The organism is Pseudomonas sp. LBUM1643 (genome assembly GCF_059716215.1).
The window spans coordinates 2,348,296-2,405,966 of the sequence record NZ_CP166813.1; the positions used below are offsets into that span (position 1 = coordinate 2,348,296).

General features: G+C 59.5%; 48 protein-coding genes and 3 pseudogenes (2 of these 51 only partly in view). 30 read left to right on the forward strand and 21 right to left on the reverse strand.

Annotated features, from left to right (window positions below):
* Positions 1-606 carry the 5' portion of a formylglycine-generating enzyme family protein gene (locus tag ACA063_RS10605; RefSeq protein WP_497665800.1) on the reverse strand. The gene continues 489 nt to the left of window position 1, outside the view, so only the first 606 of its 1,095 coding nucleotides appear in the window; it begins with the start codon at positions 604-606; its stop codon lies off the left edge, out of view.
* 207 nt (positions 607-813) lie between these two features.
* Between ACA063_RS10605 and ACA063_RS10610 the strand changes: the two genes are divergently transcribed.
* The 7 genes and pseudogenes from ACA063_RS10610 to ACA063_RS10640 all read left to right on the forward strand — a co-directional run bounded on the left by ACA063_RS10610 (position 814) and on the right by ACA063_RS10640 (position 8,488).
* Complete coding sequence (locus ACA063_RS10610; protein WP_497665801.1) at positions 814-3,300, forward strand: arylsulfatase; 2,487 nt, start codon at positions 814-816, stop codon at positions 3,298-3,300.
* A 110-nt stretch (positions 3,301-3,410) separates the two neighbouring features.
* The gene (locus tag ACA063_RS10615; RefSeq protein ID WP_497665802.1) at positions 3,411-4,649 is read left to right on the forward strand and encodes a DUF1254 domain-containing protein; all 1,239 of its coding nucleotides are present in this window, start codon (positions 3,411-3,413) and stop codon (positions 4,647-4,649) included.
* A 9-nt stretch (positions 4,650-4,658) separates the two neighbouring features.
* Positions 4,659-5,033, forward strand: coding sequence for a DUF1214 domain-containing protein (locus ACA063_RS10620; protein WP_497665803.1), 375 nt, complete (start codon positions 4,659-4,661; stop codon positions 5,031-5,033).
* A gap of 343 nt (positions 5,034-5,376) precedes the next feature.
* Positions 5,377-5,893: pseudogene (locus tag ACA063_RS10625) on the forward strand (OmpP1/FadL family transporter); the annotation flags it as partial.
* 354 nt (positions 5,894-6,247) lie between these two features.
* On the forward strand, positions 6,248-6,631 hold the full coding sequence (locus ACA063_RS10630; protein ID WP_497665804.1) for a c-type cytochrome: 384 nt from the start codon (positions 6,248-6,250) through the stop codon (positions 6,629-6,631).
* 81 nt (positions 6,632-6,712) lie between these two features.
* A pseudogene (locus ACA063_RS10635) lies at positions 6,713-6,934 on the forward strand (hypothetical protein); the annotation flags it as partial.
* Positions 6,935-7,057: 123 nt separating this feature from the next.
* The gene (locus ACA063_RS10640; protein ID WP_497665805.1) at positions 7,058-8,488 is read left to right on the forward strand and encodes an amino acid permease; all 1,431 of its coding nucleotides are present in this window, start codon (positions 7,058-7,060) and stop codon (positions 8,486-8,488) included.
* Between the two features lie 250 nt (positions 8,489-8,738).
* On the opposite strand, the gene ACA063_RS10645 is transcribed toward ACA063_RS10640, so the two are convergent.
* Together ACA063_RS10645 and ACA063_RS10650 are read right to left on the reverse strand one after the other, a co-directional pair.
* Positions 8,739-10,466, reverse strand: coding sequence for a cobaltochelatase CobT-related protein (locus ACA063_RS10645; RefSeq protein WP_497665806.1), 1,728 nt, complete (start codon positions 10,464-10,466; stop codon positions 8,739-8,741).
* A 20-nt stretch (positions 10,467-10,486) separates the two neighbouring features.
* Complete coding sequence (locus ACA063_RS10650; protein WP_497665807.1) at positions 10,487-11,467, reverse strand: AAA family ATPase; 981 nt, start codon at positions 11,465-11,467, stop codon at positions 10,487-10,489.
* Positions 11,468-11,626: 159 nt separating this feature from the next.
* Between ACA063_RS10650 and ACA063_RS10655 the strand changes: the two genes are divergently transcribed.
* Positions 11,627-11,935, forward strand: a complete 309-nt coding sequence (locus ACA063_RS10655; protein WP_497665808.1) for a hypothetical protein — start codon at positions 11,627-11,629, stop codon at positions 11,933-11,935.
* A 215-nt stretch (positions 11,936-12,150) separates the two neighbouring features.
* Here ACA063_RS10655 and ACA063_RS10660 read toward each other — a convergent pair whose 3' ends face one another.
* From ACA063_RS10660 to ACA063_RS10670, 3 genes are all read right to left on the reverse strand, one after another.
* Complete coding sequence (locus tag ACA063_RS10660; RefSeq protein ID WP_497665809.1) at positions 12,151-13,284, reverse strand: aminotransferase class V-fold PLP-dependent enzyme; 1,134 nt, start codon at positions 13,282-13,284, stop codon at positions 12,151-12,153.
* 286 nt (positions 13,285-13,570) lie between these two features.
* A complete protein-coding gene (locus ACA063_RS10665; protein WP_162440494.1) occupies positions 13,571-14,893 on the reverse strand; it encodes an MFS transporter in 1,323 nt (440 codons plus the stop codon).
* A gap of 68 nt (positions 14,894-14,961) precedes the next feature.
* Entirely contained in the window at positions 14,962-16,626 is a 1,665-nt protein-coding gene (locus ACA063_RS10670; RefSeq protein ID WP_497665810.1) for a GMC family oxidoreductase, read from the reverse strand.
* Positions 16,627-16,813: 187 nt separating this feature from the next.
* Here ACA063_RS10670 and ACA063_RS10675 point away from each other — a divergent pair, with 187 nt between their 5' ends.
* From ACA063_RS10675 to ACA063_RS10710, 8 genes are all read left to right on the forward strand, one after another.
* Positions 16,814-17,632 carry an IclR family transcriptional regulator gene (locus ACA063_RS10675; RefSeq protein WP_497665811.1) on the forward strand — a complete coding sequence of 273 codons (819 nt, stop codon included), beginning with the start codon at positions 16,814-16,816 and terminating at the stop codon, positions 17,630-17,632.
* Between the two features lie 202 nt (positions 17,633-17,834).
* On the forward strand, positions 17,835-19,223 hold the full coding sequence (locus tag ACA063_RS10680; RefSeq protein ID WP_497665812.1) for an aminotransferase family protein: 1,389 nt from the start codon (positions 17,835-17,837) through the stop codon (positions 19,221-19,223).
* 285 nt (positions 19,224-19,508) lie between these two features.
* Positions 19,509-20,975 (forward strand): MocR-like pyridoxine biosynthesis transcription factor PdxR, encoded by a 1,467-nt coding sequence (gene pdxR, locus ACA063_RS10685; RefSeq protein ID WP_497665813.1) that lies wholly within the window; start codon positions 19,509-19,511, stop codon positions 20,973-20,975.
* A 532-nt stretch (positions 20,976-21,507) separates the two neighbouring features.
* On the forward strand, positions 21,508-23,268 hold the full coding sequence (xsc, locus tag ACA063_RS10690; protein ID WP_162440489.1) for a sulfoacetaldehyde acetyltransferase: 1,761 nt from the start codon (positions 21,508-21,510) through the stop codon (positions 23,266-23,268).
* A gap of 117 nt (positions 23,269-23,385) precedes the next feature.
* On the forward strand, positions 23,386-24,339 hold the full coding sequence (locus ACA063_RS10695) for a bifunctional enoyl-CoA hydratase/phosphate acetyltransferase (protein ID WP_497665814.1): 954 nt from the start codon (positions 23,386-23,388) through the stop codon (positions 24,337-24,339).
* A gap of 23 nt (positions 24,340-24,362) precedes the next feature.
* Entirely contained in the window at positions 24,363-24,662 is a 300-nt protein-coding gene (locus tag ACA063_RS10700) for a DUF6506 family protein (protein WP_497665815.1), read from the forward strand.
* 392 nt (positions 24,663-25,054) lie between these two features.
* On the forward strand, positions 25,055-26,125 hold the full coding sequence (locus tag ACA063_RS10705; RefSeq protein ID WP_497665816.1) for a YeiH family protein: 1,071 nt from the start codon (positions 25,055-25,057) through the stop codon (positions 26,123-26,125).
* Positions 26,126-26,228: 103 nt separating this feature from the next.
* Positions 26,229-27,002, forward strand: coding sequence for a TSUP family transporter (locus ACA063_RS10710; protein ID WP_162440485.1), 774 nt, complete (start codon positions 26,229-26,231; stop codon positions 27,000-27,002).
* 13 nt (positions 27,003-27,015) lie between these two features.
* Here ACA063_RS10710 and sorB read toward each other — a convergent pair whose 3' ends face one another.
* Positions 27,016-27,654 (reverse strand): SorB family sulfite dehydrogenase c-type cytochrome subunit, encoded by a 639-nt coding sequence (sorB, locus tag ACA063_RS10715; protein WP_497665817.1) that lies wholly within the window; start codon positions 27,652-27,654, stop codon positions 27,016-27,018.
* 10 nt (positions 27,655-27,664) lie between these two features.
* Positions 27,665-28,918 (reverse strand): SorA family sulfite dehydrogenase catalytic subunit, encoded by a 1,254-nt coding sequence (gene sorA, locus ACA063_RS10720; RefSeq protein ID WP_497665818.1) that lies wholly within the window; start codon positions 28,916-28,918, stop codon positions 27,665-27,667.
* A gap of 517 nt (positions 28,919-29,435) precedes the next feature.
* On the opposite strand from sorA, the gene ACA063_RS10725 reads away from it, so the two are divergent.
* A complete protein-coding gene (locus tag ACA063_RS10725; protein WP_497665819.1) occupies positions 29,436-30,764 on the forward strand; it encodes a TrkH family potassium uptake protein in 1,329 nt (442 codons plus the stop codon).
* Complete coding sequence (locus tag ACA063_RS10730; RefSeq protein WP_497665820.1) at positions 30,754-31,449, forward strand: potassium channel family protein; 696 nt, start codon at positions 30,754-30,756, stop codon at positions 31,447-31,449. Before ACA063_RS10725 ends, ACA063_RS10730 begins: the two co-directional genes overlap by 11 nt.
* Positions 31,450-31,563: 114 nt before the next feature.
* On the opposite strand, the gene ACA063_RS10735 is transcribed toward ACA063_RS10730, so the two are convergent.
* From ACA063_RS10735 to ACA063_RS10745, 3 genes are read right to left on the reverse strand one after another with little or no spacing between them, the layout of a single operon-like run.
* Positions 31,564-33,000, reverse strand: a complete 1,437-nt coding sequence (locus tag ACA063_RS10735) for an MFS transporter (protein WP_497665821.1) — start codon at positions 32,998-33,000, stop codon at positions 31,564-31,566.
* A gap of 54 nt (positions 33,001-33,054) precedes the next feature.
* Entirely contained in the window at positions 33,055-33,870 is an 816-nt protein-coding gene (gene aroE / locus ACA063_RS10740; protein WP_497665822.1) for a shikimate dehydrogenase, read from the reverse strand.
* 22 nt (positions 33,871-33,892) lie between these two features.
* Positions 33,893-34,657 carry an SDR family oxidoreductase gene (locus ACA063_RS10745; RefSeq protein ID WP_497665823.1) on the reverse strand — a complete coding sequence of 255 codons (765 nt, stop codon included), beginning with the start codon at positions 34,655-34,657 and terminating at the stop codon, positions 33,893-33,895.
* Between the two features lie 139 nt (positions 34,658-34,796).
* On the opposite strand from ACA063_RS10745, the gene ACA063_RS10750 reads away from it, so the two are divergent.
* From ACA063_RS10750 to ACA063_RS10770, 5 genes are all read left to right on the forward strand, one after another.
* Complete coding sequence (locus ACA063_RS10750; RefSeq protein ID WP_497665824.1) at positions 34,797-35,696, forward strand: LysR family transcriptional regulator; 900 nt, start codon at positions 34,797-34,799, stop codon at positions 35,694-35,696.
* Between the two features lie 442 nt (positions 35,697-36,138).
* A complete protein-coding gene (locus ACA063_RS10755) occupies positions 36,139-37,479 on the forward strand; it encodes an MFS transporter (protein ID WP_497665825.1) in 1,341 nt (446 codons plus the stop codon).
* Complete coding sequence (locus tag ACA063_RS10760) at positions 37,460-38,392, forward strand: 2-hydroxyacid dehydrogenase (RefSeq protein ID WP_497665826.1); 933 nt, start codon at positions 37,460-37,462, stop codon at positions 38,390-38,392. Before ACA063_RS10755 ends, ACA063_RS10760 begins: the two co-directional genes overlap by 20 nt.
* 170 nt (positions 38,393-38,562) lie before the next feature.
* On the forward strand, positions 38,563-39,660 hold the full coding sequence (locus tag ACA063_RS10765; RefSeq protein ID WP_162441094.1) for a carboxynorspermidine decarboxylase: 1,098 nt from the start codon (positions 38,563-38,565) through the stop codon (positions 39,658-39,660).
* Between the two features lie 28 nt (positions 39,661-39,688).
* Positions 39,689-40,924, forward strand: a complete 1,236-nt coding sequence (locus ACA063_RS10770) for a saccharopine dehydrogenase family protein (protein ID WP_497665827.1) — start codon at positions 39,689-39,691, stop codon at positions 40,922-40,924.
* Between the two features lie 254 nt (positions 40,925-41,178).
* Here ACA063_RS10770 and ACA063_RS10775 read toward each other — a convergent pair whose 3' ends face one another.
* Entirely contained in the window at positions 41,179-41,382 is a 204-nt protein-coding gene (locus ACA063_RS10775) for a hypothetical protein (RefSeq protein ID WP_162441096.1), read from the reverse strand.
* A 538-nt stretch (positions 41,383-41,920) separates the two neighbouring features.
* Here ACA063_RS10775 and ACA063_RS10780 point away from each other — a divergent pair.
* A complete protein-coding gene (locus tag ACA063_RS10780) occupies positions 41,921-42,520 on the forward strand; it encodes a trypsin-like peptidase domain-containing protein (RefSeq protein ID WP_497666505.1) in 600 nt (199 codons plus the stop codon).
* A gap of 65 nt (positions 42,521-42,585) precedes the next feature.
* On the opposite strand, the gene ACA063_RS10785 is transcribed toward ACA063_RS10780, so the two are convergent.
* Positions 42,586-42,855: a hypothetical protein gene (locus tag ACA063_RS10785; RefSeq protein WP_497665828.1), complete on the reverse strand. Its 270-nt coding sequence runs from the start codon at positions 42,853-42,855 to the stop codon at positions 42,586-42,588.
* A 168-nt stretch (positions 42,856-43,023) separates the two neighbouring features.
* Between ACA063_RS10785 and ACA063_RS10790 the strand changes: the two genes are divergently transcribed.
* On the forward strand, positions 43,024-43,239 hold the full coding sequence (locus ACA063_RS10790) for a TOBE domain-containing protein (protein ID WP_038983759.1): 216 nt from the start codon (positions 43,024-43,026) through the stop codon (positions 43,237-43,239).
* An 11-nt stretch (positions 43,240-43,250) separates the two neighbouring features.
* Here ACA063_RS10790 and ACA063_RS10795 read toward each other — a convergent pair.
* The 4 genes and pseudogenes from ACA063_RS10795 to ACA063_RS10810 form a co-directional block, all read right to left on the reverse strand.
* A pseudogene (locus ACA063_RS10795) lies at positions 43,251-43,496 on the reverse strand (hypothetical protein); the annotation flags it as partial.
* Positions 43,497-45,163: 1,667 nt separating this feature from the next.
* Positions 45,164-45,577 (reverse strand): VOC family protein, encoded by a 414-nt coding sequence (locus ACA063_RS10800; RefSeq protein ID WP_162441104.1) that lies wholly within the window; start codon positions 45,575-45,577, stop codon positions 45,164-45,166.
* 92 nt (positions 45,578-45,669) lie between these two features.
* Positions 45,670-46,329 carry a TetR/AcrR family transcriptional regulator gene (locus ACA063_RS10805; RefSeq protein ID WP_497665829.1) on the reverse strand — a complete coding sequence of 220 codons (660 nt, stop codon included), beginning with the start codon at positions 46,327-46,329 and terminating at the stop codon, positions 45,670-45,672.
* Positions 46,316-47,167, reverse strand: a complete 852-nt coding sequence (locus ACA063_RS10810; protein WP_497665830.1) for a 3-hydroxybutyryl-CoA dehydrogenase — start codon at positions 47,165-47,167, stop codon at positions 46,316-46,318. The genes ACA063_RS10805 and ACA063_RS10810 overlap by 14 nt, the downstream gene beginning before the upstream one ends.
* 166 nt (positions 47,168-47,333) lie before the next feature.
* Here ACA063_RS10810 and ACA063_RS10815 point away from each other — a divergent pair, with 166 nt between their 5' ends.
* The 3 genes from ACA063_RS10815 (at position 47,334) to ACA063_RS10825 (ending at position 51,574) form a co-directional block, all read left to right on the forward strand.
* Positions 47,334-48,371 carry an AraC family transcriptional regulator gene (locus tag ACA063_RS10815; RefSeq protein ID WP_497665831.1) on the forward strand — a complete coding sequence of 346 codons (1,038 nt, stop codon included), beginning with the start codon at positions 47,334-47,336 and terminating at the stop codon, positions 48,369-48,371.
* A gap of 114 nt (positions 48,372-48,485) precedes the next feature.
* The gene (locus ACA063_RS10820; protein ID WP_497665832.1) at positions 48,486-49,601 is read left to right on the forward strand and encodes a hypothetical protein; all 1,116 of its coding nucleotides are present in this window, start codon (positions 48,486-48,488) and stop codon (positions 49,599-49,601) included.
* Between the two features lie 158 nt (positions 49,602-49,759).
* Positions 49,760-51,574 (forward strand): ABC transporter ATP-binding protein, encoded by a 1,815-nt coding sequence (locus ACA063_RS10825; RefSeq protein ID WP_497665833.1) that lies wholly within the window; start codon positions 49,760-49,762, stop codon positions 51,572-51,574.
* A 3-nt stretch (positions 51,575-51,577) separates the two neighbouring features.
* Here the strand turns inward: ACA063_RS10825 and ACA063_RS10830 are convergent, their stop codons facing one another.
* The 3 genes from ACA063_RS10830 to ACA063_RS10840 form a co-directional block, all read right to left on the reverse strand.
* A complete protein-coding gene (locus ACA063_RS10830; RefSeq protein WP_497665834.1) occupies positions 51,578-52,534 on the reverse strand; it encodes an alpha/beta hydrolase in 957 nt (318 codons plus the stop codon).
* 206 nt (positions 52,535-52,740) lie between these two features.
* Complete coding sequence (locus tag ACA063_RS10835; RefSeq protein ID WP_497665835.1) at positions 52,741-53,739, reverse strand: NAD(P)H-quinone oxidoreductase; 999 nt, start codon at positions 53,737-53,739, stop codon at positions 52,741-52,743.
* Between the two features lie 78 nt (positions 53,740-53,817).
* Positions 53,818-55,080 carry a YbfB/YjiJ family MFS transporter gene (locus ACA063_RS10840; protein WP_497665836.1) on the reverse strand — a complete coding sequence of 421 codons (1,263 nt, stop codon included), beginning with the start codon at positions 55,078-55,080 and terminating at the stop codon, positions 53,818-53,820.
* 111 nt (positions 55,081-55,191) lie between these two features.
* Here ACA063_RS10840 and ACA063_RS10845 point away from each other — a divergent pair, with 111 nt between their 5' ends.
* Positions 55,192-56,067, forward strand: coding sequence for a LysR family transcriptional regulator (locus ACA063_RS10845; RefSeq protein ID WP_497665837.1), 876 nt, complete (start codon positions 55,192-55,194; stop codon positions 56,065-56,067).
* Positions 56,068-56,199: 132 nt separating this feature from the next.
* Here ACA063_RS10845 and ACA063_RS10850 read toward each other — a convergent pair whose 3' ends face one another.
* Positions 56,200-56,922 (reverse strand): pirin family protein, encoded by a 723-nt coding sequence (locus ACA063_RS10850; protein WP_497665838.1) that lies wholly within the window; start codon positions 56,920-56,922, stop codon positions 56,200-56,202.
* A gap of 233 nt (positions 56,923-57,155) precedes the next feature.
* Here ACA063_RS10850 and ACA063_RS10855 point away from each other — a divergent pair, with 233 nt between their 5' ends.
* Positions 57,156-57,671, forward strand: partial view of a GlxA family transcriptional regulator gene (locus ACA063_RS10855; protein ID WP_497665839.1) — the 5' portion only. The gene runs 435 nt beyond the window's last position; the window shows 516 of its 951 coding nt (coding positions 1-516); the start codon lies at positions 57,156-57,158; its stop codon lies beyond the right edge, outside the window.

Here is a 57,671-nt window from a genome sequence, read left to right on the forward strand (position 1 = left end):
TCTCGCGGCGTATTCCCATTCGGCCTCGGTCAGCAGGCGCTTATGAGCCCACGCTGCATACGCTTGTGCATCTTCGCGCGAAACCTGAACAACCGGATGGGTGTCCTTGCCCTCGATTGTACTGTCAGGGCCCAACGGGTGACGCCAGTCAGCGCCCGGGACAAATGCCCACCACTGACTGAAATCATTCAATGGGATGGGTCTGTCTGTGCCCACGAAAACCAATGCCCCAGGCACCATGACACTGTCATCCGGCTCAGGAGTACCCGGAGGTAACTGCACTTTCAGATCGTCCCATTCAGGTTTGCGTTCGGCGGTGGTGACGTAATGCGTTTCAGAAATGAAACGGGCGAAATCGGCATTGGTGACGTCGTAGCGGTCGATCCAATAGCCATCGAGTCGAACCTTGTGGGCCGGCCCCTCGTTGGGCCGCGCCTGCTTATGATCGCTACCCATCAAAAATTCGCCAGCAGGAAGCCAGACCATCTCCAGGGGGCCATTTTTTCCATCACCCAGTGTCAACGGTTCTGGACCGCGAAGGTGCTGATACACAGCAAAAGTCAGGCAGGCAGACACTATCCCGACTGCGACTAACGCGATGCCCAAGTGCTGTTTCCTGATAAGCATTTGCGCTCCCCTTATTTCAGGCTGCGACCATTGCTGAGCCTTCCTGGCATCAGGATCAGTTATAGGCGCCACGACTCTATTGTCAATGACCACTCAGGTTACGATCCGGGCGTTGAATTGACTGGCGAGAAAGAAAAATGGTTCTACACTCCAGAGCCTGGGGTGTGGGGGTTACAGGAGCTGGCCATGGCCAATGCAAGCTGGAATCGACCTTCATGGCTGCACACGCGAATCGGTGCAGGGCTGGCATTTGCCATGCTTGTGCTCTCGCCCGCCGACGCAGCGACTCCGCAAGTCAACGGTACGCCCGGTTCACCGAGCGCGACCACGACCATCGACGGCAGATATCTCCCGAACCCGCCCGCGGCATTCGGCGGCGTTATCAACCTCGATGCCACGACCTCGACGCCCTATTGGTCCCCGACCGTCGTACCGCCCAAAGACGCGCCGAATATCGTGTTGATCATCACCGACGACGTCGGCTTTGGTGCGCCCAGTACGTTCGGCGGCCTCATTCCGACGCCCACCATGGACCGCGTCGCGGCAGCGGGATTGCGCTTCACGCAATTCAATTCGACGGCACTGTGCTCGCCCACACGTGCAGCCTTGATCACCGGACGCAATCACCATTCAGTCGGCTTCGGCGTCATCACGGAAATTTCAACGGGATATCCCGGCTATAACAGCGTCATCACCAAGGACAAGGTGACCATTGGCAAAATCCTCAAGGACAACGGTTACGCAACTTCGTGGTTTGGCAAAAACCACAACACCCCGTCGTTCCAGATCAGCCAGGCCGGCCCGTTCGACCAATGGCCCATCGGCATGGGCTTTGATTACTTCTTCGGGTTCATGGGTGGCGAAACCAACCAGTGGCAACCGGGCAATCTGATGCGCAATACCACGCCGATCCATCCTTACGTCGGCAAACCGGGTTGGAACCTGATCACCGCGATGGCAGATGATGCCGTCAGCTACGTCAATGAATTGAACGCGCTCGATCCGAAGAAGCCGTTCTTTCTTTATTACGCGCCTGGCGGCACCCACGCGCCGCATCACCCGACGCCCGAATGGATCGCCAAGTTCAAGGGCAAATTCGACATGGGGTGGAACGCCGCACGCGACCAGATCTTCGCCAATCAGAAGCGCCTCGGCGTCATCCCGCAGGAAGCCAAGCTCACGCCTTGGCCGGACTCTCTGAAGAATTGGGACGAACTGCCGGCGGATGAGAAGAAACTGTATGCCCACCAGATGGAGGTCTATGCGGCCTACCTCGCGTACACCGACCATGAAATCGGCCGGGTGATCCAGGCGGTGGAGGACATCGGCAAGCTCGATAACACGCTGGTTATCTACATCAGCGGCGACAACGGCGGTAGCGCAGAAGGCACACCCAATGGCACACCGAACGAGATGACCACCTTCAACGGCATCAACGTACCGGTGGCCGACCAGATGAAATATCTCGACGTCTGGGGTTCGGACCAGACCTATCCGCATATGGCGGTAGGCTGGACCTGGACCATGGACACACCCTTCAAGTGGACCAAGCAAGTGGCGTCACATTTTGGCGGCACGCGCCAGGGCATGGCCATTTCCTGGCCGGATCGGATCAAGGATGCCGGCGGCATCCGAAACCAGTTTCACCACGTCATTGACATCGAGCCGACGATCCTCGAAGCCACCGGCATTGACGCGCCGCTCCAGGTAGACGGCATTGCACAAAAGCCCATCGAAGGCACGAGCATGGCTTACCTCTTCGACAAGCCGAATGCCGACAAGCCGACCACGCGCACCACGCAGTATTTCGAAATGCTCGGCCTGCGCGCGCTCTACCACGAGGGCTGGATGGCATCGACGACGCCCTACCGTGCACCTTGGGACATCACCGCGCAGCCGCCCAAGGACATCGTCAATGGCGTCAAATGGGAGCTGTACGACATCACCAAAGACTGGACGCAGAACGACGATGTCGCAGCAGCCAACCCTGCCAAACTCAAGGAACTCCAGGATTTGTTCTGGGTGGAAGCGAACAAGTATCAGGTGTTACCGCTCGACGCCTCCGGTTTCACCCGCGTCGTTGCGCAGCGCCCGAGCATCGTGGCCGGACGCACCGAGTTCAATTACCTGTCGCCAGTGACCGGCATTCTTCCAGGCAACGAGCCCAACATATTGAATAAGTCCTACGTCATTTCGGCTGACGTCATCGTTCCGCAAAGCGGCGGCGAAGGCGTGCTGGTGACGGACGGCGGCCGCTTCGGTGGTTATGCCCTCTACCTCCTGAAAGGCAAGCCGGTTTTCAGCTACAACCTTGAGGGCGTGGCGCAATTCCGTTGGGAAGGGACCGAGGCGCTTACTCCCGGAAAGCACGGCATCAGCTTCGACTTTAAATACGCTGGGCCGGGGTTCGGAAAAGGCGGCACCGGCGTGCTCTCGGTGGATGGCAAGCAAGTGGCGAGCCGTACGATCCCCAACAGTGTCCCGTTCGTCTTCGGCGTGGATGAAAGTTTCGACGTCGGCTCCGACACCGGTACCCCCGTCGATGACAAGGATTACCAGGTGCCGTTCGCGTTCACCGGCTCGCTGCACAAACTCTCCGTCAAGCTCGAACCGCCGCAGTTGAATGCTGCGGGCAAGGAGACAGCCCAGAACAAGGTCGGCAACAAAGACTAGGAACGCACGTGGGCCAACTCGCACGAGATAACCCGCGTCGTGAAAGCACACTTCCACCACCAAGTTCATTTGGGTAGTCAATGCAATAGACGTCTCTCGAGGAGAGCACTATGACGCACACGCTCAGACCACTGGCCGTACTGGCGACTTTGGTCGCGCTGGCCATTCCTGTAATGGCCGAGACGCAGGCCACCACCGAAATCCCCCCCGCGATCACCACGCCCGATCGCCTCGAGACTCGTATCGGCACGCTGGAATTCAAGGACGGCGCGCCGAGCGCAAAAACCGCTCAGGACGTCTATGACACCCTGGCCTTCACCCGTGGTATAGACGCGTTCATGAACAGTTTTTCGGGCGCCTCGGCCTATGCGGTTCGCGAGGGCTTCCACAGCATCGGGGCTGAGGACAACTCGGTGGTTATTTTCTCTGAGTTGATGGACTCCAAATCGCTCTTTCTTACCGCCAACGTCGATACGATCTATACGCTCGCGGTCCTCGACTTGACGAAGGGGCCGTTGGTGGTTGAGGTGCCACCGAAGGCGCTCGGCACGCTCAATGACATGTGGTTCGGCTGGATCATCGATATCGGCGCGCCCGGCCCTGATCGGGGCGAAGGAGGCAAATACCTGATCGTGCCGCCGGACTACGACGGTCCTCTTCCAGACAGCGGCTTCTTCGTGGGTCGATCGAAAACAAATCATGCTCTCTACGCCGTTCGCGCCTTCATGGAGAACAACGATCCTAAACCTGCTGTGGCCGAGATCAAAAAGTCGCTGAAGATCTACCCCTACACGCCGGGCGGATTTGGCACCAGCATTGCCACGGCACTCGAAGGCAACGTCAGGCTTGCGCCCAATCCACCGATACCGCCGACGAAGTTCGTTGAGGGGAGCGGCAAGTCATTCAATACAATCGCGCCTAACGACTTCACCTATTTCGAGATGATCGACAAACTCGTACAGCTGGAACCGGCCACCTCTTTCAACCCGGAACTCACTGGTCAGTTGGCCGCCATAGGTATCGTGAAGGGCAAACCCTTCAGTCCCGACGCCCGGATGAAGAAAATTCTCACCGACGCTGCGGCGGTGGGTAACGCGGCTGGCCGAGCGCTGAATTGGCGTGCCGCCGACTACCCTGGCTGGTCCCTTTATCCGAACTCGATGTGGGCCAACATGCTATGGCAAGGTGGCTTCGACTTCGAGACGCCGCCGCCGACGATCACCAAGGAAGGCTTGTTCAAAGCGCTGCCACCGACTGGCGCGCGGACCCTCGACTCACGCGCAGCCTTTTACTACGGCTACACCATGGATTCGCCGGGCATGATCATGCGACTGCCTAACGTTGGCTAGCAGTACCTCATGGGCTTCACTGATGCTGAAAAGAATCCCTTCGATGGCGGCAAGACCTACAAGGTGACCCTGCCGCCGAAGATCCCCGCAGCCAAATTCTGGTCGTTCACCGTCTACGACAACCAGACGCGGTCAATGCTTCAGACGCCGCAGCGCTACCCGCGCGCAGGCAGCCAGACTTACCCTACACCGACCGCCACTGAGAACGCGGATGGGTCCACGACAATCTTCTTCGGTCCTTCCAAGCCAACTGATGCAAAGCCAGGCAACTGGATTCAAACCATGCCCGACAAAGGATGGTTTACGCTCCTGCGCCTCTACAGCCCGCTTGAATCGTTCTTTACGAAAGAGTGGCGGCCGAGCGAGGTCGAACTGGTTAAGTGAGACTGACAATCTGTTTCAGCGGACGGCGCGAAGCGCCGCCGCTGCCAGTGTCTGCTATAGGTCCAAGTTGTGTAAAAACGGCATGGGCAACGTGGGCTATGTAGGCGCTGCCAATTTGCGATGCGTAGGTTTTTAGTTGCAGTTCTGACGGTGGCCGTATGGACAATGCCGAATCCTGAGCAATACTTCAGCTCACCATAATAAACGGTCGCGCAGTTACTTGATCGATAGCGATGAATCACGTAAGTGAGGGCATCATGCAGTCGAAAAAAACTCGCTGTCGATTACCGCCCTTGCACTGTTAACTCTCTTCTCCAGTGGGGGAGGTTTTGCAGGCGGACTCATGTTGTACGAGATCGCCACGGACAACACCGGGCTGGCCAATGCCGGCGCGGCAGCCAGGGCACAGGGCCCTTCGACCATCGCCAGTAACCCCGCAGGCTTGAGCTATCTGGCCGGCACCCAACTCAACGCAGGTGCTCAGATTCTCTTCGGCGACCTGGTGTTCGACCGAGACGGTGCAACCAATACTTCGGGTACCGGCAGCGGCAATGTGCTCGAGCCAATACCTGGCGGCAGTTTCTTCATCAGCCATCAGTTGGATGATCAATGGTCCGTGGGTTTCGGGTCCTATGGGGATTTCGGTCTCGCGGAAAATTACGACAACGACTGGTCTGGGCGTTATTTCGTGCAGAACGCCAGCATTGCGGGTTTGTCATTGGTACCCAGTGTCGCTTACCGCTTCAACGAGGAGTGGTCAGTGGGTATCGGCGTGAAAGCCATGTACGGCATGCTGAAATCCGAGGCCGCGATCGATCAGACGCCCCTTGGCCTGACGGATCGTGCTGACGGGCAATACGCACTGGGCGGTGGCTGGCAGATCTGCGAGCAGGCGGGGCAGGTGTGCAGCGGGGATTCTGGCGTACCCGTAGGCAGATACGCAAAGTCTTGCAGCTTTCAGGAAGTATTCTGTAAGGCACTTAAACACGGGCTGTGCTCCGTTATTTAACTACCAAAACGACGGGGCTGACATAGGCCAGAAATCAAACTCCCACGGCTGGACTCTTTTCCGCGGGACAGACTTGGAAAAGTCTAAATGCCAGTTTGGATCCAATCTGCTAGGATCTCTTCACCCGCCTGACTCTGGCTCTTTACCAGGCACGGATTGCCAGGCCAGAGTCGGGCGGGTTCTTGGCTACTCAGGCACATGGACAATGAGAAAAAAAACCGTATTCATCGCTTCGCTGGCTGTTTTATCGCTCATCCAGACATCACTGTCTTTCGCGGATAACGTCAACGGAAAAAACCTCTATTTACAGCGATGTGCCATGTGCCATGGAGCAGATATCAAGGGAACAGGCCCCTTGGCCAACAAGAGCAATCCTCCAACGCCTGACCTGACAACAACCGCTTTCAAAAAACGACTGAGTGATTACCCAGGCGTTATCGTGTCATCGATAATTCTTCGCCCAAACGGAGACTTGATTCTAAAAACCTTGCGCGAGAATGGCGTAAAGCTGTCGCCGCACGCATGGAGAGTTGAAGATTTCCGCGATTTGAATCAATACATGAGCACCGTGATTTCCAGAAATCGATGATGTCCAGAGGTGAGCTGGCTGAGGTTTTCATTGGCAGTCATCATCACCCGTCCCGTCGCCTGATCAGGCGAGCCCGGAAATGAAGACGCGCGCGGCACTGCCTTCGGTCGTTTCAATCGGATCAGTGGTGTCTGCACGCTGATCGCCAGCGTCCTCGCGGGTTGGCTATGGCAAACTACCGGATCAAACAGCACGTTCCTCATGGACGCATGGCTCGCCGCAGCCGCGCTGCTCCTGATGCTGTTCAAGAAAAATAATACGCTAGCAAACGTGGCTCCAGCAGCGTGCCGCAATTGGCCCTAAAAAGTTCTGCCCTCCCGGAAGACACTGCGTAGGCAGCCTGTTTCGCCCCCTACCATAACGGCGATGACCGGCTGCTTCTGTACTGACTTTCAACCTAAAATAAAAACGAATGGGGTGAGCAGCATGTCCGTACCTCAACAAACCCGATCGGAGAGCGCCAACGGCGGCCTGCAATCGGGACTCAAGCAACGTCACATGGCCATGATCGCCCTGGGTGGTGTCATCGGTGCCGGCCTGTTCGTCGGCAGCGGTGTGGTCATCCAGTCTGCGGGGCCCGCAGCCCTGGTGTCCTTTCTGGTCACCGGCGTACTGGTCATCCTGATCATGCGCATGCTCGGCGAGATGGCCTGTGCCCTGCCGACCGTCGGTTCCTTCTACGAATATGCACGTATGGCGTGGGCGGATCACAAGCAGACGAGCCAACTGGCCGGCTTCCTCACCGGCTGGATGTACTGGTATTTCTGGGTGATCGTCGTCGCCGTGGAAGCAGTGGCTGGCGCTTCGCTCATTCAGTTCTGGTTACCGGACGTACCGGCTTGGGGCATCAGCCTCACGTTGATGATCATTCTGACCCTCACCAACCTGTGCTCGGTCGCCTCGTTCGGCGAGTTCGAGTTCTGGTTTTCCTCGATCAAGGTGGCGGCCATCATGGTGTTCCTGCTGCTGGGCGGGTTGTACCTGTTAGGCATGTGGCCGACTGAAACCCATCACGGGTTGAGTTCGATGCTCAGTCACGGCGGCTTCATGCCCAACGGCATCGGCCCGGTGCTGACTGGCGCAGTGGCCGCGACCGGGTTCTATTTCGGCGCGGAGATCGTCACCGTGGCGGCCGCCGAATCGTCCGATCCGGTCCGCTCGGTGGCGCGGGCCACCAACTCGGTGATCACTCGCGTTCTGTTCTTTTACGTCGGCTCGATCCTGCTGGTGGTCACCCTGGTCCCTTGGGATTCGCCCGCCATGCTCACGCCGTATTCCAGCGCGCTGGCAGCCATGGGCTTCGACTGGGCTGCGCACGTGATGAACGCCATCGTGCTAACGGCCGTGTTGTCCTGTCTCAATTCGGGCATCTATGCGTCTTCGCGCATGCTGTTCGCACTGACCAAACGCGGCGACGCACCGCGCAGCCTGGCCAAGCTGTCCAAGAGCGGCGTACCGCGCCGGGCGATCTTCTTCGGCACGCTGTTCGGCTATCTGTCGGTGGTCATGTCGTACATATCGCCGGACACCATCTTCGCCTTCCTGGTCAACTCCTATGGCACCGTGGCGATCTTCGTCTATGTGCTGATCGCCCTGTCTCAGCTGCGCTTGCGAGCGAAGCTGGAACGCGAGGCGCCGGAGAAACTCAAGGTGCGGATGTGGTGCTATCCCTACCTGACCTACGTCGCCATCTTCGGCATGCTCGGTATCGTGACCGGCATGGCCTTCATACCCGATCAACGCATGCCGCTGGCATTGGGCGTCGTCAGCCTGGCGATTCTGATTCTGGCGTTCATCAGTCGCACCCTCTGGCGGCGGATCAAGGGCCTGCCGGAAATCGTACCGGTTAGCAGCTAGTCGTCAGGACTGAAAGGGATCTCAATAAAAGTCGCCGATTGGCGACTTTTTTTGTTTTCGGCGAATGGCATGTGTTCAGTGTGTTTTGATGCGGGGTAGGGGATGTCGCCTACCTTGTGGCGAGGGAGCTTGCTCCCGCTGGAGTGCGTAGCAGTCCTATTTTTTTTTGGGGCTGCTTCGCAACCCAGCGGGAGCAAGCTCCCTCGCCACAAGGTATTGTGATCACACTTGATTGATCGGTATTTCAGGCTCAGCAACGGCCCTTAAGCAGGCGCAGGATTTCGTCGAACACGGCATTGTCCAGGCTGCGCGACAGATCAAGCTCCAGGCTATTGCGATAGTAGGGGCTCAGATCCAGACCGACGCCGAGGGCATACAGCTCGATGCTGTGCTCCTGTTCGATCTGTCGTGCCACGTGCTTGAGGTGCAGGTCGAGGATGTCCTGCTGGTTGGTCTGGTGGGTCGCGCTGTCCATCGGGCAGCCGTCGGAGATGACGATCAGGATGCGTCGTCGTGCGTCGCGCTGCAGCAGCCGGTGACGCGCCCAGAGGAGCGCCTCGCCGTCGATGCCTTCGCGAAACAGATCCGACTTGAGCAGCGCGGCGATGGTTGGCCGGGCGCGGCGCCAGGACGTTTCGGCATCCTTGTAGACCACATGGCTCAGTTCGTTGAGCCGTCCCGGATTGGCGGGCTGGCCCATCGCGCGCCAGCGCTTCAAAGGGCGCCCGCCGTTCCATTGGCCGGTCGTGAATCCGAGGATTTCACTGCGTGCACCAGCCAGTTCCAGGGCACGACTGAAGGCGTCAGCCAGCAGGGCGACGTTGTCGATGTGGTTGCGCATGGAGCCGGAGTTGTCGATCAGCAGACTGACCAGGCAATCACTGTGCGGACGCTCCTGTTCGTGGCGAAAAATCTCCCGTTGCTCGGGGCTGATGATCAGGCGACTGAGGCGCCCGGCATCGATCTGTCCGTCGGTTTGGGCGAAGGCCCAGCCATCTCGACGAGGCGCCGACAACAGGGCGCCCAGGCGCTTGGCCAGGCGCGGCAGATTAAGGCCCTGACCCGCCAAACGGCGGTCGAGACGCTGGCGCAGTTCGCGCAACAATTCGGGCCGTACCAGGCTTGCTGCGTTGCGCTCGCAATCGTAGTCGCGGCTGAACACCTGATAGGTAAAGGCGTTGTTGCTGCCCCGTGGATTACCTTCGGCAGTGCCGCTGCTGTTGGCCTCACCCTCGCCATCCTGATCCACGTCGAGTAACAGGGCAAAGGCCAGGTGAGCCTTCTCGGTGATTTCCGAGACCTTGCGTTCGTCGTTCCCGAGCAATTCGGCATCCAGGTTCTCGATCAATTCCTGTGCCTTGGCGGCGATCACCAGGGCATGCCCGGAAAATTCCACCTGGTGATGGCGACAGCGACGCATCAGCCCGAAGGCCGCCCCGAAATGCCCCAGCAGGCTCAAGCGGGGTGCCTCAATCAGCATCTCCGTCTGTTCCCCGGCGCGGCCGCCACACAGCAGAATCCAGCTCATCTGCGCCAGGGTGAAGAGCAGCAGGCCGACGTGTCCCTCGGCCTGTCCAGCGTCAAGAAACTGCTGGCTCCACTGCTCGAAGCGCTGCAACAGATTGCGCCGCACACCGGGATGACAGTCGGCCACCAACGACTCGACGCGCAGTTGCTCAAGCAGTTCGAACACCAGCCGCGCGATGGGCTGCGCCGGAAGCACCTGGCGGACCAGGGCCGGATCGCTGTGTTTCAAACGCAGCGCCAGGCTGTCAGACACCCCGCGCCAGGCTCGACTCTCATCACGTTCCGGGTCTGGATGAAGGTGTGGCGCGCGCACCGGGAAGTGCCGTTCCTGCACTTCCAGACGGCCGCCGCGGTAACGAACGCGTGGCTCACCGGACAGTGCCCGCAGCGTCGCCGCACAGAGTTCCTCGAGTTGTTGCTGGCGTTTCTCGCGACGTGGAGGCGGGTTCATCGTGGTCTTCCTGTGCGGGTTCAGGCCAGTGCCAGCAGGGGGAACGCCGACTCGGTCAGCTCTTGGTCGAAACAGCGTTGGTAGTACTCGGCGACGACGGGCCGTTCCGCTTCGTCGCATTTGTTGAGGAATGACAGGCGGAACGCCAACGCCGGGTCGCTGAAAATCTCCATGTTCTCCGCCCAGGAAATCACGCAGCGTGGCGACATCAGGGTCGACAGGTCGCCGCTGGCGAAGCCTTGGCGCGTCAGGTCGGCCACCGCCACCATCTGCGTCAGCAATGGTTCGCCGTGTCGTGCTAGCAGGTGCGGCACCCGCGAGGCGACGATCGCGACTTCTTCAGCCTGGGGCAGGTAATTCAGGGTGGCGACGATGTTCCAGCGGTCCAGCTGCGCCTGATTGAGCACCTGGGTGCCGTTGTAAAGTCCGTTCAGGTTGCCCAGGCCAACGGTGTTGGCGGTCGCGAACAGGCGGAACGAAGGGTGCGGCAGGATCACCTGATTCTGGTCGAGCAGATTGAGCTTGCCGTCGCGTTCGAGGATGCGCTGAATCACGAACATCACATCCGGACGACCCGCGTCGTATTCATCGAAAATCAGCGCCATGGGCCGACGCAGGGCCCAGGGCAAAATACCTTCCTGGAACTCGGTGACCTGCTTGCCTTCACGCAGCACGATGCCGTCCTTGCCGATCAGGTCCAGACGGCTGATATGGCCGTCCAGGTTGACCCGGGTGCAAGGCCAGTTGAGCCGCGCCGCGACCTGTTCGATATGGGTCGACTTGCCGCTGCCATGCAAGCCTTGCAGCATCACCCGGCGATTGCGCGTGAAACCCGCGAGAATCGCCAGGGTGACTTCTGGATTGAAGCGATAGGCCGCGTCGATCTGCGGCACATGTTCGTCTGGCGTGAAAAACACAGGAACGCGCAGGCTGGAGTCGATACCGAACAACTCCCGTACAGGGACCAGGCGGCTGGCGGGTTCGAAGTTCAGGTCGGTCATGAATATCGCCTCGGGGGCCGGAAAGGAAGTCTTGATTCTAGGGAGGTGACCCGCGTTGGGGAGGGACCAGTTCCCGGCACCCGATGTGGCCAGTTGCAGTGACTGGCGCCACGGGTGGGCAGCGACTGGCCCTATGGTCCAGGGCGTTGGCGGCTAAGGATGGTCGCGCTAGTAAAACCCGTGGCGGTTGCCGCCGAACAACCTGGAGAGGTCAATCAGATGTCCGCCGATACCCTGACAATCAAGCTGGACCCGGAGCTCCTCGCACTCTTTCGCCGCTACGAGGCGCATATGCACATCACTCCGGAGTACTACATCGACGAACTGCTGGCCAAGACCCGGCCGACCCTGCAAGCAGTGGTGGAAGCGCTGGACGAAGCCGCTGGCGACCCCGAGGTACTGGCCAAGCTGTTTGGCCGCAGGATGGCCAGCCTGATGCAGCAGCAGGGCGAAAAGGTCAGTGCCTGAGACCGACTCAGCCGGGCTCTTTTTAGGCGCTGCCAAATACCTTTCAGGTGCTCCCTAATACTGTGGCGAGGGAGCTTGCTCCCGCTGGGCTGCGCAGCAGCCCCAATCAGGCGACTGCGGTCTTTCAGAAAAAACTCAGCGACCTTTTTGGGGCAGCTGCGCAGCCCAGCGGGAGCAAGCTCCCTCGCCACAGGTTCGGTGTGTGCTGCATAGGTTTAGTGTTCCAGAACCTCGTCCAGCGCCTGTTCGAAGGTGCTGACGGTGCGCTCGATATTGTGCAACTTGTCGAGCCCGAACAGACCGATGCGGAAGGTCTGGAAGTCGGCCGGTTCGTCGCATTGCAACGGCACGCCGGCCGCGATCTGCAGACCATGGGCGGCAAATTTCTTGCCGCTCTTGATCTCCGGATCATCGGTGTAGCTCACCACGACGCCCGGGGCCTCAAAGCCGGTTGCAGCCACGCTTTTGATGCCTTTGCCGGCCAACAGCGCGCGTACCCGGTCGCCCAGTGTCTGCTGTTCGGCGCGGACCTTTTCGAAGCCGTAGGCTTCGGTCTCTTTCATCACATCGTTAAAGCGTGCGAGGGCATCGCTGGGCATGGTTGCGTGGTAGGCGTGCCCGCCCTGTTCGTAGGCCTGCATGATCTGCAGCCATTTTTTCAGGTCACAGGCGAAGCTGCTGCTCTGCGTCTGCTCGATGCGCTCGAGGGCCAACGGACTGAACATCACCAAGGCGCAGCAGGGCGATGCGCTCCAGCCTTTTTGTGGTGCACTGATCAGCAGGTCGACCGCGCACTTCTGCATGTCGACCCACAGCGCGCCCGAGGCGATGCAGTCGAGCACGAACAGGCCACCCACCGCATGCACGGCGTCACCGACGGCGCGCAGGTAATCATCGGGAAGAATGATTCCCGAAGAAGTTTCAACGTGGGGAGCGAAGACAACGTGCGGCTTCTGCGCCTGAATGGCGGCCAGCACTTCGTCGAGGGGCGGCGGGGCGTAGGCGGCCTGGCGACCGGACTCGACCGGGCGGGCTTTGAGTACCGTGGTGGCAGCCGGGATGTTGCCCATCTCAAGGATCTGGCTCCAGCGATAGCTGAACCAGCCGTTGCGTATCACCAGGCATTGCCGGTCGCCGGCAAACTGCCGTGCCACCGCTTCCATGCCGAAGGTGCCGCTGCCGGGAACCACCGCAACGGCCTGGGCGTTGTAGACCTTTTTCAGGGTGCTGGAGATGTTGTTCATCACCCCTTGGAACGTCTGCGACATGTGGTTGAGCGAGCGGTCGGTGTAGACCACCGAGTACTCGACCAGTCCCTCGGGATCGACACTGGGATATAGCTTTGACATGGGTGACTCCTGTGGCAGAAATCTCATTGGTATCGACCCTGCCTCAAGCCTCGGCAAATGACAAGGTGGCCCGGGATCAAATTGCAGGACCTGCATACCAGGTCAGATCAGCGCTGGCAGCGCCTACTGGTGTACACCGACCCAATGTAGGAGCTGCCGAAGGCTGCGATCTTTTGATCTTGATTCACCGCTTGTTCAATCCCCGAGCAAGCGATCGGGGACGAACGCGCGAAGCTCAGTGCCCGTCATGAATCGGGCGATGCGCAGAGCTTAGCGGATCAGGCCGTCATGAGGAGGAGGTGCGCGGGGCAGCGCTTAATTCGGGCGTCATCTGCTCGCCTTTGCGCTGGCCGATCCACCGGGCGCAATAAGCACTGACGGCGCCCGCGAACAGTACGTAGAGACAGGTCGTCCAGGGTTGCCCGCCGCTGCTGCGCATCAACGCGGTGGCGATCATCGGCGTCAGGCCGCTGGCGAAAATGCCGGAGAATTGATAGACGAACGAGATGCCGGTGTAGCGCACTTTCGCGTCGAACAACTCACAGAACATGGCCGCCTCAGGTCCGTAGACTGCCGCATAAAAAATCCCGAAGGGCACCACAATGGCCATCCAGATCACAAACATGTCGCCCTGGCTGGTCATCATCAACCAGAACGCTGGAAACGCCGAGAGGGCGGTGATCAGCGATCCCCAGAAGTAAACGCGGGTGCGGCCAATACGATCGGACAAGGCGCCGAACATCGGGATGGTGAAGCACATCACCACCGCCGCGATCATCACCCCGATCAAGGCCTGGGAGCGCGGCAGGTTGAGGGTCTGGGTCAGGTAGCTGAGCGAGAATACGCCGAACACATTGAAGAACACGCCGTCGATGTAACGTGCGCCCATACCGGCCAATACGTTTTTCGGGTAGCGCTTCATCATGTCAACGAACGGAATGGCTGCTTCGGCGTTGGCCGCTTTGACCTTGGCGAACTCAGGGCTTTCCATCACATTCAGACGAATCCAGGTGCCAACGAACACCAGGCCTGCGCTGAGCAGAAAAGCGATGCGCCAGCCCCATTCGAGAAACTGCGTGTCCGTCAGGATGTAAGACAGCAACCCGACCACACCCGAGGCCAGGCACAAGCCGATGGCCAGGCCGATCTGCGGCAGGCTGGCGTAGAACCCGCGCTTGTGTTTCGGCGCGTACTCGAACGCCATCAGCACTGCGCCACCCCATTCGCCACCGAGGCCGATACCCTGGACGACGCGCAGCAGCAGTAGCAGGATCGGGGCCCAGATACCGATGCTGTCGTAACTGGGTACCAGACCAATCAGAAAGGTGGCCACGCCCATGATCATCATCGTCATGATCAGCATGCTTTTTCGACCAATCTTGTCGCCGAAGTGGCCGAAGATCACACCGCCGATAGGTCGGCTGAGAAAACCGACGGCGAACGTGCCGTAGGCCAGCATGGTGGAGACCAGGGGATCGTCGCTCGGGAAGTACAGATGGTTGAAGACGATGCCGGCGACGACACCGTAGAGGAAGAAGTCATACCACTCGATGGTGGCGCCAATGACACTTGCTATCACCACCTTGCGCACGGGATTTGGCGTGGACATCTCAGTATTCCTATTCTTGTATTTATAGGGAGGGTGAGCGCGAACGGCACGCGACTTTCACTGTTCCATCAGGACGCGACGGTGCTCAGTACCGGCGTCGGTGCCTCCGTGGCGTGAGGTGTGCGGGCACTGGGTTGCAGGCAGTCTTCGAGAATCATCGTCGAGGCCTTTTCGGCAATCATCACCACCGGAACGTTGGTGTTACCCGAAACCAGCGTCGGCATGATCGAGCAGTCGACTACGCGCAAGCCCTGCACGCCATGCACACGCAGGCGCGCATCCACCACGGAGAGCGGGTCGTCACCCATCTTGCAGGTCCCGGACGGGTGAAAAATGGTCGCGCCGTACTGACGGCAGAACTCCAGAATCTGCTCGTCGCTCTGGGTCTCGTTGCCAGGCCGATATTCGCTGCGAATCAACCGCTTCAACGGACCGGTCGCGGCCAGCTTGCGGGTGTAGCGCACCGCTGCAATCACCGTTTTGCGGTCCAGTTCGGTCGACAGGTAATTGGGCTGCATCGACGGCGGTTGCAGGGGATCGCTGGAGGTGATGCGCACATAGCCGCGGCTTTCGGGACGCAGTTGGCAAACCGACAGGGTGAAGCCCGAGAAGGGATGCACGCTGCCGCCGGCCGAGTCGGCGCTGAGGGTCCCGAAGTGATACTGAATGTCCGGTGTGTCGCTTTGCTCCAGCACCCGGGTGAACAACCCGCCCTGGTTGATGCCAATGGCCAGCGGGCCACTGCGGGTCAGCAGCCATTGCAGGCCCATGCGCAATTTTCGTAGTGGCGAACGCAGTTCATCGTTGGTGGTGATCGGTTGGGTGCATTCGTAGATCAAGCGAATCTGCAAATGGTCCTGCAGGTTTTCACCGACGCCCGGCAGCACATGAACCGGTGCAATATTGAATTTTTTCAGCAACGGCGAAGGACCGATGCCGGACAGTTGCAGTAACTGCGGTGACTGCAACGCCCCGGCGCTGAGTATCACTTCGCGCTTGGCTTTGACGGTCTGCGACTGACCGTTCTGGCGGTACTGGACGCCGACCGCACGGGTGCCTTCGAAGAGGATTTTTTCGGCTTGGGCTTGCGCCTCGATGGTCAGGTTCGGACGGCGCTTGGCAGGGTGCAGGTAGGCCACCGCGGTGCTGCAGCGCAATCCCCTGCGGGTGGTCAGTTGGTAGTAACCGACACCTTCCTGATCACCGGTGTTGAAGTCCGGGATGTGAGGCACGCCAAGTTCTTTGGCCGCGCCGATAAAGCCTTCAGTGAGGGGATGCCGGGCCTTGATGCTGGACGCCGAAAGCGGCCCGTCGGTGCCGCGAGTGGGGCCGGGGCCCAGGTCATTGGACTCGGCGCGGCGGAAGTAGGGCAGGACGTCGTCCCAGCCCCAGCCGGTGTTTCCGGCGCTGGCCCAGGCGTCGTAATCGGCGCGTTGGCCACGGATGAAAATGAGCCCGTTGATTGAACTGCAGCCACCGAACACCTTGCCGCGGGGCCAGTAGATGCGCCGGTCGTTCATGCCGGGGTCTGGATCGGTGTAGAAGCCCCAGTTGTAGACCGGGTGGAACATGGTTTTGGCGTAACCGATCGGGATGTGAATCCACGGATATCGATCCGCAGGTCCCGCCTCGAGTAAGCAGACGCTGTAGCGCCCGTGTTCGCTGAGTCTATTGGCCAGCACGCAGCCGGCTGAACCGGCGCCGACAATGACGAAGTCATAAGTACGTGACATCCGAAATCCTCTTTTTTATTGTTGTGAACCCGAATCGAGAATTGAAAATAGAACAATACATTCCATTTATATGGAGCCAGAGTTAGGGTGTTTGTGAGTCCACGGCGTATTTTTCGCGTCTTTTTTAACTAAGCTGCTAATAATTAATGAGTTATAGAGAAAGCGATTTTTTATCGGGGTTTTAATAATGGTACGAATCAGACCGAAATATGAGGAAGGCGTGCTGGAGCCGGTCGTCGGCGACAATCCGGATCGAAGTCTGCGTGCCTTGCTGTTACTGGAAGCGGTCGCCAATGCGGATGCGCCGATGTCACTCGCACAATTGAGCGATCGACTGGAGGCGCCCAAAGCCACCCTGTTGCGAATGCTCGTCGCGCTGGAACGGCTTGGCTATCTGTTGCGCGAAGTGGACGAGAAGGCCTACCTGCTCGGCCCACGCGCCAATCGCCTGGGGCTGTCGCTGTTGCGCAACGAAGTGGTGCTGCAGCGAAGCCGCCTGATTCTGCAGGCGTTGGTGCGGCAACTGGGTGAAACCTGCAACCTGACGGCGCTGGATGGCGAGTGTGTGATTTACATCGACCGCGTGGAAACACACGAGCCCCTGCGCCTGCATGTCGAGCCGGGTACCCATGTGCCGCTGCACTGCACCGCCAGCGGCAAGTTGTTTCTTTCACAGATGCCGGCGGAACGACGCAGTGCCGTGCTCAAGCACCTTGAGCTGACGCCTCAGACGGATCGCAGCATTACCGACATCGACCTGCTGGAAACCGAGCTGGAGCGCATCCGCGTACGCGGTGTAGGAATCGACAGTGAAGAGTTCGTCAGGGGAATGGTCGCCGTCGCCGTGCCCATTCTCAGTGTCGACGGTCATTGCCTCGCGGCGCTGGCCTGCCATGCGCCCACGGCACGCAAAAGCCTTGGCGACTTGATCGAACACATTCCCCGGTTACAGGCGGCGGCCGCGCAACTGGCCCTGGCCTTTGCACTGGATTCTTCCCAGGGTTGAGCAACGTTGATGATGGCTGGCATCACGCGTGGTCAATATCTGGTTCTAACGGCGAGCGCTGCTTGTTCTTAATTTCGACATCAGGGGTGGATCGGGCGGTGCTGCGTTGCGATGCCCAGTATTGCTCCTTCGTAAGTCGGTGCCTGGAGCGTGTCTCCTGCCCGGTGACCAACAATAAAAATGCACCAGTCGAGAGGTAAGCATGAAAACAACAGCTCACGAGTACGATGCAGTCGAGGCATTGGCCAGTGACCGCGCTCACGTCTGGCATCACCTGTCCCAGCACAAACCGCTGGAGCAGAACGATCCGCTGATGATCGTCGAAGGCAAGGGCATGCGCGTGCGGGACATCAAGGGCAACGAATTCCTGGATGCTGTCTCGGGTGGCGTGTGGACCGTCAACGTGGGTTATGGCCGCGAGAGTATCGCCGACGCGGTGCGCGATCAGCTGGCGAAGATGAATTTTTTCGCCAACTCCGCGGGCAACATTCCGGGCGCCTTGTTCGCCAAAAAACTGATCGAGAAGATGCCTGGCCTGAGCCGGGTGTACTACTCCAACTCCGGTTCCGAAGCCAACGAGAAGGCCTACAAGATCGTGCGGCAGATTGCGCACAAAAAGTACGGCGGCAAGAAACACAAGATCCTGTTCCGCGAGCGTGATTACCACGGCACAACCATTACGGCGCTGAGTTCCACCGGCCAGTTCGAACGCAAGAACCAGTACGGTCCGTTCACCCCGGGTTTCGTCGAGTTTCCACACTGCTGTGAGTACCGCTCGCAGTTCGGTGAAATCGCCGACTACGGCGTGCGCGCTGCCCTGCAGATGGAACGTGTCATCCTCGCCGAAGGACCGGATACCGTGGGGGCCGTGGTGCTTGAGCCGATCACCGCTGGCGGCGGTGTCATCACGCCGCCAGAAGGTTACTGGGAGACCATTCAGGCGATCTGCAAAAAGTACGACATTCTCCTGCACATTGACGAAGTGGTCTGCGGCCTGGGCCGTACCGGCAAGTGGTTTGGCTATCAGCATTACGGCATCAAGCCGGACATCGTCACCATGGCCAAGGGTGTGGCCAGCGGATACGCGGCGATCTCCTGCACCGTGACCACCGAGGAAGTGTTCGAAGCGTTCAAGGGGGAGGCCGATGACCGGATGGGTTACTTTCGCGACATCAGCACCTTCGGCGGCTGCACTGCAGGTCCGGCGGCGGCGCTGGAGAACATGCGCATCATCGAGGACGAGGGCTTGCTGGAGAACGTCACCCACATGGGCGAGTACTTCATGGGCCGCCTGCGTGAGTTGCAGGACAAGTATCCAATCATCGGTGATGTGCGCGGCAAGGGTCTGTTCTGTGGTCTGGAACTGGTCAAGGACCGCAAGACCAAGGAGCCGGTGGAGGAGAGCGTGCCGATTGCCATCGCCGCTGACTGCATGCGCCAGGGCGTAATGATCGGGCGTACCAACCGCAGCTTCGAGGAGTTCAACAATACCCTGTGCTTCGCCCCGGCGTTGATCGCCACACAAAAGGACCTGGATGAAATCATCACCGCCCTGGACAACGCTTTTGGCCGCCTTGCACCTCAGCCATAACGCTTAACGCTGCTGCTGCTGCCGCTGCCGCTGCTGCTGCTGAAATGCGATCCACTGTAGGAGCTGCCGCAGGCTGCGATCTTTTGATCTTGCTTTTGAAGCCAGGATCAAAAGATCGCAGCCTGCGGCAGCTCCTACAGTGGGCTTCGTTGGGGGTGGCGATTTTTGCATCTGCGGCGCTACAGGTTGTGCGCTGGATAGTCTTGCCGGGAGGTTGTTGCTAGTCTGCTGGCAATCGCCGCGTTAGCGCTGCCAGCGCTTGTCGTTCGTTCAGTCGAGGCCGCTATGTTCCAGTTGTTTCATTTGTCCGCCGGAAAAACCACCAACCTGCAGCAGCAACTGCGTGAGCAGATCGCCCAGGTGATTCTCAACGGCAATATTCCGCTCGACAGCCCGTTGCCCTCCAGTCGCAAGCTGGCCAAACAGCTGAACGTTGCACGCAACACGGTGGTGCTGGCCTACGAACACCTGCTCGACGACGGCTACCTGGTGGCCCGTGAGCGCAGCGGCTACTACGTCAATCCGGATATTCTGGCCAACAAGGTCGAGGCGCCGCGTGCGCGCCAGGATGAGGCCGCCAGCACCAGGCCGGACTGGTCGCAACGGCTCGTCATGCAACCTTCGCAGCAACGCAACATGAGCAAGCCACGGGATTGGCAGAATTATAAATACCCGTTTATCTACGGGCAGTTCGACCCGGCCCTGTTCCCCACCGCCAACTGGCGTGAATGCTGCCGCGATGCGGTGAGCATCCCGGCGATCCGTGACTGGGCGTCAGACCGCTTCGACAACGACGATCCTCTGCTGATGGAGCAGATCAGGACCCGCCTGTTGCCACGTCGTGGTGTCTGGGCCAAGCCTGAGCAGATCCTCGTCACGGTAGGTGCGCAGCACGCGCTGTACATGCTGGCGCGTCTGTTGTTGCGCCCCGACAGTCTGATGGGCATTGAAGAACCGGGCTACATGGACATCCGCAACATCGCCATGCTCAACCCCTCGAGAATCCAGCCGCTGGCGGTGGACAATCAGGGGCTGATATTGAGCGAGGAACTCAATGACTGCGATCTCATTTACACCACGCCCAGCCATCAGTGCCCGAGCACGGTCACCATGCCGTTGGAGCGCCGCTACGAATTGCTGCAGCGGGCCAACGAGCACGATTTTCTGATCATCGAGGACGACTACGAAAGCGAAACCAACTTCAAGGGCAGCCCGATTCCGGCCCTCAAGAGTCTGGACACCAATGATCGGGTACTTTACGTCGGCAGCCTGTCAAAAACCCTGGCGCCCGGTCTGCGGGTTGGCTATCTGGTAGGCCCCGAAGCCCTGATCCGCGAGGCGCGGGCGTTGCGTCGACTGATGGTGCGGCATCCGGCGGCGAACAATCAGCGCTCGGTGGCGCTGTTCCTCGAACGGGGTTACCACGACGCGTTGATCATGAGCCTGATGCGGGCTTACGAAGAGCGTCATCAGCAGATGGGCGAGGCCCTGCGTGAGTACCTGCCGGAGTCCTCCAAGGAGCCGAGCTTCGGCGGCTCCTGCTACTGGGTCAAAGGCCCCGACAACCTCGATGCGCGGCGTCTTCAGAAGGAAGCCGCCGAGCACGGCATCCTGATCGAGCCCGGAGATATTCACTTCATCGGTGAGCACCCGCCGCTCAACTACTTCCGCCTGGGCTACTCGTCGATCAACGCCGAGCGCATCCGCCCGGGGATCAAACTGCTGGCCGAGCTCATCCAGCGAATAAGCTGACCGTCACTCTATAGCGCAATGCTTTTCACTTAAGCCTGACACTGTAACTGTGGCGAGGGAGCTTGCTCCCGCTGGGCTGCGTAGCAGTCCTTCTTTTGGGGCCGCTTCGCAACCCAGCGGGAGCAAGCTCCCTCGCCACAGGGATCCTCATAGCCAATTTTTCTGCATGCCACCTGCGCTGATAACGGCGTGGGTTTTCGGCTTGCACGACGCCCATCGTGCACTGGCCGGGATCGTCTGTGCGCGCTGATAAATCTGGACCCAGCTGGCTCAACAGGTGGCCTTCAACTGGTCCTATCTGGCACCTCTCTCGACTCCTACTCTAGCCCCAAGGCAGCCAGTTCTCGCTTCAACGCGAACGTGAGACGGCTCCCTCGACCTGCCCCAACACTCCATCACAACAACAATCGGAGAGATCGGCATGCGTAAAGGACCTCACGTGAATCCCTGTGCGTCCATGTCGGTTAAAGGCTGAGCCCCGAGTCATTGGCGGCGCGGCCGCCGTACCTTAAGCAACGAGAGGAATATCGATATGCCACGCATGACCCCCAGCGAAGCAATGGTTGAAACACTGGTTGCCAACGGCGTCACCGACGTCTTCGGCATCATGGGTTCGGCCTTTATGGATGCGATGGATATTTTCGCTCCGGCCGGCATCCGTTTTATCCCGGTGGTGCACGAGCAGGGCGCCGGTCACATGGCTGACGGTTTCTCGCGGGTCAGTGGTCGTCACGGTGTGTGCATCGCGCAGAACGGTCCGGGCATCACCAACTTCGTGACCGCCATCGCCGCGGCGTATTGGGCGCACAGCCCGGTGGTCGTGATTACGCCGGAAACCGGCTCGATGAGTCAGGGCCTCGGTGGCTTCCAGGAAGCCCAGCAACTGCCGTTCTTCGAAACCATCACCAAGTACCAGGCGCACGTGCCCAATCCGGCGCGCATGGCTGAACTGACCGGTCGCTGCTTCGATCGGGCGATGCAGGAAAACGGTCCGACCCAGCTAAATATTCCGCGTGATTTCTTCTACGGCGACATCAATGTCGAGATCCCTACGCCGATCCGTATCGAGCGCAGCGCCGGTGGCGAGCAAAGCCTGGCTGAGGCTGCTCAGATTCTGGCAGCAGCCAAGTACCCGGTGATCATCTCCGGGGGCGGCGTGGTCATGGGTGACGCTGTCGACGCCTGTAAAGCACTTGCCGAATATCTCGGCGCACCAGTGGTCAACAGCTACCTGCACAACGACTCCTTCCCGGCCAGTCACCAACTGTGGTGCGGCCCGCTGGGCTACCAAGGTTCGAAGGCGGCCATGAAACTGCTGTCGCGCGCCGATGTGGTACTGGCGCTGGGCACTCGCCTGGGCCCGTTCGGCACCTTGCCGCAGCACGGTCTTGATTACTGGCCGAAGCAGGCCAAAGTGATCCAGATCGACTGCGACTCGAAAATGCTCGGCCTGGTGAAAAAAATCACGGTAGGCATCTGCGGCGACGCCAAGGCTGCGGCGGTCAATCTGCTGGGTCGTCTGGAGAACCTGGACGTGCAATGCCTGGAAAACAAGGGGGCGCGTGCCGAGGAAATCGCCAAGGAAAAATTCGACTGGGAAAGCGAGCTCAACGCCTGGATCCACGAGAAGGACGAATACTCGCTGGACATGATCAAAGAGCAAAGCGGCGAGGACGGCAACTACCTGCACCCGCGCCAGGTCCTGCGTGAACTGGAAAAAGCCATGCCGGCCGACGCCATGGTCTCCACGGACATCGGCAACATCAACTCGGTCTCCAACAGCTACCTGCGCTTCGAGAAACCACGTTCGTTCTTCGCCGCCATGAGCTTCGGCAACTGCGGCTACGCGCTGCCGACCATCATCGGCGCCAAGGTTGCAGCACCGCATCGCACCGCCATTTCCTATGCCGGTGACGGCGCCTGGGGCATGTCGATGATGGAAATCATGACCTGCGTGCGCGAGAACATTCCGGTCACTTCGATCGTGTTCCACAACCGTCAGTGGGGCGCGGAGAAGAAGAACCAGGTGGACTTCTACAACCGTCGCTTCGTGGCAGGCGAGCTGGAAAACCAGAGCTTCGCCGGCATCGCCCGCTCGATGGGTGCTGAAGGAGTCACCGTTGACCGTCTGGAAGATGTTGGCCCGGCGCTCATGGCCGCTTGCGAGGCACAAAAGGCCGGCAAGACCACGGTGATCGAGATCATGTGCACCCGTGAACTGGGCGATCCGTTCCGCCGCGATGCGCTGTCCAAGCCAGTGCGTTTCCTTGAGAAATACAAAGACTACGTTTGAGTGGTCAAGGTGTCCGGTGTGCGCCGGACACCTGCATTCAATGCCCATGGCGAGGGGAGTGAACTCCCTCGCCACAGGGGATCGCGGTTTCTACCGTGAACGACAAGGAATCCAATCATGTTGAGCACTATTCCACCGGAATGCCCGGCGTTCCTGCTTGATCGGGCCAAGGCACTGCCGCGCGTGGTCACGGCGGTGGTCAATCCGGTCAATCTGTTGAGTTTGAGCAGTGCCAAACGGGCGTGCGAGGAAGGGCTGATAGAACCGGTACTGGTCGGTGATCAGGCGCAGATCCATGCCCTGGCCGAAGAACTCGACTGGGACCTGCACGGCCTGCGTGTGATGCACGCCAGTGACGATGCACAGTGCGCTGAAGTTGCCTGCCTGCTGGCGGGCTCCGGTGACGCGGAAACGATCATGAAGGGGCATCTGCACACCGACATCCTCCTGCGCGCGGTACTCAAGCGTGAAGCCGGACTGCGCGGCCCCAGCCGTCTCAGTCATGTGTTTCACATGACACTGCCGGGCAGCGACAAAGCCCTGTCGATCACCGATGCGGTGATCAACGTGCAACCGACGATCATCGACAAGATCCATATCGCCCGCAACGCCATCGAGCTGATGCACGCCTTGGGCTATGAAAAGCCGCGCATGGCCGTGCTGTCCGGTACCGAGGAAGTGACGCGCAGCATGCCGTCCAGCCAGGATGCCGCCGAGCTGGCGAAACTGGCGGCAATCGGTGCCCTGGGCGATGCCTGCGTCGAGGGCCCGCTGGCGTTCGACAACGCGGTGTCGCTGGAAGCGGCGCGGATCAAAGGCATCAGCGGCGAGGTCGCGGGCCATGCCGATATCTTGCTGGTGCCGAACCTGGAAGCCGGTAATTTTCTGTTCAAACAAATGGTTTATTTCATGAGTGCCACGGCCGCCGGCCTGGTACTGGGCGCGCGGGTACCGATCATTCTTACCTCCCGTGCCGACCCGTTGGAAGCGCGCCTGGCGTCATGCGCACTGGCTTCCATTTTTATCGATTATCGTCGACAGACGCGCAGTCGCCTGCTGGCGGCTGGCTAAGCAATCATCCAAGGAGCACCACGATGGCTGTGCAACGTTATGGCTTTATCTTCAAGGCGCCAGGCATGCAGTTCCTCACCCATAACGGGCGCCTCGAGTCCGAGACCTTTGCCGCGACACTGTGCGGCGTTGCGAGTGTCGAGGAAGCGCTGCTGGTGGCGCAGGAATTGTTGACCCGGCATGTGCAATTGATCGAACTGTGCGGCGCCTTCACCGAGGCCGAAGTCGAGCAGATCCGCACAGCCATCGACGATCGGGTGCCAGTGGCCGCCGTGCAGTACAGCCCTGAAACACGAGAGCGCCTGCAGCAGTTGTCTGACTGAGTAGGCCCGCACCAACCGGACAAACCCATTCCTTTGTGGCGAGGGGATTTAGCGAAACGTCGCACCGCCCCGTTCGGCTGCGAAGCAGTCGTAAAACCTGTGTACGCGATGTACCTGAAACAACTCGGCGTTAGCTTTTGGGGCTGCTTCGCAGCCCAGCGCGGATAAATCCCCTCGCCACAGTTAACTCCCTCACCACAGTACCGGGCTCGCCTGAAAACTCTCCCTTTCCGGCGCGGCGTATCCGCGCTTGCGACCCGCTGCACTCCTACCGAAAAACACCACCACAGACTGGCCCCTAACACCACCTCGAGGTGGTCCTAATGAGGCGGCAACGTTTTCTCTAGCATCGAAATCCAGTGATTTCATAACCACAGGGTTTTGGTGAGCACATGACAATAAAACAACACCACACAATCCCCCCCGTGCGCAGTCAGTTGCCGGACACGGCGCAACCGTCGACGTCCTGGTTGGTACGCCGTCAGCAGAAAATCAGCCTGTTACTTCCGGGCATCATCGCCGCCATGGTGGTCGCCGCCAGCGCCACTTTCCTGTCCGAACATTACGGTGCCCCGGTGATGCTGATGGCCCTGTTGCTGGGCATGGCCCTGGGTTTTCTTTCTCAAGAGGGGCGTGCGGTCGCGGGGATTCGCTTCACCTCCAGCACCATCCTGCGGGGCGGCGTGGCGCTGCTGGGCATGCGCATCACCGTTGAGCAGATTCTCTCCCTGGGCGGGACGCTGATGGCGGTGGTCATTGGTGCGGTGTTCCTGACCATCACGTTCGGCATCATCCTCTCTAAAATGCTCGGCCAATCCCGGGACTTCGGTATTCTCAGCGGCGGCAGCGTGGGTATTTGCGGCGCCTCGGCGGCGCTGGCCATTTCCGCGGTATTGCCCCAGGACAAGGACAGCGAACGCAACATCATCTTCACCGTGATCAGCGTCACCGCGCTGAGCACCATCGCAATGATCGCCTATCCGCCAATCGCCCAATGGATCGGCCTGGACGCCCATCAGGCCGGGATCTTCCTCGGCGCAACCATTCACGACGTGGCCCAGGTGGTCGGTGCCGGCTACAGCATGTCGGAAGAGACCGGCGACACCGCGACCGTGGTCAAACTGTTGCGCGTGGCCATGCTGGTGCCGATCGTTTTCAGCCTGTCGCTGCTGCTGCGCAAGCGCGGTGATGGTGGTCCGCGCCCGGCACTTCCGTTGCCCTTGTTCATCATCTTCTTCGTGCTGTTTGTCGCCCTCAACAGCAGCGGCATTGCGTCGACGCAGATGCAGGCGTTGGCCGGCGATGTGTCGCGCTGGTGCCTGGTGACGGCGATTGCCGCCCTGGGCATGAAAACTTCACTCAAGGCACTGCTGGAAGTGGGCTGGCGTCCGGCGACCCTGCTCGTCAGTGAAACGCTGTTTCTCGCGACGATCATCCTGTTTGCGGTGAAGTGGCTGGGATGAGCCAGCGTCATGGGTGACTGACATCGCCCCGTCCGATCACCAGGCTGCCGCCGACACATTCACTGTGCGGCGGCATTCTGGTTTAACCCGCTAAAGGGGCATCATGAGCCTGCAAGTGCATCTGATTTTTCTTTGTTGTGTGGCCCTGGCAACCGTTGCCCAGAGCCTCACCGGCTTTGCCTTCGGCCTGATCCTGATGGGCCTGGTCGCGTCCCTGCACATGGTGCCGCTCTCCGAGGTGGCGGTGGTGATCAGCATCCTCACCCTGGGTAATGCCATGGGCACTTTGGGTGGTCCGAAACCGCAGCTGGACCGCGCGGTGCTGATGCCGGTGTTGCTCAGCAGTCTGCTCGGCGTCAGCCTGGGGGTGTGGGGGCTCGAGGCGCTGAGTGGTAGCCAGCTAACCTGGCTGCGCTTGCTGCTCGGCATATTGATCGTCGCGGCCAGCCTCATGCTGGTGGTGCAAAACAAACCGAAAAAACGCCTGTCACGCCAGCCTTCCTTCTGGCTGGCCGGCGGCCTGTGCGGACTGCTCAATGGCTTGTTCTCCAGCGGCGGGCCGCCGATTGTCTATCACCTGTATCGCCAGCCTTTGGGTTACGAAATCATCCGCAATACCCTGATCACGGTGTTTTCAGCGAACGCGGCGACGCGCCTTGGCCTGGTCGTCGCCCAGGGACAGATGCAGATGTCGACGTTGTTGTTGAGTGCCGAAGCATTACCGTTGGTGGTGCTGGTCAGTTGGCTGGTGCGCCGGTATCCGCCGAAGTTGTCGCCGCGTACGGTGCGATGGCTGGTCTTCGTGCTGATGGCGCTGGCGGGCGTCAGTTTGATCTGGGATTCAGTGCCGGGGCTGCTGGCCGCAACCTCGGCATGAATCCTGGTTGGACTTACTGATGCAGGATGAACGTCGCCAGGGTTTTCAGATCTTCCGGGCTTAGCTGTGCGAAAGGCGGCATGGGCATCTCCCCCCATTTTCCGGTACTGCCCTGTTGAATGCTCGATGCAATCCGGGTCAGTGCCTGCGGATCACTTGCGTACTTGGCCGCGACATCGTGATACGCCGGGCCTACCACCTTGTGATCAACCCCGTGGCAGGCCAGACACCCGTTGTTCTGCAGCAACGTCTTGGCGTCGACGTTTGCGACCGGTACCGCCGAAGGTTGGGCAGGCGGCGCATTCAAGGCCGTCTGCACCTCCGTGTCGCTGGCCTTGGCACTGCCATAAGTCACCGCAAGGTAGGCGCCGATAATGCTCACATCCTGATCGCTGATCGGAGCGCCATACACGTGTTGCATCTTGCTAGCCTCGGCTGTCCATTGCGCGAGGGTCATCCCGGGGGGCTGAAAGTTGATGTAATCGGCAGAGTGACAGGTGGAACATTTCTGCTGGGCCAATGCGTAGCCGGGCAGCTCACTGGGTTTGAATACGGCCGTTTCAGGCGGCAACTTGATCGACAAGGGCGCTGCGCTGGCCAGGGTTGCCAAACACACTTGGGCGGCGCAGAGCAGGGTGGTCAAACGTTTCATGCGGGCCTCCTCAAGCGACAGTCAGGTGGTAGGTTTCTACGACGTGGCGGCGGTAGCCTCCGGGGTTCCAGTCGGCTTGCAGCGGTTGCGTCTCGCCGACACTGTTACTGGCGCGCACCATCAACTGGGTGGCGCCCTTGGTGGAAAAAGTGATCGCCAGTGTCCACTCACGGAAAGAGAAACGGCCCAGGTCCTGCCCGAGTCGGGCTTCGCGCCAACGCTGCCCACCGTCACTCGACACTTCCACCTTGTTGACCCCCGCGCCGCCATCGAACGCTATGCCCTTGAGCTCCACGTTTTTTCCCTGCGGCAGAACGTCACCGTGCTGAAGGCTGGTGATGAAGCTGCGTACCGGCAACCTGGAAATCGGCAGTGTCTTCGCCGCCGTGGTGCCGGGGGCGACGCAAAAACAATCGTTGTCCGGAACGCGGTAACCCTTGGCCATGAAGAAGCCGTCAAAGGTGTGGTCCAGGACTTCGATCTCACTCAGGTGCTTGACCCAATACGTGCCGAAATAACCGGGTACCACCAGCCGTATCGGGTAACCGTTGAGGAAGGGCAAATCAGTGCCGTTCATGGACCAGGCGATCATGGGTTCGCCATCCATGGCATGGCTGATGTCCAGAGCCTTGATGAACTCCGGAGTGCTCGGCAGTACTGGCTTGTCGAGCCCACGGAAGGTCACTTGCGCGGCGCCTGCTTTCACGCCGGCCTTTTCCAGCACCGTCTTCAGCGGCACGCCCACCCACCGAGCATTGCCCATCGAACCGTTGCCCAATTGGGCACCGAACACGCGAGGCGAAAAATAGCCACGGCTGTTGCCCGAGCATTGATTGACGGCCACTACCTCGACCGGTTCGGCAAGGGCTTTGAGCTCTGCAAGGGACAGTGACAGCGGCGTGTCGACCGAACCTTTGATCGCCAATCGATAGCTGTCCGGATCGATGCTCAGCGGAAAATTGGCCAGGTGGTAACGCACGAAAAAGGCGTCATTGGGCGTGATCGGCCCCTCGTTGAAAACAGGGAAGGGCGTCTCCAGGTGCGGCGGGCGAGTGGTCACCAGGGTCAATGGTCGTTTCTGCGGATATTGCACCAGCGGCCGCGGGCCGGCAGCAAAGGTCACTTCATCAGGGTTTGTATCGGTGGTTTCGGTGGCTGCCTTGGCCAGGCTCGCCAGCGGAGAGGCCGCCACGGCCAGGGTCAAGGCATCGCGTAGAACGCGTCGGCGGCTGGGATTGCTGTTTTCTACAAAATTGAACTTCATCCTGCACTCTCTTTGGTTTTATTAATGAGATGCAATTGACCGCTTCCCGTCAGGGCAGCGAAGCGTCGGGTCATTCCCCCTATTGGATATTCACCGGAATTTGAAATCAGGTAACCCGCGCAAGTTTAGGGAAGATCCCCAGAAAGCTACCTTCGGGTCGTTGTGACTGAATGCATAGAGCCAGTTCATGCCCGGGTATTGGTCCTCAGCCCGCTCGGTATAGAAAGGTGTGCGCAGCTTTTCGGACGGCACCGTGGTGGAGTCCTCTTCAGACAGTCTTTGGGGTTCGAGAAGCTGTATTGGCGCAACACTTCAGTACGAAATATATTGCAACTTCCAGCGATGAAGAAAATAAGTAAGGATTAGCAAAAAATTGATATGACTGTCACTATCGCCCACCCTTCAGATTCCCGTTGATGCTCGCCATAAAGTGGCTGAACTACTCAAGTCTGATTGAGTGTGGGAGCGCTGTTGCGTACAGCCTGTTTTCTGGTAACGACATGAGTTCTGAAGCTAAATGAAATTACTACTTCATCCCGCCAGAGTCGTCGCCTTGGCTTTCCTCGCCGCGATAATGGCGGGCACTGTGATTCTGATGCAACCGCTATCCCAGGCTGAGGGTCTTGCTACCCCTTGGGTGACTGCATTCTTTACCGCGGTGTCGGCTGTCTGCGTCACCGGGTTGGTAGTCGTTGATACGGGTACGTACTGGTCTACCTTCGGCCAGGCGGTGATTCTGGTGCTGTTCCAGTTGGGTGGCTTCGGCATCATGACGGTGGCAACCCTGCTCGGCTTGATGGTCAACCGCAGCTTCCGTCTACGCTCCAAAATGGTCGCGCAACTGGAGTCACGATCCTTGGGGTTGGGCGACATTGCCAGCGTAGCCAAACTGGTGCTGGTGGTGACGTTCGCCCTGGAACTCATCACGACTTTATGGCTTACATCAAGATTACATTGGGCCTACGACCTGCCATGGGCCGATGCCGCGTGGAGCGGCCTGTTCCATGCGGTATCGGCTTTCAATAATGCGGGTTTTTCCATTTATCCCGACAGCCTGATGCGGTTTTCCTCGGATGCCTGGATCCTGTCGCCAATCATGGCTGCAATCATTATTGGCGGCATAGGCTTCCCCGTGTTGCACGACTTGCGCAACAGGTTCAACCAACCCCGTCGTTGGTCTCTACATTCCAAACTAACCTTGTCTGGAACGGCAATCCTGCTACTTGGGGGGTGGGCCACGCTGCTGTTGTTTGAGTGGTCTAACCCGGGAACCCTCGGCCCGATGGCATTAACCGATAAAATACTCTCGGCGTCATTCGCATCCGTTTCCGCACGTACCGCCGGATTCAACGCCATTGATATTGGCGCCTTGACCCGTGAAAGCTGGGCCGTGCACTACTTTCTGATGTTCGTCGGGGGCGGCAGCGCGGGAACGGCTGGCGGCGTCAAAGTCGGTACTGTTGCGATCCTTGCCTTGTTGGTCATTGCCGAAATTCGTGGACACACTGACAGCGAGGCATTTGGCCGGCGGGTCGGTGCACAAGCCCAACGTCAAGCTATTACAGTGCTTGTTCTGGGCAGTCTCATGATCGTGCTGGCGACGCTCTTTATCCTGCGTGAAACAGACATCCCCACCGACCAGGTGATCTTCGAGGTCATTTCAGCGTTTGGCACCGTCGGCTTGTCCACGGGTATCACCGCCGAACTCCCCACGTCGAGCCAGCTTGTGCTGACGCTGCTGATGTATGTCGGACGGGTCGGCACCATCACCCTGGCGGTGTCACTGGCGATGGGTGAACGTCGCATGCCCTACCGCTATCCAGAGGAGCAACCCATTGTTGGCTAAATTTCTATTTACCGATCAGTTTGCCTATTCCAAGGGGGATAGCGTGGTCGTGATCGGCCTGGGCCGCTTTGGCGGTTCCGTGGCTCAGTCGCTGATGCGACTGGGTCACGATGTGATGGGTATCGATCGAGAAGCCGCTCCTGTTTCTGACTGGGCCGACCTATTGACTCATGCGGTCCAGGCCGACTCCACCAACCTGATGGTCATGCGCCAACTCGGCGTTGCCGACTTTGCTCACGCCATTGTGGGTATTGGCACCGACATGGCAGCCAGCCTGCTGACCATTATGGCGCTGACCGAACTGGGCATTCCCGATATCTGGGTCAAGGCCCGGACTGCCGAGCATGGACAGATCGCCCAGCGCATCGGCGCTCATCATGTGGTCTACCCGGAGAAGGAAATGGGGGAGCGCGTAGCTCACCTCATTACCGGACGGATGATCGATTTCATCGAGTTCGACGACGGCTTTGCCATTGCCAAGATTCACTCCCCCTTGCCATGCCACAACACCACGCTCGCTGACGCCCAAATCCGTGAGAAATTCGGTGTGACGGTCGTGGGGTTGAAACGCGCCAGTCAAGACTTCCAGCACGCCACCCCTAAAACCCTGATCCTGCCCGGTGATCTGCTCATTGTGTCCGGCCCGACCCACCTGATCCAGAAATTTGCCGGCGTCTCAACCTAGCCGGAGAGTGACCCTGACCCCACTCAGGAAAGCGATTGCCGGGTCCAATGTTCCCGACTGATAAGGGTCGGCTTTATTACCAGCGAGCCGACCCTGGTCCTGGACGCGACGAGGTCAGGCGGTGCGTGCGTTGGTACTGGCCTGCACCGGCATCTCTGCGCAGGCGTTGGCTATTTCCCAGGCATCCCGAGGTTCGTCGAGGTCGCGGTTGAGGGTTTCCGGCGTCTTGAACGTGGCGTACAGGGTGATCAGCGTGAGCAGCGCCAGGTAGCAGGCAATCGGCAGCCAGGCGCCGACACCCGCAGCGGCGTCGCCGTCGTGGCTGGCCACCACCAGGGCGATGAGGCCGGCACCGATCATTGGCGCGATGCCCCCCGCGATCACGGCCGACACTTCACGGGCAATAGAAACCCCCATGTAGCGGTGACGCGAGCCGAACAACTCGGGCAACAACGCTGCCTGGGTGCCGAACATGCCCCAGGTCCCGATGCCCAGTGCGATTGAAATCGCAATGATGCTCGCCACCACATTGCCCTGGCTGAGTACCCACCACACCGGGAAGGCCAGCGCGAGCTGCACCAGCGCGAAGGCGCGGTAGACCACCACTCGACCAAAGCGATCACTGAGCTTGCCGGCAATCGGCACAGTCAGCGCGCCGAGGCTGGCGGCGCAGATCAGCGTCAGCACACCCACCGGTCCTTGCAGGCCGACCACGCCCACGATGTAGCTCACCGCCAGGGCCTGGTAAATCGATGAACCGCCGTTTTCCCCGAGGCGCAGACCGATGCCGATCAACAAGGTGGGTTTGGAGTGTTTCATCGCACTTTTCAGCGGGTTGTCGCAGACGCGCTTGAGCGCCTTGAGGCGGATGAAGGTCGGCGATTCCTTCAGTGACAGACGCATGTACAGGCCCAGTGCAACAATCACTACGCTGCTGAAGAACGGCACACGCCACAGCCCGCTCTCGATCACGTTGTCATTGCCGCTGACCACCAGGAAGTACACCAGCGCCGCGAGGATGGTGCCCAACTGGATACCGAGGAACGGCAGGGCCGCGTAGAAACCACGCCGGCCTTCGGGCGCGTACTCGGTCATCATCACGGCGGCGCCAGCCTGTTCGGCACCCGCGCCCAGCCCCTGTAGCAGACGCAGGATCACCAGCATCACCGGTGCCCAATAACCCACTTGATGGAAGGTGGGCAATGCACCGATGAGCGTGCTGGAAATGCCCATCAACAGCACCGTCGACGCGAGCACGAACTTGCGTCCGACGCGGTCACCGATCATGCCGAACAGCACGCCACCCAATGGCCGTATCGCAAAGCCCAGGAAGTAGGTGCCGAAGCTGGCGATCAGGCTCATGGCGCGGGTCTGTTCGGGAAAGAACAGCGGCCCGAAAATCAGCGCCGCAGCCAGGGTGTACAGCGCAAAGTCGTAGTACTCCAGGGCACTGCCCAGAGAGCAGGCCCAGGCTGCGCGGTGCAGGTCTTTCTTGCGCTCTGGCGCGTCGGGGATCAAGGCGATATCGGGTGCTGAATGATCGTGAGTCATGGGTGCCTCCAGGTGCCTTTATGGCATCTTGTTATTGACGGGTAGTTGGATGGCTTACAACTTCAACCGCTGTATTTCCTGGAGCATGGCCTGCTCCATGATGTCGATGGGTGCCTCTTTTGCGGTGTACAACTCGATTTGTCGACACGCCTGATGCACCAACATGCGGGTGCCGGCCACGGTGCGACATCCCAGCGCGTTGGCTTGCAGCAGCAGTGCGGTCTGCACCGGCATGAACGCCACATCCATGACGATCAGGTGACTGGCCAGGCGGCCGTCCAGCGGGTTGCTGTCCGGCTGCTTGAACCCCACGGACGTCGCGTTGATGACGATGTCGAAGGTCCCGGCCGTGAACGCTTCGACATGTCCGCCCCAGCGAGCGCCCAAATCCTCGGCCAAAGCAGCACCCCGTTCGATGCTGCGGTTGAACACCGTGACCTCGGCTGCTGCTTGCAAACAACCGTAAACCACCGCACGCGCCGCGCCGCCGGCACCGATCACGGCAACACGCTGGCCCTTGAGTTCGGTGACTTCCTCCAGAGCGCGGATGGCCCCCAGGTAATCGGTGTTGTAGCCGGTGAGTACGCCGTCGACGTTATTGATGGTGTTGACCGCGCCGATCACCTGGGCCGATTCGTCGATGGCATCCAGATGCGCGATCACCGCCGTTTTGTGGGGCATGGAGACGTTCATGCCGCGCACGCCCAGGGCGCGGATCGCGGCCACGGCGGCAACCGGGTCTTCGACGCCAAAGCAGACGAAGGTGTAGTCCAGGCCCAGCGCTGCGTAAGCCGCGTTGTGGATCTTTGCCGAGAGTGAAAACGGCGACCCCATGATGGAGCCGCAGAGGGTTGGCAGGGAGTGAGGCATGCTGGAGTCCTTGGCGTAAGAGTTAGACGACGCTGGTCAAGCCACCATCGACGAAAAGGGTCTGGCCGTTAACAAAGTCGGACGCTGAAGACGCGAGGAAAACGGCGGCGCCGCACAGTTCTTCGACATGGCCCCAGCGCCCGGCGGGAGTGCGTTTCACCAGCCATTCGCAGAAGGCCGGGTCGTCGACCAGTGCCTGGTTCAGCTCGGTCTGGAAATAGCCGGGGGCCAGGGCGTTGATCTGCAGGCCATGGCCGGCCCAGTCAGCGCACATGCCTCGGGTGAGCATGCGCACGGCGCCCTTGCTGGCGGCATAGGGCGAGATAGAAGGGCGTGCCAGCTCGCTTTGCACCGAGCCGATGTTGATGATCTTGCCGCGCCGGCGAGCAATCATGTGCCGGGCCACCGCCTTCGACACATTGAAGACGCCATCAAGGTTGGTGCTCATCAGGCGGTGCCAGTCTTCGGCACTGACGTCCTGGAGTGCCTGACGATGTTGCAACCCGGCGTTGTTGATCAGGATGTCGATGGGCCCCAGGCGGTTTTCCAGCGCATCGATGGCGGTGGCGACGGCCTGGTGGTCGGTCACGTCGAACACCGAATAATCGACATCCAGGCCCTCATCGCGCAACAGCGCGCAGGCACCTTGGGCGCGTGCGGGATCGCGGCCATTGAGCACCACCTGGGCGCCAGCCTGGGCCAGCCCGCGAGCCAGGGCCAGGCCAATGCCGCGTACCGAACCGGTGATCAGCGCTCGATGTCCGTTCAGACGAAAGCTGTCGATCATGGGTGTCTCCCTGTCCTGAATTCATGAATGGGCAATGGAGCCACTTTCAACCGCTATCGCGCTGGCACGCCAATCGTTTATGGTGATGCCGTGATCACCCCTCGTGATCACCAGGAAGCGGTACGCATCGGGAGGAAGCATGGAACTCAAGCATTTACGGGCGTTTTCGATCCTGGCTGAGGAGCTGCACTTCGGTCGTGCGGCGGCGCGGCTGCACATTGTCCAGCCGGCCTTGAGTGCGCAGATCCGTGCGCTGGAAGACGATGTTGGTGCGCAGTTGTTCGAGCGTGACCGGCACGGGGTCGAGTTGACCGAGGAGGGCGCGCTGTTCCTGCCCGAAGCCCTCGCAACGTTGCGCCAGGCCGGGCGCGCCCGCGAGGTGTTACAGCAAGCCGCAGCCGGAGAAGTCGGGGTGTTGCGCCTGGCGTTTGTGTCGTCGACGCTGTCGCATTTGTTGCCGATGCTCGTGCGCACGCTGGAGGAGCGCTACCCGCGCATCGAACTGGAACTCAAGGACATGCCTTCACTGCCTCAGGCCCGGGCGTTGCTGGACAATGCCCTGGACTTTGGCCTGGTTCGCTTGCCGCTGAACGTACCCGGCGTGCACACGCGCATGCTCTTCGAAGAATCCCTGGTGGTGGCGCTGCCGCAAGACAACCCGCTGTGCGCCAAGCGTCGCATACAGCCTCAAGACCTGGCCGAGTGCCCGGTGCTGGTACTGGCGCGCAAATTCGCCCCCGGTCTGTACGACCAGATGCTGGCCGGTTTTCAACGACGCAAGATCACCCTGACGATTGCCCGGGAAATGGGCGAGTTCACGACTCAGTTGGCCTTGGTGGCGGCCGGCCTCGGCATCGGCATCTTGCCCAGCGGTGCCGCATCGGCGCTCCCGGACGGTGTCGTGACGCGCCCCTTGGCACTGGCCATGAGCGGCGCCGGCATCGGCGTGGCCTGGACCGGTCTGGAAAACCCACGCAAACGTGCGCTGATGCAGGTGCTTGATGAGCTCTATCCAGTGAAGGGTAGTGACGCCAGTTAGGGTAACGATTCAATCAGTCTGCTGAACGCATATATTGTGGCGAGGGGATTCATCCCCGTTGGGCTGCGCAGCAGCCCCAAAAGCTGCAACAGAGGTGTATCCGGTACACCGCGTGCGATGGTTTTGGGGCCGCTGCGCAGCCCAACGGGGCGGTGCGACGTTTCGCTAAATCCCCTCGCCACAGGATTTCGCTCGCCTATCCCCTCACCACAGGATTTCGCCCGCCTGAAGACCGTTTGAGTGAACAACAAGCCCGGCCACTTCGCCGGGCTTTTTCTTGGGCAGAAGAGGTTGCTCATCTTCGGCAAATTTAAAAATCCCATATTATGGGTTTGTAATTCACATATTGAACTAAAACCGCCGCTGGTTTATGGTCAGCCGTAACCCAGTGATCCGACACCAGTCGGGCACCGAGAATAAAGACAATAAGAGGAATTCCCCCATGACTGGTCCTTCACTGGACGTCCGTCTGCATGCCAGCACCATGAAGAAGCTCAACCTGAAGCTGATTCCGTTCCTGATGCTGCTGTACATGGTGGCTTACATCGACAAGTCGAACATTTCGGTGGCGGCGTTGACGATGAATGCCGACCTCGGCCTCAGCCTGCGCATGTATGGCCTGGGTGTCGGGCTGTTCTTCCTCACCTACATCCTGTTTGAAGTGCCGAGCAGCCTGATCCTGACCAAGGTCGGTGCGCGGCGCTGGATCGCGCGGATCATGATTACCTGGGGCATCATTGCCGCCGGCATGAGCCTGATCCAGAGCGCCAACCAGCTGTATGTCATGCGCCTGCTGCTGGGCGCGGCCGAAGCTGGTTTCACCCCCGGGATCATCTACTACCTGTCGCAATGGTTTCCCCGCAGCGACCGCGCCAGGGCCATGTCGTGGTTCTACATTGGCGCGGCATTGGCGTCGGTGATTGGTCTGCCGATGTCCGGCGCCTTGTTGCACCTGGACGGCGTGCTGGGAGTCAACGGCTGGCGCTGGTTGTTCCTGCTCGAAGGCATTCCGGCGGTGGTGCTGGGTGTTGTGGTCTTGCGCTACATGCCTGACTCGCCGACCACCACCCACTGGCTGGACAGCGCGCAGAAAGCCTGGCTCAGCCGCACGTTGCAGGCCGAACAGGCGACCACCGTGATCTCTCACAAAGACGCCTGGCACGTGGCCTTCCGCAGCCGTCAGGTGTGGTTGCTGAGTCTGTTCTGGTTGCTGCAAGCGTTCGGGACCATCGGTGTGACACTGTTTCTGCCGCTGATCGTGCAGTCAGTCTCCAAACAGGGTTCGTTCGTCGTCAGCCTGTTGTCGGCGATGCCGTTTTTCCTGGCCTGCGTGTTCATGTACATCAACGGTCGTCATTCCGATCGTACCGGCGAGCGAGGCTGGCACTTGGGTGGGCCGCTGCTGCTGGCCGGGGTCATGCTCGGCCTGGCGGTGTTCACCGGCAACCAGTGGCTGGCGTACGTGCTGCTGGTGGTGGCGGTCGGTCTGAACTGGGCGGCGACGCCCGTGTTCTGGGCCACGACCACTGAATACCTGTCCGGCCCGGCGGCCGCCGTGTCGATTGCCTTGATCAACTCCATTGCCAACATTGCCGGCCTGGGTCTGCCGCCGGTCATGGGCTGGATCAAAGACGCCACCCACAGCTACGACTATGCCTTGCTGATGGTGGCTGCCGCGCTGATTGCAGGCGGTGTGCTGGGTCTTTATCTGGGCGGCCAACGCATCCGCAAAGTCACTACTGTTGCTGTCCAGGGAGGCATCGATGAAATCAACCGTGCTTAAAGTCGCGCGTCTGCCGGACATGCTCAGCGAGCGGCTGTATGCCGACTATGACGTGCTGGAAGGCAGTGAAAGTGGCGAAGAACTGGAGGCGGACAAGGTTCGGGGTATCCGCGCCTTGATCGCCAATGGCGAGTCAAGGGTGCAGGCCGGTTTGATCGAGCGCCTGCCGGATCTGCAAGTGATCGTCGTGTTTGGTGTCGGCTATGACGGTGTCGATGTTGAAGCTGCCCGGGCCCGTGGCATCGCGGTGACCCACACCCCCGATGTGCTCACCGACGACGTCGCCGATTTCGCCATGACCTTGATGCTGGGCACTGCCCGTCGTATTGCCCAGGCCGATCGCTTTGTGCGTGAGGGGCGTTGGCAACAGGGGCCTTTTGCGTTCACGCGCAAGGTCAGTGGCAAACGCCTGGGCATCGTTGGACTGGGTCGGATAGGCCAGGCAATTGCCCGGCGCGCCGCGTCTTTCGACATGCACATCAGCTACCACGGTCGACGTCCGCTGGCGGTGGATTATCCGTACTACGCGTCGGTCACCGAGCTGGCTGCGGCGGTGGATTTCCTGCTGATCGCCGTAGGGGGAGGGCGCTCGACTCATCATCTGATTAATGCCGGTGTGCTCGATGCCCTGGGCAGTCAAGGCATCCTCATCAACGTCGGGCGCGGCAGTGTGGTCGATGAAGCGGCGCTGGCACAGGCGTTGGCCGAGGGGCGTCTGCTGGGAGCGGGGCTGGACGTGTTCGAAGATGAGCCGAGGCCACACGCTAGCTTGCTGGACCTGGACAATGTGCTGCTCGCGCCGCATATGGCCAGTGCCACCTGGGACACGCGGCGGGCGATGTCGGAGTTGACGCTGGCCAACCTGGCCGCGCATTTTGCAGGTGAGCCGTTGCCGACGCCGGTCCCGGATTGATCGGTTGAGGTGATCGCCTCACATAGTCGTGCTGGCAGTACTCGGTGCGGGGGGATGAAGCGACAGTCACAGCTAAATGCCAGCAAGCTGTTATTTCTGCTCTTTCGATATGTTGTCTGTGCGGGCACAATGCGCATCCTTTTTTGGCTAACCTTGCCGGATGCCTCGAAATGATCAAAACGCCGTACTACCTCATCGATAAGCAGAAGCTTCTGGTCAACATGCAGAAGATCGCCTACGTGCGCGAACAGTCCGGGGCCAAGGCCCTGCTGGCACTCAAGTGCTTCGCCACCTGGTCGGTGTTCGACCTGATGCAGCAATACATGGACGGCACCACGTCGTCGTCGCTCTACGAGCTCAAGCTCGGTCGCCAGAAGTTCGAAGGTGAAGCGCACGCCTACAGCGTGGCCTGGGCCGACGATGAGATCGAGGAGATGCTCGATAACTGCGACAAGATCATCTTCAACTCCATCAGCCAGCTGCAACGCTTTGCCGAGCGCTCCGAAGGCAAGACCCGCGGCCTGCGCGTCAACCCGCAAGTGAGCAGCTCCGATTACCTGCTGGCCGACCCGGCGCGTCCGTTCAGCCGTCTGGGCGAATGGGACCCGGTGAAGATCGAAGGCGTCATCGACCAGATCTCCGGTTTCATGTTCCACAACAACTGCGAGAACGGCGACTTCAGCCTGTTCGACCAAATGCTCTGCACCATCGAAGAACGCTTCGGCGAGCTGCTGCACAAGGTCAGCTGGGTCAGTCTGGGCGGTGGCATTCACTTCACGGGTGAAGGCTATGCGCTGGACGCGTTCTGTGCGCGGCTCAAGGCGTTCTCGCAAAAGTATGGCGTGCAGGTCTATCTGGAACCGGGCGAAGCGGCGATCACCAACAGCGCCTCGCTGGAAGTCACCGTGCTCGACACCCTTTACAACGGCAAGCACCTGGCGGTGGTGGACAGCTCCATCGAAGCGCATTTGCTTGACCTGCTGATCTATCGCCTCAACGCCAAGCTGGCGCCGAGCGAGGGTGATCACACCTACATGGTGTGCGGCAAGTCGTGCCTGGCCGGGGACATCTTCGGCGAATACCAATTTGATCGTCCGCTGACCATCGGCGATCGACTGTCGTTCATCGACACGGCAGGCTACACCATGGTCAAGAAAAACTGGTTCAACGGCCTGAAAATGCCGTCCATCGTAGTGAAACAACTCGACGGTACAGTCGAAGTGGTTCGTGAATTTGGTTACGAAGACTACCTGTCCAGCCTTTCGTAAAGCGGACAGATAAGGAGTGATAAAGCAATTGAAAAAGAACGTTCTTATCATTGGTGCAGGAGGTGTCGCCAAGGTGGTGGCCCACAAGTGCGCGCAGCACAACGACGAACTCGGTCGTATCGCTATCGCGTCGCGCAACATCTCCAAATGCCAGGCCATCATCGACAGCATCAAGGCCAAGGGTAGCCTCAAAGTCCCCGCCGACATCAAGGCCTTCTCGCTGAACGCTCTGGATGTCGAAGCGACCAAGGCACTGATCCGCGAGACCCAATCGCAGATCGTGATCAACGTCGGCTCCGCGTTCCTCAACATGTCGGTGCTGCGTGCCTGCATCGATACCGGCGTGGCCTATCTGGACACCGCCATCCACGAAGAACCGGGCAAAGTCTGTGAAACACCGCCCTGGTACGGCAACTACGAGTGGAATCACCTCGAAGAATGCAAAGAGAAGAACATCACCGCGATCCTCGGTGTGGGCTTCGATCCGGGTGTGGTCAACGCATATGCCGCACTGGCACAGCAAACGTATTTCGACCGCATTGATTCGATCGATATTCTCGACGTCAATGCCGGCTCACATGGCAAATATTTCGCCACCAATTTTGACCCGGAAATCAATTTCCGTGAGTTCACCGGACAAGTGTGGAGCTGGCAGAACAGCCAGTGGACCAGCAACACGATGTTCGAAGTCAAACGCACCGACGATCTGCCTGTCGTCGGAGAGCAGAACCTGTACCTGACAGGTCACGATGAAGTGCACTCCCTGTCGAAAAACCTCGACGTGCCGAACGTGCGTTTCTGGATGAGCTTCGGCGAGCACTACATCAACGTGTTCACCGTGCTGAAGAACCTTGGCCTGCTCTCCGAGCAACCGGTCAAGACCGCTGAAGGCCTGGAAGTGGTGCCGCTCAAACTGGTCAAGGCCGTACTGCCTGATCCGGGTTCGCTGGCGCCTGGCTACACCGGCAAGACCTGCATTGGCGACCTGGTAAAGGGCACCAAGGACGGCAAGCCGCGCGAGGTGTTCATCTACAACGTGGCCGATCACGAGCAAGCCTACGCAGAAACCGACAGCCAGGGCATTTCCTACACCGCTGGCGTGCCACCTGTCGCCGCAGCGCTGCTGGTCGCCCGTGGCGAGTGGGATGTGCAGCGCATGGTCAACGTTGAAGAGTTGCCGGCTGAGCCGTTCCTCAAGGCCCTGGATGTCATGGGCTTGCCGACGCGCATCAAGGACGAAAATGGAGATCGTCCCTGGAACTGAAACCCCTGAGACTCCCGACATACCGGTGAGCCTCATTCAGTGCTCCGTTCGTCGATAAAAAAACGCCGCTCAATTGAGCGGCGTTTTTATTTGTCTTGTTTAGTCCTGAACCGCGGATACCCGTAGGAGCTGTCGAGTGAAACGAGGCTGCGATCTTTTGATTCTGTTTTTCAAAAGCAAGATCAAAAGATCGCAGCCTCGTTTCACTCGTCAGCTCCTACAGGAGTGAGGCTCTCGAATTTAGTGGTGCGCAGTCAGAGCGCGTAGCCCAGAACCTGCCCTGACTGGGATTCCTGCGACGCAACCATCAGATGCAACGGCATGCATTCGACTTCCATGCACACGATTTCAAACCCGCCCACTACCTGCACCTCTCGCTCCCCCAAAGTGGCTGCTTCATCGGCCAATGCCTTAGCCATTCTCGCGTGGTTCGCTGCGATTTCATTGAGAGTTGACACGTTCCGTCTCCCGGTGACTGACCTAGCCTAGCGCTGGCGTCCTTGATTGTTGATTTGAATGCCGTCGCGTCAGAATTACGTTGTTCTGGGCCAGCTATCTGCGTCCTTTGCAATCCTTGAGCCAGTCATGGTCAGAAAAGTGGCGCAGCCACCTTTGACCCGATGATCGGCATGTTCACGCCGATAACCGAAGCTTAGGTCAACTTTGCAAACTCACCTGAAAAACGTTTCACCCCCTTCATAGAAGAAACCTTTTTGTACGCATTAATATGACTTTATATCGGCGTCAATTTTTATCTCTAGTTCATGTAACCAAAAGCGATTGTCTTTAGCACAATTCATTTACTCCAACTTTCAGAACCTCAGCCATAAATAACAAAGTGCCATCACGCTCTTCGGCAAGGACTACGACAACCTTAAAAAAACAATTATTTGACGACAAAAAACAGTCATATCCTCCCTATTAAGTCGGTGATTAATCATGATCAAGATCATGGCCTGCTTTTTAATAGGAGCTGTACTCGCAGGATGCAACGGCATGGTAAAACCCGATTTTTCGGGGGCTGCCAACGATTCCTACTTCACGATTTTCTCAGGCTTTCCTCTTCCGTATATGTACATGGCGTCGGCCGTGCAATGGAATGAGGATTACGCCGTCACGACCCGGCATACGCCGCTGATTCCCAACGTGCAATACAGTTGCAGCACCGGCTGTGACCTCGTCTTCATCCGCCACAAAGCCAACGGCCACTACCCATCATGGCGCGCACCGCGGGTGGGCGAGGACATTACGGCCGTTGGGTCGAGCCCGTACATGGCCACCGCTACCGGCCGGGGCAAGGTGTACCAGGCGCCTTTTCTCAATACCGATGAACACAGTGGCGACCTCTATGCCATCCACGATGCTCCGCTGGTCAAGGGGATGTCCGGTGGCCCCGTAATTGCCAACGATGGCAGCGTCGTCGGTATTAATATGGGGTTCTATTCCACGACGTTAAACGATGTCAGTGCGCATCCCGGTGTAAAAGGCGCGCAACGGATCAGCGTTTTTATTCCCTATTCGATTATTCAACGTGAATGGCAATTGTTACAGGCTAAACTGGATAGTCCGCACGGGACGAAGTTTGCCGCCAAGTAGTAATCAAAGGTTGTTGACATGTGTAACGAGGGAGTGAACTCCCTCGTTACAGCTACGGTGTCGCTTCACAAGTCTTTCTTGTATTCCTGGTCGAGATGCTTGTCTTCCTTGTGACGTTCTTTATCGAGGTGCGTGTCCTCTTTGTCCATGACGTCTTCGTCATGTTTCACACCGTTATCGATCTCGTCGGCATCGTGATCGACACCTTTGTCAATTTCCCGATGGTCGTGGCGGACACCTTTTTCGAGAAGGTCTTCGGCGTGGGCAACCCCGACAAGGGTGAGGAGGCCTGCGACTAGCAGGGGCGCAATGAGCAGCGCTTTAAGCGTCTTCATGTCGTTCTCCGTTGCTGGAGCCAGCGATTGGGCGGTTGGATGAATCTCATATTCCTTAAAGGTATAAATAGATAATTATATATTCCTTTTAATGTTGGTTCGGTCGGTGCACTTTGGGGGCCTGCACATCCGTGCGAATAATCACGACACTTGCCAGGAAGCCTCAATATGACCATCAAAGCGATCAACGTCCGCAACCAGTTCAAGGGCGTCATCAAGGAAATCGTCGAAGGCGAAGTGGTGTCTGAAATCGACGTGCAAACCGCCTCCGGCATCGTCACCTCGGTGATCACCACGCGCTCGGTGCGCGACCTGGAATTGAAGGTCGGCAGCGAAGTGATTGCCTTCGTTAAATCCACCGAGGTGTCGATTGCCAAGTTGTAATCAGCCTCGCTTTATCGGTACTCGATGACGATGCCTTTGAGCTTGCGGCCCTCGATGGTTTCGATGTCGCGGCTCCACAGCGGACCGGTGACATAGCGGGCCACGGGCTGGATATGATCGTAGACCACCACCACCGCATCACCGCCGAGTTTGGCGGTTTCATCACGCAGCTTTTGTTCGACTTCGGTTATGGGAGGCGCGGGATCGATGCTGGCGTCGATGAGGATTTCACCGAGTCGGATAGGTGGGCTCAGGGGGCACGCCATACCCCTTGTAAGAGCAAAGGTTGCTCGCGATGGCGGCTTGATAGCCGATAGGTTTCTCGCTGATGCACCCGGATTAACTGTGGGAGCGAGCCTGCTCGCGATGGCATCCTGAGGGCCAACCCATATCCCGCAGATGCACTCGGATCAACTGTGGGAGACTCTATGTTGCCCGACAATCCCAATTTCTCAGGCCGACAGGTATTTTCTCTGATTTTTCATCAGGGCGAATGCCACTCGGCATTCCCTCGCTCCGGTCCTGCTCCCTGGGCCCGCCGCGATCGGCCATCCATGGCCGTGCGCGGCTAACCCGGCATCCATGCCGGGTTGCCCACTGCGCAGAACCTGCGCTCGGCCTGCCGAGGGGGCAAGAAGATCAAGATCAAAAGCAGATCAAATGCCAAAGCGAGGCGGCCTGCCAGCCGACCTGACTTTCGAAGCGCACGCGGTCACCTGTGGGAGCCGAGCTTGCTCGCGATGGCGGCCTCATAGCCGATCGATATCTTCCTGATGCACCCGAATCAAACTGTGGGAGTGAGCCTGCTCGCGATGGCTGCCTGATCGGCGGTGAGATTCTTGCTGGTGTACATATCCATTCCTGCGGTAACGGCTGCTATGGGTTTCGCTCTTACAGCGAGTCACTTGGAAGAGCGCCAAGTAACCAAACGCTCTTGCCCCTTTCGTACGGTGCCTCGCTTAGGCTCGGCATACCCTCGCTCCGGTCCTGCTCCGTGGGCCCGCCGCGATCGGCCATCCTTGGCCGTGCGCGGCTAACCCGGCATCCATGCCGGGTTGCCCACTGCGCAGAACCTGCGCTCGGCCTTCCCATGGGGCAAGAAAATCAAAAGCAGATCAAAAGCCGAAGCGAGGCGGCCTGACAGCCGACCTGACTTTCGAAGCGCACGCGGTCACCTGTGGGAGCCGAGCTTGCTCGCGATGACGGCCTCACAGCCGATCGATATTTTCCTGATGTACCCGGATCAAACTGTGGGAGTGAGCCTGCTCGCGATGGCTGCCTGATCGGCGGTGAGATTCTTGCTGGTGTACATATCCATTCCTGCGGTCACGGCTGCTATTGGTTTTAAGATCGCAGCCTCTTTTCACTCGACAGCTCCTGCATATCGGCGTTTTTCCAATGATTTCCCGCCATCGTTAACGTCCATCGCGAGCAAGCTCTGCTCCCACAGGGAAACGCACAGGCCTCAAGCGTCAGGTCGGCTGTCAGGCCGCCTCGATTTACTTTTGATTTTGATCTCAGGCGCCCCGTTAAACCACGCTGGCCGAACGCAGGTATTGCGCAGCGGGTAAACCGGCAAGGATGCCGGTTTAGCCGCGCTGGGCCAGGGATGGCCCATCGCGGCGACCCGCGGAGCAATGCCGGAGTGAGGGCACACCGAGCCTAGGCGAGGTGCCAAGTGGTGGGGCAAGAGCGTTTGGGTTACTTTTGCGCTTTTCAAAAGTGACTCGCTGTAAGAGCGAAACCCATAGCAGCCGTAACCGCAGGAATGGATATGTACACCAGCAAAAATCTCACCGCCAATCAGGCCGCCATCGCCGGCAAGCCAGCTCCCACAGTTTGATCCAGCTGCATCAGGGAAATACTCATCGCCTATCAGACCGCAATCGCAAACAAGCTTTGCTCCCACAGACGCCCAGCTCTATCACTCATCCTTCTCGCAATTCACCATCCACGCCACACCAAACCGATCGTTCAACATGCCAAACCGCGCCGCCCAGAACGTCTTTTCCAGAGGCATCTGCACGCTGCCATCCTCTTTCAGCGCATTAAAGACCCGCTCCGCCTCGGCAATGCTGTCGACATTCAGCGAGATCGAACACCCGGCCATGTCATCGGTGGGCCGATCCGGCGTCGTGTCCGAGCCCATGATCGCCTGATCACCCACCAGCAGCCGGGTGTGCATGATCAGGTTATGCAGATCCGCCGGAACATGTTCGCGGGCGGGGCTTTCACCGAAGGTCATCATCATTTCGATCTGACCTTGCAGCGCCTGGGCGTAAAAAGTGAAGGCGGCTTTGCAGTCGCCGTTGAAGATCAGGTAGGGATTGATTTTCATGTTTCAGCTCCCGGTCATTGAAGGGATCACACCGGTTTTGACGACGCGTTCGCCAGCCAACTCCGATGGACATTGACCCGGGTAGCAAAGCCCTAAATCGCAGCGAGTGCTGAGGTATTTTTAGATGTTTTTTCTATGGAAGAGGCGAGGCTTATTGCTTCATTCGCACGACGCGGTGCCAGCAAGCGTTCGATGGCGCCACTGACCATGTTCTCCAGCATTTCATCGCGCTCGAATTCCTCCAATGGAGCGTGCGTCAACCAGGTCGGCGCGCTGTTGAGTATCGACGCAATGGCATGACCGGCGGCCACCAGACCCTCGGCGCTGAAGCGTGATCGAACACCGAGCATCTTCAGCAATTTACGCTCGTACTGTTCGCGCAATTGCCGAACCCGCTCCTGCTGTTCGTCATTCAGGCAGCCGCTGTCGCGCTCTGCCAGACGGAAGTGCCAGGGCATTTCCTGATGCAGATTCAGGTGGGCGCGAATCAGCCCATGGAGCCGATCGCGTTTGGCCGGCGCCTTCTGTTCGATGCGTCCCACGGTCGCCAGCAGCTCTTCGTAAAACTCCTCGATCAGGTCGAGGAGCAAGTGCTGCTTGCTGGGGAAATGGTGATACAGCGAGCCGGGCGCGAGCCCCAGGCACGTCGCGAGTTCGCGCATGCCGACCTGACCGAAACCCTTGCTGGCAAACAGCTCCAGCACCTTGTCCCGGTATTCGGCGAAGCGCGAGCAACGCTCAGGCATAGGCATGAAAGCCACGCCCCGTTTTGCGTCCGAGGTAGCCGGCGGCGACCATTTCCTTGAGCAGTGGAGCAGGGCGGTATTTGCTGTCGTTGAACCCGTCATAGAAGGCTTCGAGAATGGCCAGTACGGTGTCCAGGCCGATCAGGTCTGCCAGTGCCAACGGACCAATCGGCTGGTTGCAGCCCAGGCGCATGCCAGCGTCGATGTCGTCGACGCTGGCCAGGCCTTCCTGGAACACCAGAATCGCTTCGTTGATCATGGGCACCAGAATCCGGTTCACCACGAAGCCCGGACGGTTGCCGGCGGTGATTGCGGTTTTGCCCAGCGTGGTCGCCATGTCCAGCGCGAGGGCGTGGGTCGCGTCGCTGGTTTGCAGGCCGCGAATCACTTCGATCAGCCCCATCACCGGCACCGGGTTGAAGAAGTGCAGGCCGATGAAACGCTCAGGGTGGTTGACGCTGGCAGCGAGTTGAGAGATGGACAGCGACGACGTGTTGGAGGCGATCACGCATTCGGTACTGACCTGTGCGGCAATCTGTTGCAGCACGCGCAGTTTCAGGTCGAGGTTTTCGGTGGCCGCTTCGATCACCAGTTGCACGTCCTGCAAGCGGCTGTAATCGGTGCTGGTGCCGATGCGCTCGAGGATGGCGAGTTTTTGCGCTTCGGTCAGGGTTTCCTTGGCGATCTGGCGATCAAGGTTCTTGCCGACCGTTGCGAGCGCTTTTTGCAGGGCGCTCTCGGAGATGTCGAGCAAGGTTACGTTGAAACCGGCCTGGGCGCAGACCTGGGCGATGCCGTTACCCATGGTGCCTGCGCCGATCACGCCAATGTTTTGCAGATTCATGTTCCAGTCCTTGCGATCAAACCGTGCGATACCTTGGCCGCCGTGGCAGCCGAAAGCGTACTATTGGCCGCGAGTCTAGAGCTGGCAGGGCCGTTGTCCTATGCCAAAACTGTTCAACGGCACTGGCGTTTTTTGCCATGCGGACACCGGGGAGTGAAACGTTCACATGCGGGAAAAGGACTCGGTCGCCGTCTACTTTGTGCAGGCCATGATTCATGAACTGGGCGCGCATCCACAACGTCTGGAAGCGGTGCTGCAAGAGGCTGGCATCGACCCGGCACTGATCAGGCAGCCCACGGCACGCGTGCCGGCGAGTGCCTTTGCAGCGTTGTGGCTGATTCAGATCCGCGAGCTCGACGATGAGTTCTTCGGGCTCGACTCCCATGGCATGCCACCGGGTGCCTTCGCGCTGATCTGCCGGGCGCTGATTCAGGAACCCGACCTGCACAAAGCCATGCGCCAATGCCTGGCCAATTTTTCCCTGTTCCTGCGGGATTTTCGCGGCACGCTGGCCGTGCGTGGCAAACGCGCGGTCATCAGCCTGGAATCACAGGCCAGAAGCGACGACGTCAGTCGCTTCGGCGAAGAGACGTTTCTGGTCCTGATGATCAGCCTGCTGTGCTGGCTGGGCGGGCGCCGTATCCCCATCGATCGCGCCGATTTTCGTCATGAGCGCGTACCCCTGAGCGACGACCGTCTGCTCTGGGGGCCGAACCTGACCTTCGGCGCCGAACGCACCGAGATCGAATTCGCCAGTCATTATCTGCGCTTGCCGGTGGTCCAGGACCTGGCGTCGCTGAAAGTATTCCTGCGCACGGCACCGCAATGGCTGGTGATCCGATTCCGCAACCAGCATGGCTTGGCCTCACAGGTGCATCAGCGTTTACGCAACAGTCGTTACAGCGAGTGGCCGACCCTGCAAGCCTTCGCCCTGGAACAGCACCTGAGCCCCAGCACCTTCCGGCGAAAACTCGAGCGAGAAGGTTGTTCGTATCAGGAGATCAAGGACGAAGTGCGGCGCGGCGTGGCGTTTGAGCAACTGCGCCAGAGCAATGCGAGCATCGGCGACATTGCCGAGCGCCTGGGATTTCAGGAACCGAGTGCATTTCATCGGGCGTTCAAGAAATGGACGGGGGAGAGTCCGGGGAAGTATCGGGCGCGGTTTCAGGAAGTGATTGGCGAAACGTCTGACAGACGCGACTGATTGAGCGCGACCCCGGTGATTTCATCCGTTTCGGGCTGTAGAGTCTTGGGCCTTAGTCTCTGTTCAACACCGTTGTGACAAGGACGCTGACCCCAAGGAACTGGAGCCCTAGACGTGACCGATATTGAAAGTCTCGAAAACAAACCAAAAACCCTAGTAACAAAACACTACGCGCAGCTGAGTCGCGGACTTCTTTGGCTGAATGAACGTGCTTGGCCATTGGGCGGCAGTATCTTGCTAATTTCAGGGTTGTACTTGTTTCAATATATCCAGGTAGAAAAAATACCTTTAAGTATTACTTCTTCCGCAGCGGTCGCAGCGTTACCTGCGATGTTTGCAATGTTGGTCTTTTTTATTGCGATGTTAGGCTCGTTGGTCGTAATGCCGGCATTCATAATGTTCCAACGGTTGAATGACTCTGGCGAACGGTTGAGTGATCATTTTAATTTTGAAAGTCGTAATTCGGTGTCGACTGCGCTTCGTCGCCGCTTGGCATCGCATTGGGGGTATGGGCTCCTATTGCTGGGGTTGCATGTTTGGTTCATTGGCGCCATGGCACCTTATGTCAAAAGTAATAGTTGGTGGATCGTTCTTGAAGGGGTGGTGGGTGCACTCATTTTATGGGGACATGTCAGGCTAATTACACGGGTATTGAAAACCAGAACATCTAAAGAGTTTCGGTTTGCCTGCGTGATATCGGCGTTTGTTCAATGGTTTGCAATCCTCAACGTCACCATTGTCGCCGCTCGCAGCGCCAGCGAATATGTGGATGATGTTTATTGGTTTATACCGTTCATGCTGATTGTGTTGGCTCTGCTGTGGCTGATTCAGTTAGCTGGCACTTATTTTGTTGTGGTGACGCGTCGCCATGAACATCCAGTTGCTCACGCAGTATTGGTAGGGATGGCTGTGATCTTCGTGTTAGGGCTGATTCCGCCGGTGAGCGCAAAACTGGCAGGCGTTACCCTCCAAATTCCATCCACCGGGGCTCGTAACTGCACGGTCATGACTTGGGCGCCAGGTACTCAGGTACTGGAATCGGTGAAGAGTCCAAACGATCCTGAACGCAGCGTTAAATTACGAGTCTTGGCCGAAGCCGATGGGATGTATATCGTTCGGCCCTGGCGCACAGAAACCAAGGCAGTACAGTTCATCCCGCGAACTAGCGTAACTGGGTTCGATGAGTGCTCACGTGATTTGAATACTGCCGACGCCCACTCGTCAACTTGATAGGAAGGAAATACGTGTTGAACATCAGCTGGGCGAGTTACCAGTTTGAGAAAAATCGGGAGCAGTAGGCGAGGGTTTCGCTCGATAAGATCAGTAGGTGGTTTAGCTGACGTACTATGTTGGATCACCCGCCATTATTTGCTGAGCCCGCCAACTTTATGCCAGTTGCTCTAAACCGCTTCACCACCTTGCTGGATCAGGCTCGACGCGCCTTGCTGCTGGTCTGGGGCACCTCGCGCGCGTTGTTTCTCGGCCTGGTGCTGGCCACTCTGGTCGCCGGTGTTCTGCCGGCGCTGGCGGCGTGGTTGGGCCAGCGCATCGTCGATGCCGTGGTGTTCGCGATGCAACTGCATGCCCAGCAGGGCAGTGCGCCATTGTGGCCGGTGGTGCGTTACGTGTTGTTCGAGGCTGGTGTGTTGGCGTTGTTGTCCGGGACTCAGCGGGCATTGTCCGTTCAGCAATCGTTGTTGCGGGTGCAGTTGGGGCAGAAGGTCAACACGATGATTCTGGAGAAGGCCCAGACGCTGTCGCTCGTGCAATTCGAGAATTCCGAGTTCTACGACAAACTGGTCCGGGTGCGGCGCGAGGCGTCGACCCGGCCGTTGGCATTGGTGATGAAGTCCCTGGGGTTGATCCAGAACCTGATCGTGCTGATCAGCTTCGGCGTATTGCTGGTGCATTTTTCGCCATGGGCGCTGGTGTTGCTGGTGGTCGGGGCGCTGCCGGTGTTCTTCGCCGAAGCGCATTTTTCCGGCGATGCCTTTCGCTTGTTTACCCGTCGTGCGCCGGAAAGCCGGCAGCAGAATTACATCGAGACGCTGCTCTCCCACGAGGCCTACATCAAAGAGGTCAAGCTGTTCGGCATTGCGCCCCTGTTGTTGCAGCGCTACCGCGATACCTTCACGCGTCTGTATGCCGAAGACCGCCGGCTGACCTTGCGCCGGGATGGCTGGGGTTTTGTCCTCGGATTGCTCGGCACGGGTGCGTTTTACCTGGCTTACGCCTGGGTCGTGGTCGACACCGTCCATGGCAACATCACCCTCGGTCAGATGACCATGTACCTGGTGCTGTTCAAGCAGGGGCAAACAGCGGTGAGCAGCAGCCTGAGCGCTATCAGTGGGCTGTACGAGGACGGTCTGTATCTGTCGAGCCTGTATGAATACCTGGCCGAGCCGGTGATTGTCGACACCGGGCACTTGACCGTGGGCGCAGTACCGGGCGATGGCTTGCGTTTCGAGAACGTCGGTTTCCGCTATCCGGGGGCGAGTCGCGCGGCCCTTGAAGGCATCGATTTGCACCTGGTGCCTGGCCATAGCGTCGCGCTGGTCGGGGAAAACGGTTCAGGCAAGACCACGCTGATCAAGTTGCTGACTCGCCTGTATCGCCCCGATCAAGGCCGTATTCTGCTGGACGGCAGCGACCTGAATACGTGGCAGGAAGAAGCGTTGCGGCGGCGCATCGGCGTGATTTTCCAGGACTACATCCGTTATCAATTCACCGTCGGTGAAAATATCGGCGTTGGCGATACGCAGGCGTTCAGCGATGAAATCCGTTGGCACGAAGCCGCCACTGAAGGCATGGCGGCGCCCTTCATCAAAGGCCTGGACCGAGGCTATGCCACGCAACTGGGACGGTGGTTTGCCGGCGGGCAGGAACTGTCGGGCGGGCAATGGCAGAAAGTCGCCTTGTCCCGCGCCTACATGCGCCGCGACGCCGACATCCTGATTCTCGACGAACCGACTTCGGCCCTTGATCCGGCGGCGGAAGCGGCGGTGTTCGAGCATTTCAGCCAGCACACCGAGGGGCGCATGACGTTGCTGATTTCTCACCGGTTTTCCAGCGTGCGCAATGCCGACCACATCCTGGTGCTGGACCAGGGCACGATTTTGGAGCGAGGCGATCACGACAGTCTGGTCGCCACCGGAGGGCGCTATGCGCAGCTGTTTCACTTGCAGGCGCAGGGCTATCGATAACCCTCAGGAATCGTGACCGCCGTGAGCTGTCGTTGGCCCGGCGACCTGCGGCGGCCTGGCTTTCATCAAGCCGTCGAGGGCCTGCCGGTACTGCGCACCACCCAGGCTCATGCTGTTGTTGTGCGTACCACCGGGCACCAGTAACAGGCGCTTGGGCTCGTTGGCGGCGTTGAAAAGTTGCTGACTGAAGCGCGATGGCATGAACTGATCGGCCAGGCCATGGACTACCAACAAGGGCATGTCGATGTCGACGATCTTGTCGATGGAGTCGAACTTCTGTGACAGCAGCCAGCGCACCGGCAGCCATTTCACCGGCAGATTACTGTCGGCTACCTGCGCCACCGCATCACCCAGCGAGGTGAATGTAGACTCGATCACCAGGCCGCGCACGGGGACCGGGCCGTGGTCTTTTTTCGCCTGAGCCGCCAGGTCTGCAGCGAGGTCGATGGCCACCGCGCCCCCGAGGGAATGGCCATAGATCAGGCGTTTGCTGGCATCCGGCTGCATGGCCGTGAAGCGCTCCCAGGCTGCTCGTGCATCCTCATAGACACTGGCTTCAGACGGCAAATCCCCCTTGCTTTGACCAAAGCCGCGGTAGTCGATGGCCAGCACTGAATAGCCCATGGCACGCAGTTGCTCGATGCGAAACGCCTGGCCGGTCAGGTTCCAGCGTACGCCGTGCAGATACAGGATCGACGGCGCATCACGACGCGCGGCCGGCCACCACCAGGCATGCAGGCTCTGACCTGCCTTGAAGCTGGCGGGTTTGATGTCGAATTCCTGAACGTCTTGCGGCAAACCGCGATACCAGCGGGCGGTGCCAGGCTCGATGCGAAACAGCAATTCGCGCTCTTTGTACTCAAGCACCCCGCAACTCGCCGGCAGGCCGACAATCAGCACGGCCATGCACGACAGCGACAGCCAGCGTCGGCGTAGAAGAGCGAGGAGGGAAGAGGTCATGTGTATCAATCACCGGCAAGACATCTGAAGTTCGGTTTTTAACAGAAGCGCGGCGCAGACGGGGAAATTATCGACAGACCGTGGCACCCACCCTGTTGCAGCTGCCGAGGCACGAGGCTGCGTTGCGTGTGCGCAGGACCGCCCTCGGGGGCCGCTGCGCAGCCCGACGCAGCCTCGTGCCTCGGCAGCTGCTACAGGGATCGCGATTACTGCACCTGCAACACAATCTTGCCGATGTGATCACCGGCTTCCATCCGCGCATGGGCCTGTGCAGCATCGGCCAGCGGGTAGACCTTGTCGATCATGGGCAGGCAGCGTCCGGCAGCCAGTACCGGCCAGACGTATTCGCGCAGCTGTTCGGCAATCGAGGCTTTTTCTTCGCGGGTGCGCGAGCGCATCAGGGAGCCGGTGATGGTCGCGCGCTTGCCCAAAATGGCCATGAGGTCGACGTCCTTGGCATGGGCCCCCCCCAGAAAGCCCAGCATCACCAGTCGACCTTCCATACCCAGTGCCGCGATGTTCTGATTAAGGTACGAGCCGCCCATGATGTCGAGGATCACGTTGACGCCCTTGCCAGCGGTTTTGTCCTGCACGACCTGAACAAAGTCCTGATCGCGATAGTTGATCGCCTCGGCCCCCAACTTACGAATCGCCGCGCACTTTTCTTCACTGCCGGCCGTGGCGAACGCCTTGACGCCGAATTCGCGGCACAGCATCAATGCGGTCGTGCCGATACCGCTGGTACCGCCATGGACCAATGCGCGCTGGCCTTTGCTGGCACCGCCGATGTCGAACAGGTTGGCCCACACCGTGAAGAACGTTTCCGGCACCGCCGCCGCGTGGACCCAATCCATTCCTTGAGGAATCGGCAGTGTCTGGCTGGCCGGTGCGACGCAGAATTGCGCATAACCGCCGCCGTTGGTCAGCGCACAGACCTTATCGCCCACGATGAACTCACTGACGCCCGCGCCGATGGCCACCACTTCACCGGCCACTTCCAGACCCGGGATCGGGCTCATACCGGGCTTCATCGGGTATTTGCCCGCACGCTGAATCACGTCAGGACGGTTGACGCCGGCCGCGTATACGCGAATCAGCACTTCGCCGGCGCCGGCGGTCGGCACGGGTTCCTGCCGGGGTTTCAGGACCTCCGGGCCGCCTGGTTCGGTGATTTCGATCAAGGTCATGGTCTGGGGCAAGGTCATTTTTGCTGTCCTGATTTGAAGGGTCCAGTAGATGGGACCGTGTATTTGGGGGGGAGGTCAAAAGATCGCAGCCTCGTTTCACTCGACAGCTCCTACAGGGGGCGGCAGGGGACGGCGGGGATTGGCGCTATCCTGCAGAAGCTGTCGAGCGAAGCGAGACTGCGATCTTTTGATCGTCAAAACCTCCAGCAACAACGCCACCACAATGGCCCCCGCTGCAATCTCGAACAACACCGCGTGATGGCCGCCGCTCACATTGAACAACGCCGAGTACGCAAACCCTGCGATTGCCTGGAACGTTGCGAACGACACCGTCGCGCGGCTCCAGGCAACCTGCTGCTGATGATGGCTCGGGATCAACTCATGCACCCGGGCCAGTGCCAGTGGAACAATGCCCGGCGGGAATGAACCCAGGATCACCGCCAGCACCGCGAGCGTAGTGAACGAGCTGGAGATCGACAGCAGCCCCACAGCAATCGCCTGCACCACCAGCACCAGGCGAATGCTCACCTTCGCCCCCAATTGATCCGCGAGAAAACCATAGCTCACCGGGCCGATGATCGCGCCAAGGCCGTACATGACCCAGATCAGCGCACCGACATGCGGTCCGGCACCCAGCCCGCGGGCCACGTAGTCGACCAGGAACACCATCGCCGGCACCAGCCCCGCAGCCATAAAAGCGTACTGGGCAAACAACAGGTACACGCCCGGATCCATCGGGTGCCTGGTCTCGTTGACCGATGCCAGTGCGCTCGCCACAGGTTTATCCGACGGCCAGCCAAACCAGCTTGCTGCCGTCAGCACCAGAGCCAACGCGCCAAGGCCGAACCAGGTTTGCTGCAAACCCAGGCTCAGCAGCGGCGGCACAAGGGTCCCGGAACCCGCAATGCCCAAGCCAATGCCCAGAAAAATCGCCCCGCTGGCCAGTCCTCGACGGGCTGCCGGTACGTGCGGCAACACAGTCGCGGCCACCAGCACCATGATCGCGCCACCGGCAACGCCCGACAGCAGGCGCCAGCCGAAGAACCAGCTCACTGACAAGGGAAAACCACAGGCAAAAAACGACAGGGTGACGATAAGCATCATAAGCCGCAGCGCGCTTTTGTTGGACGTGCGATGTGCCAGCGGCCGGCCGATCAGCGCGCCGATCAGGTAGCCCACCAGGTTGGCGGCGCCGAGGTAAACCACGTCACTGGCCGAAAACCAGTGCGCCTCAATCAACGAAGGAATCAACGGCGTATAGGCAAACCGCGCCAGGCCAATACTGACCAGGCTGGCGCAGAGTCCGGCGAAGATCGGCAGCCAGATCGCGCTCGGCGGGTGACTCGATGAGTTGTGCATGGCAAATGTCCTGAGAGGTTCTTCCGGCCTTCAGCCTATCCCGGATCTTTGATGCAATAACGCAGCGATTCTGCGTTATCGTGATGCATCGATGCATCAATGGGGGTGGTTATGAATTGGGATGACGCGCGGGTGTTCCTCGCGGTGTGCCGGGAATCGACGCTCAGGGGCGCGGCGCGGGTATTGGGGGTCGATCAGGCGACTGTTGGCCGTCGCATTACGTCGCTGGAAAAGGCTTTGAGCGCAACGTTGTTTCTGCGCACCTCAGAGGGTTACGTGCTGACGGCGGTCGGCGAAGCGGCGTTGCAGGCCGTGGAAAAAATGGAGCATTCCGCGCTGCAGCTGCAACGTCAGATTCAAGGACTGGATGACCGGCTGACGGGCACAGTCCGGGTCAGCACCACGGACTCCCTGGCCATCGATTTCCTGATCCCGGCGATTGCCCGGTTGCATACCCTGCACCCCGACGTGCGGGTGCAACTGGACGCTTCCACGCAGATTCTCAGCCTGGCCAAACGCGAGGCCGACATCGCCGTGCGTAACACCCGGCCGGAGAACCCGGACCTGATTGCCCGGCGAATTGCCCGGTGGCCAGTGGGGCTGTTTGCGTCGCAAACCTATGTCGATACCCACGGCCTGCCGCAACCGGGTTCGGCGTTCGAGGGGCATGACCTGGTGGTGTACCAGCCGTATCTGCAGGGCAACAAGGACATGACGCTGGTGTCGGAACCGGTGACCCGTGGGCGCATCGTCTCAAGCCTGAGTTCCGGCCTGTTGGTGCGCCGTTCCATTGCCGCGGGAATCGGGCTGGGGGAAATTCCGGTGTACATGGGAGAGAGGGACGGGCTGGTGCGGGTGTGGCCGGAGCGCACACGACCGGTGCCCTACGACGTGTGGCTGGTCACCCATGCGGATCTGCGACATACCGCACGGGTGCGCGCGGTCATCGATGAAGTGGTTGCGGGCTTTTCCGGAAGTGGTGAGTAACAAACAAATCCCCTGTAGCAGCTGCCGAGGTACGAGGCTGCGTTGGGCTGCGCAGCGGCCCCCGAGGGCGGTCCTGCGGACACGCAACGCAGCCTCGTGCCTCGGCAGCTGCTACAGGAGGACGCAAGGGTTCTACGGCATTTCAGGCAATTCCTGCGGCCGCAAATCAAACACCAGCACCTCGGCATCCACGCCGTTGCTCAACGTCAACACCTGCTCATTGCGAACGCGCACGCCATCGCCTTCCTGCAACTGCATGCCATTGAGCTCGACACTGCCACTGGCTACATGCACATAGGCGTATCGATTGGCGGCCAACTCGAGGGTGGCGCTTTCCTTGCCATCGATCAGCGCGGCATACACCCGTGCATCCTGACGCACCTTCAGCGAACCGTGGGTCCCTTCGGGTGAAATGATCAGCTGCAAGCGCCCGCGCTTTTTCTGAGTGCTGAAATGCTCCTGCTGATAGCGCGGTTTGGCGCCGCTGACGTCCGGCACGATCCAGATTTGCAGGAAGTGCACCGGGCGTGTCGCCGAGTGGTTGTATTCGCTGTGGGCGACGCCGTTGCCGGCACTCATCAACTGCACATCGCCAGGGCGAATCACCGAACCGGTGCCCAGGGTGTCCTTGTGTTCCAGCGCACCTTCGAGCACATAGGAGAAAATCTCCATGTCGCGATGGGGGTGCTGGCCGAAGCCTTTGCCGGCCGCCACACGGTCATCGTTGATCACCAGCAGGTCGGAAAAACCCTGCTCTTTGGGGTTGCGGTAGTTGGCAAAGGAAAAGGTGTGGAAGGACTTCAACCAACCGTGATTGGCCAAGCCGCGATCGGAAGCTTTGCGAAGGGTCAGCATGATGAATTCTCCTGTGTGGACGTTGATTCGTCCGAGTGAGGAGAAGGTTAATGGTTACTGGCGGATGCAATAAGTAGATGAAAATTGAAACACTGTCCCGTTGAGGTTGACAGTAATGTGCGGTGCATCACCTATTCCTGGCCGACGTCTGCGCTGTTTTTGGCCATAATGCACAGCACCCCAAGTTCGGTGTTCAGGCAGTTAACTCTTTTGACCTCAAAGAAATCCACCCCATGAAAACAGTGGCAATGGTGCTGTTCCCCGACTTTCTCCTGCTCGACATGGCCGGTCCGATGGAGGTGTTTTCCATCGCCAATCGATACCTGGCGCAAGATCAACGTTACGAACTGTCGACCATCGGCACCGAACATGGCGCACTGCGGGCTTCCAACGGCGTCAACATCACGGCGGATGTGCACATCGATCAAGCGGGCGACCGCTATGACCTGCTGCTGGTCCCCGGTGGGCCGGGCGCTTACAACGAAAAACACCCACCGTTGCTCGACTGGCTTCGGCGCGCGACCCATCGCGCCGGTCGATACGGTTCGATCTGCACCGGTGCGTTTGTACTCGGGCACGCCGGCTTGCTCGACGGGTATCGCGTGACCACTCACTGGCATTACACCGAACGGCTGATCAAGGGCTTCCCCAACGCGACCGTCGAGACTGATCAGATCTACGTGCAAGACCGCAACCTCATTACGTCCGGAGGCGTCACCGCCGGCATCGACCTGGCATTGGCTGTGGTG

Bases quoted from the DNA above. Each gene is read 5' to 3' on its own strand.
- ACA063_RS10810 (WP_497665830.1), bottom strand. From the start codon at position 47,167: ATGAATCTGCAAAACATTGGCGTGATCGGCGCAGGCACCATGGGTAAC.
- ACA063_RS10640 (WP_497665805.1), top strand. From the start codon at position 7,058: ATGTCCGTACCTCAACAAACCCGATCGGAGAGCGCCAACGGCGGCCTG.
- ACA063_RS10645 (WP_497665806.1), bottom strand. From the start codon at position 10,466: ATGAACCCGCCTCCACGTCGCGAGAAACGCCAGCAACAACTCGAGGAA.
- ACA063_RS10830 (WP_497665834.1), bottom strand. From the start codon at position 52,534: ATGACCTCTTCCCTCCTCGCTCTTCTACGCCGACGCTGGCTGTCGCTG.
- ACA063_RS10825 (WP_497665833.1), top strand. From the start codon at position 49,760: ATGCCAGTTGCTCTAAACCGCTTCACCACCTTGCTGGATCAGGCTCGA.
- ACA063_RS10815 (WP_497665831.1), top strand. From the start codon at position 47,334: ATGCGGGAAAAGGACTCGGTCGCCGTCTACTTTGTGCAGGCCATGATT.
- ACA063_RS10665 (WP_162440494.1), bottom strand. From the start codon at position 14,893: ATGTCCACGCCAAATCCCGTGCGCAAGGTGGTGATAGCAAGTGTCATT.
- ACA063_RS10615 (WP_497665802.1), top strand. From the start codon at position 3,411: ATGACGCACACGCTCAGACCACTGGCCGTACTGGCGACTTTGGTCGCG.
- ACA063_RS10800 (WP_162441104.1), bottom strand. From the start codon at position 45,577: ATGAAAATCAATCCCTACCTGATCTTCAACGGCGACTGCAAAGCCGCC.
- ACA063_RS10680 (WP_497665812.1), top strand. From the start codon at position 17,835: ATGAAAACAACAGCTCACGAGTACGATGCAGTCGAGGCATTGGCCAGT.
- ACA063_RS10700 (WP_497665815.1), top strand. From the start codon at position 24,363: ATGGCTGTGCAACGTTATGGCTTTATCTTCAAGGCGCCAGGCATGCAG.
- ACA063_RS10835 (WP_497665835.1), bottom strand. From the start codon at position 53,739: ATGACCTTGCCCCAGACCATGACCTTGATCGAAATCACCGAACCAGGC.
- ACA063_RS10760 (WP_497665826.1), top strand. From the start codon at position 37,460: ATGAAATCAACCGTGCTTAAAGTCGCGCGTCTGCCGGACATGCTCAGC.
- ACA063_RS10660 (WP_497665809.1), bottom strand. From the start codon at position 13,284: ATGTCAAAGCTATATCCCAGTGTCGATCCCGAGGGACTGGTCGAGTAC.
- ACA063_RS10850 (WP_497665838.1), bottom strand. From the start codon at position 56,922: ATGCTGACCCTTCGCAAAGCTTCCGATCGCGGCTTGGCCAATCACGGT.
- ACA063_RS10610 (WP_497665801.1), top strand. From the start codon at position 814: ATGGCCAATGCAAGCTGGAATCGACCTTCATGGCTGCACACGCGAATC.
- ACA063_RS10650 (WP_497665807.1), bottom strand. From the start codon at position 11,467: ATGACCGACCTGAACTTCGAACCCGCCAGCCGCCTGGTCCCTGTACGG.
- ACA063_RS10750 (WP_497665824.1), top strand. From the start codon at position 34,797: ATGGAACTCAAGCATTTACGGGCGTTTTCGATCCTGGCTGAGGAGCTG.
- ACA063_RS10695 (WP_497665814.1), top strand. From the start codon at position 23,386: ATGTTGAGCACTATTCCACCGGAATGCCCGGCGTTCCTGCTTGATCGG.
- ACA063_RS10765 (WP_162441094.1), top strand. From the start codon at position 38,563: ATGATCAAAACGCCGTACTACCTCATCGATAAGCAGAAGCTTCTGGTC.
- ACA063_RS10845 (WP_497665837.1), top strand. From the start codon at position 55,192: ATGAATTGGGATGACGCGCGGGTGTTCCTCGCGGTGTGCCGGGAATCG.
- sorB (WP_497665817.1), bottom strand. From the start codon at position 27,654: ATGAAACGTTTGACCACCCTGCTCTGCGCCGCCCAAGTGTGTTTGGCA.
- ACA063_RS10655 (WP_497665808.1), top strand. From the start codon at position 11,627: ATGGTCGCGCTAGTAAAACCCGTGGCGGTTGCCGCCGAACAACCTGGA.
- xsc (WP_162440489.1), top strand. From the start codon at position 21,508: ATGCCACGCATGACCCCCAGCGAAGCAATGGTTGAAACACTGGTTGCC.
- ACA063_RS10710 (WP_162440485.1), top strand. From the start codon at position 26,229: ATGAGCCTGCAAGTGCATCTGATTTTTCTTTGTTGTGTGGCCCTGGCA.
- aroE (WP_497665822.1), bottom strand. From the start codon at position 33,870: ATGCCTCACTCCCTGCCAACCCTCTGCGGCTCCATCATGGGGTCGCCG.
- ACA063_RS10745 (WP_497665823.1), bottom strand. From the start codon at position 34,657: ATGATCGACAGCTTTCGTCTGAACGGACATCGAGCGCTGATCACCGGT.
- ACA063_RS10840 (WP_497665836.1), bottom strand. From the start codon at position 55,080: ATGCACAACTCATCGAGTCACCCGCCGAGCGCGATCTGGCTGCCGATC.
- ACA063_RS10725 (WP_497665819.1), top strand. From the start codon at position 29,436: ATGAAATTACTACTTCATCCCGCCAGAGTCGTCGCCTTGGCTTTCCTC.
- ACA063_RS10705 (WP_497665816.1), top strand. From the start codon at position 25,055: ATGACAATAAAACAACACCACACAATCCCCCCCGTGCGCAGTCAGTTG.
- ACA063_RS10780 (WP_497666505.1), top strand. From the start codon at position 41,921: ATGGTAAAACCCGATTTTTCGGGGGCTGCCAACGATTCCTACTTCACG.
- ACA063_RS10755 (WP_497665825.1), top strand. From the start codon at position 36,139: ATGACTGGTCCTTCACTGGACGTCCGTCTGCATGCCAGCACCATGAAG.
- ACA063_RS10630 (WP_497665804.1), top strand. From the start codon at position 6,248: ATGAGAAAAAAAACCGTATTCATCGCTTCGCTGGCTGTTTTATCGCTC.
- ACA063_RS10670 (WP_497665810.1), bottom strand. From the start codon at position 16,626: ATGTCACGTACTTATGACTTCGTCATTGTCGGCGCCGGTTCAGCCGGC.
- ACA063_RS10620 (WP_497665803.1), top strand. From the start codon at position 4,659: ATGGGCTTCACTGATGCTGAAAAGAATCCCTTCGATGGCGGCAAGACC.
- ACA063_RS10735 (WP_497665821.1), bottom strand. From the start codon at position 33,000: ATGACTCACGATCATTCAGCACCCGATATCGCCTTGATCCCCGACGCG.
- ACA063_RS10790 (WP_038983759.1), top strand. From the start codon at position 43,024: ATGACCATCAAAGCGATCAACGTCCGCAACCAGTTCAAGGGCGTCATC.
- sorA (WP_497665818.1), bottom strand. From the start codon at position 28,918: ATGAAGTTCAATTTTGTAGAAAACAGCAATCCCAGCCGCCGACGCGTT.
- pdxR (WP_497665813.1), top strand. From the start codon at position 19,509: ATGTTCCAGTTGTTTCATTTGTCCGCCGGAAAAACCACCAACCTGCAG.
- ACA063_RS10785 (WP_497665828.1), bottom strand. From the start codon at position 42,855: ATGAAGACGCTTAAAGCGCTGCTCATTGCGCCCCTGCTAGTCGCAGGC.
- ACA063_RS10805 (WP_497665829.1), bottom strand. From the start codon at position 46,329: ATGCCTATGCCTGAGCGTTGCTCGCGCTTCGCCGAATACCGGGACAAG.
- ACA063_RS10675 (WP_497665811.1), top strand. From the start codon at position 16,814: ATGGTACGAATCAGACCGAAATATGAGGAAGGCGTGCTGGAGCCGGTC.